Origin of the sequence: Faecalibacterium hattorii, assembly GCF_003287455.1 — a bacterium.
Lineage (GTDB): Bacteria > Bacillota > Clostridia > Oscillospirales > Ruminococcaceae > Faecalibacterium > Faecalibacterium hattorii.
Genome location: NZ_PRLC01000005.1, coordinates 1 through 56,189 on the forward strand (window position 1 = coordinate 1; position 56,189 = coordinate 56,189).

The 56,189-nt window shown below is 59.6% G+C and carries 52 protein-coding genes, 1 tRNA gene and 1 pseudogene (1 of these 54 running past the window's edge); 19 read left to right on the top strand and 35 right to left on the bottom strand.

The features are described from left to right. Positions 1–111: 111 nt before the first annotated feature. From C4N23_RS04445 to C4N23_RS04455, 3 genes are all read right to left on the bottom strand, one after another. The gene (locus tag C4N23_RS04445) at positions 112–1,422 is read right to left on the bottom strand and encodes an HlyC/CorC family transporter (RefSeq protein WP_112144354.1); all 1,311 of its coding nucleotides are present in this window, start codon (positions 1,420–1,422) and stop codon (positions 112–114) included. Between the two features lie 247 nt (positions 1,423–1,669). Further along, positions 1,670–4,282 (bottom strand): ATP-dependent chaperone ClpB, encoded by a 2,613-nt coding sequence (gene clpB, locus C4N23_RS04450; RefSeq protein ID WP_112144356.1) that lies wholly within the window; start codon positions 4,280–4,282, stop codon positions 1,670–1,672. 295 nt (positions 4,283–4,577) lie between these two features. Then, a complete protein-coding gene (locus C4N23_RS04455; protein ID WP_242983724.1) occupies positions 4,578–5,723 on the bottom strand; it encodes a trigger factor in 1,146 nt (381 codons plus the stop codon). Positions 5,724–6,047: 324 nt separating this feature from the next. On the opposite strand from C4N23_RS04455, the gene C4N23_RS13970 reads away from it, so the two are divergent. The 5 genes and pseudogenes from C4N23_RS13970 (at position 6,048) to C4N23_RS04480 (ending at position 9,723) form a co-directional block, all read left to right on the top strand. Further along, positions 6,048–6,191: a hypothetical protein gene (locus C4N23_RS13970; RefSeq protein ID WP_181567069.1), complete on the top strand. Its 144-nt coding sequence runs from the start codon at positions 6,048–6,050 to the stop codon at positions 6,189–6,191. A 234-nt stretch (positions 6,192–6,425) separates the two neighbouring features. Further along, a complete protein-coding gene (locus tag C4N23_RS04465) occupies positions 6,426–7,598 on the top strand; it encodes an NAD(P)-dependent malic enzyme (RefSeq protein ID WP_055190016.1) in 1,173 nt (390 codons plus the stop codon). 15 nt (positions 7,599–7,613) lie between these two features. Next, positions 7,614–8,453 carry a fumarate hydratase gene (locus C4N23_RS04470; RefSeq protein WP_097839723.1) on the top strand — a complete coding sequence of 280 codons (840 nt, stop codon included), beginning with the start codon at positions 7,614–7,616 and terminating at the stop codon, positions 8,451–8,453. Positions 8,454–8,514: 61 nt separating this feature from the next. Next, positions 8,515–9,081 (top strand): annotated as a pseudogene (locus C4N23_RS04475) (Fe-S-containing hydro-lyase); the annotation flags it as partial. Positions 9,082–9,324: 243 nt separating this feature from the next. Continuing rightward, entirely contained in the window at positions 9,325–9,723 is a 399-nt protein-coding gene (locus C4N23_RS04480; RefSeq protein ID WP_055190022.1) for a metal-dependent transcriptional regulator, read from the top strand. A gap of 66 nt (positions 9,724–9,789) precedes the next feature. Here the strand turns inward: C4N23_RS04480 and C4N23_RS04485 are convergent, their stop codons facing one another. Beyond that, positions 9,790–10,221, bottom strand: a complete 432-nt coding sequence (locus C4N23_RS04485; protein ID WP_112144363.1) for an RrF2 family transcriptional regulator — start codon at positions 10,219–10,221, stop codon at positions 9,790–9,792. A 229-nt stretch (positions 10,222–10,450) separates the two neighbouring features. On the opposite strand from C4N23_RS04485, the gene cysK reads away from it, so the two are divergent. Both cysK and C4N23_RS04495 read left to right on the top strand, forming a co-directional pair. Continuing rightward, positions 10,451–11,383, top strand: coding sequence for a cysteine synthase A (cysK, locus tag C4N23_RS04490; RefSeq protein ID WP_097839726.1), 933 nt, complete (start codon positions 10,451–10,453; stop codon positions 11,381–11,383). 193 nt (positions 11,384–11,576) lie between these two features. Next, a complete protein-coding gene (locus C4N23_RS04495) occupies positions 11,577–12,512 on the top strand; it encodes a tRNA dihydrouridine synthase (RefSeq protein WP_097839727.1) in 936 nt (311 codons plus the stop codon). 186 nt (positions 12,513–12,698) lie between these two features. Here C4N23_RS04495 and C4N23_RS04500 read toward each other — a convergent pair whose 3' ends face one another. Next, positions 12,699–12,944 carry an IreB family regulatory phosphoprotein gene (locus C4N23_RS04500; RefSeq protein ID WP_055190030.1) on the bottom strand — a complete coding sequence of 82 codons (246 nt, stop codon included), beginning with the start codon at positions 12,942–12,944 and terminating at the stop codon, positions 12,699–12,701. Between the two features lie 184 nt (positions 12,945–13,128). Between C4N23_RS04500 and C4N23_RS04505 the strand changes: the two genes are divergently transcribed. Further along, a complete protein-coding gene (locus C4N23_RS04505) occupies positions 13,129–13,587 on the top strand; it encodes a holo-ACP synthase (RefSeq protein ID WP_112144365.1) in 459 nt (152 codons plus the stop codon). 87 nt (positions 13,588–13,674) lie between these two features. Further along, the gene (locus C4N23_RS04510; protein WP_055190033.1) at positions 13,675–14,025 is read left to right on the top strand and encodes a type II toxin-antitoxin system PemK/MazF family toxin; all 351 of its coding nucleotides are present in this window, start codon (positions 13,675–13,677) and stop codon (positions 14,023–14,025) included. Positions 14,026–14,746: 721 nt separating this feature from the next. Here C4N23_RS04510 and C4N23_RS04520 read toward each other — a convergent pair. The 11 genes from C4N23_RS04520 to C4N23_RS04575 all read right to left on the bottom strand — a co-directional run bounded on the left by C4N23_RS04520 (position 14,747) and on the right by C4N23_RS04575 (position 26,709). Continuing rightward, on the bottom strand, positions 14,747–16,021 hold the full coding sequence (locus tag C4N23_RS04520) for an SLC13 family permease (RefSeq protein WP_112144370.1): 1,275 nt from the start codon (positions 16,019–16,021) through the stop codon (positions 14,747–14,749). 411 nt (positions 16,022–16,432) lie between these two features. Further along, positions 16,433–17,059 (bottom strand): L(+)-tartrate dehydratase subunit beta, encoded by a 627-nt coding sequence (gene ttdB / locus C4N23_RS04525; protein WP_112144372.1) that lies wholly within the window; start codon positions 17,057–17,059, stop codon positions 16,433–16,435. After that, positions 17,059–17,958: a L(+)-tartrate dehydratase subunit alpha gene (gene ttdA, locus C4N23_RS04530; RefSeq protein WP_112144374.1), complete on the bottom strand. Its 900-nt coding sequence runs from the start codon at positions 17,956–17,958 to the stop codon at positions 17,059–17,061. Before ttdA ends, ttdB begins: the two co-directional genes overlap by 1 nt. A gap of 68 nt (positions 17,959–18,026) precedes the next feature. Then, positions 18,027–19,295 (bottom strand): SLC13 family permease, encoded by a 1,269-nt coding sequence (locus C4N23_RS04535; protein WP_112144376.1) that lies wholly within the window; start codon positions 19,293–19,295, stop codon positions 18,027–18,029. Positions 19,296–19,722: 427 nt separating this feature from the next. Next, entirely contained in the window at positions 19,723–20,343 is a 621-nt protein-coding gene (locus tag C4N23_RS04540; RefSeq protein WP_112144378.1) for a DUF1847 domain-containing protein, read from the bottom strand. 19 nt (positions 20,344–20,362) lie between these two features. Further along, entirely contained in the window at positions 20,363–21,007 is a 645-nt protein-coding gene (locus C4N23_RS04545; RefSeq protein WP_112144380.1) for a GntR family transcriptional regulator, read from the bottom strand. Further along, positions 20,985–21,563, bottom strand: a complete 579-nt coding sequence (locus C4N23_RS04550) for a GntR family transcriptional regulator (protein ID WP_112144382.1) — start codon at positions 21,561–21,563, stop codon at positions 20,985–20,987. The genes C4N23_RS04545 and C4N23_RS04550 overlap by 23 nt, the downstream gene beginning before the upstream one ends. Before the next feature lie 178 nt (positions 21,564–21,741). Then, entirely contained in the window at positions 21,742–22,014 is a 273-nt protein-coding gene (locus C4N23_RS04555; RefSeq protein WP_112144384.1) for a DUF6061 family protein, read from the bottom strand. 404 nt (positions 22,015–22,418) lie between these two features. Next, a complete protein-coding gene (gene lysS, locus C4N23_RS04565) occupies positions 22,419–23,930 on the bottom strand; it encodes a lysine--tRNA ligase (RefSeq protein WP_112144386.1) in 1,512 nt (503 codons plus the stop codon). A gap of 20 nt (positions 23,931–23,950) precedes the next feature. Continuing rightward, positions 23,951–24,436, bottom strand: a complete 486-nt coding sequence (greA, locus tag C4N23_RS04570) for a transcription elongation factor GreA (protein WP_112144388.1) — start codon at positions 24,434–24,436, stop codon at positions 23,951–23,953. Between the two features lie 188 nt (positions 24,437–24,624). After that, positions 24,625–26,709, bottom strand: a complete 2,085-nt coding sequence (locus tag C4N23_RS04575; protein ID WP_097839779.1) for an elongation factor G — start codon at positions 26,707–26,709, stop codon at positions 24,625–24,627. A gap of 245 nt (positions 26,710–26,954) precedes the next feature. Between C4N23_RS04575 and C4N23_RS04580 the strand changes: the two genes are divergently transcribed. Both C4N23_RS04580 and argF read left to right on the top strand, forming a co-directional pair. Then, positions 26,955–27,434, top strand: a complete 480-nt coding sequence (locus tag C4N23_RS04580) for a deoxycytidylate deaminase (RefSeq protein WP_112144390.1) — start codon at positions 26,955–26,957, stop codon at positions 27,432–27,434. A 351-nt stretch (positions 27,435–27,785) separates the two neighbouring features. Further along, complete coding sequence (gene argF / locus C4N23_RS04585) at positions 27,786–28,781, top strand: ornithine carbamoyltransferase (protein ID WP_112144392.1); 996 nt, start codon at positions 27,786–27,788, stop codon at positions 28,779–28,781. Positions 28,782–28,833: 52 nt separating this feature from the next. Here the strand turns inward: argF and C4N23_RS04590 are convergent, their stop codons facing one another. The 3 genes from C4N23_RS04590 to C4N23_RS04600 all read right to left on the bottom strand — a co-directional run bounded on the left by C4N23_RS04590 (position 28,834) and on the right by C4N23_RS04600 (position 31,400). Then, entirely contained in the window at positions 28,834–29,418 is a 585-nt protein-coding gene (locus tag C4N23_RS04590; protein WP_097839781.1) for a TVP38/TMEM64 family protein, read from the bottom strand. 143 nt (positions 29,419–29,561) lie between these two features. Beyond that, positions 29,562–30,566 carry a 3'-5' exonuclease gene (locus C4N23_RS04595; RefSeq protein WP_055190059.1) on the bottom strand — a complete coding sequence of 335 codons (1,005 nt, stop codon included), beginning with the start codon at positions 30,564–30,566 and terminating at the stop codon, positions 29,562–29,564. A gap of 12 nt (positions 30,567–30,578) precedes the next feature. Further along, a complete protein-coding gene (locus C4N23_RS04600) occupies positions 30,579–31,400 on the bottom strand; it encodes a Cof-type HAD-IIB family hydrolase (RefSeq protein WP_112144394.1) in 822 nt (273 codons plus the stop codon). 392 nt (positions 31,401–31,792) lie between these two features. Here C4N23_RS04600 and C4N23_RS04605 point away from each other — a divergent pair, with 392 nt between their 5' ends. Together C4N23_RS04605 and C4N23_RS04610 are read left to right on the top strand one after the other, a co-directional pair. Beyond that, complete coding sequence (locus C4N23_RS04605) at positions 31,793–32,086, top strand: CidA/LrgA family protein (RefSeq protein WP_242968105.1); 294 nt, start codon at positions 31,793–31,795, stop codon at positions 32,084–32,086. Further along, positions 32,067–32,774, top strand: a complete 708-nt coding sequence (locus C4N23_RS04610) for an LrgB family protein (RefSeq protein WP_112144398.1) — start codon at positions 32,067–32,069, stop codon at positions 32,772–32,774. Before C4N23_RS04605 ends, C4N23_RS04610 begins: the two co-directional genes overlap by 20 nt. Before the next feature lie 102 nt (positions 32,775–32,876). Here C4N23_RS04610 and C4N23_RS04615 read toward each other — a convergent pair whose 3' ends face one another. The 4 genes from C4N23_RS04615 to C4N23_RS04630 all read right to left on the bottom strand — a co-directional run bounded on the left by C4N23_RS04615 (position 32,877) and on the right by C4N23_RS04630 (position 38,157). Then, positions 32,877–33,926 (bottom strand): GGDEF domain-containing protein, encoded by a 1,050-nt coding sequence (locus C4N23_RS04615; protein ID WP_112144400.1) that lies wholly within the window; start codon positions 33,924–33,926, stop codon positions 32,877–32,879. A gap of 88 nt (positions 33,927–34,014) precedes the next feature. Next, on the bottom strand, positions 34,015–35,859 hold the full coding sequence (locus C4N23_RS04620; RefSeq protein ID WP_112144403.1) for an HD-GYP domain-containing protein: 1,845 nt from the start codon (positions 35,857–35,859) through the stop codon (positions 34,015–34,017). Between the two features lie 184 nt (positions 35,860–36,043). After that, positions 36,044–37,357, bottom strand: a complete 1,314-nt coding sequence (locus C4N23_RS04625) for an MATE family efflux transporter (RefSeq protein ID WP_181567073.1) — start codon at positions 37,355–37,357, stop codon at positions 36,044–36,046. A gap of 248 nt (positions 37,358–37,605) precedes the next feature. Continuing rightward, positions 37,606–38,157 (bottom strand): biotin transporter BioY, encoded by a 552-nt coding sequence (locus C4N23_RS04630; protein WP_097839788.1) that lies wholly within the window; start codon positions 38,155–38,157, stop codon positions 37,606–37,608. 181 nt (positions 38,158–38,338) lie between these two features. Between C4N23_RS04630 and C4N23_RS04635 the strand changes: the two genes are divergently transcribed. The 4 genes from C4N23_RS04635 (at position 38,339) to C4N23_RS04650 (ending at position 40,865) form a co-directional block, all read left to right on the top strand. Continuing rightward, a complete protein-coding gene (locus C4N23_RS04635; protein WP_112144406.1) occupies positions 38,339–38,914 on the top strand; it encodes a hypothetical protein in 576 nt (191 codons plus the stop codon). A gap of 135 nt (positions 38,915–39,049) precedes the next feature. Further along, complete coding sequence (locus C4N23_RS04640; RefSeq protein WP_055190077.1) at positions 39,050–39,541, top strand: RNA polymerase sigma factor; 492 nt, start codon at positions 39,050–39,052, stop codon at positions 39,539–39,541. Continuing rightward, positions 39,528–40,670 carry a DUF4349 domain-containing protein gene (locus C4N23_RS04645; RefSeq protein WP_112144408.1) on the top strand — a complete coding sequence of 381 codons (1,143 nt, stop codon included), beginning with the start codon at positions 39,528–39,530 and terminating at the stop codon, positions 40,668–40,670. The genes C4N23_RS04640 and C4N23_RS04645 overlap by 14 nt, the downstream gene beginning before the upstream one ends. A 118-nt stretch (positions 40,671–40,788) precedes the next feature. Beyond that, positions 40,789–40,865, top strand: a tRNA-Met gene (locus C4N23_RS04650). A gap of 203 nt (positions 40,866–41,068) precedes the next feature. Here C4N23_RS04650 and C4N23_RS04655 read toward each other — a convergent pair. From C4N23_RS04655 to C4N23_RS04700, 10 genes are all read right to left on the bottom strand, one after another. Beyond that, positions 41,069–42,034: an AEC family transporter gene (locus tag C4N23_RS04655; RefSeq protein WP_112144410.1), complete on the bottom strand. Its 966-nt coding sequence runs from the start codon at positions 42,032–42,034 to the stop codon at positions 41,069–41,071. Between the two features lie 3 nt (positions 42,035–42,037). Further along, positions 42,038–43,576: an AAA family ATPase gene (locus C4N23_RS04660; protein ID WP_112144413.1), complete on the bottom strand. Its 1,539-nt coding sequence runs from the start codon at positions 43,574–43,576 to the stop codon at positions 42,038–42,040. Positions 43,577–43,593: 17 nt separating this feature from the next. Further along, positions 43,594–45,045, bottom strand: a complete 1,452-nt coding sequence (locus tag C4N23_RS04665; protein ID WP_342587740.1) for a vWA domain-containing protein — start codon at positions 45,043–45,045, stop codon at positions 43,594–43,596. Between the two features lies 1 nt (position 45,046). Then, positions 45,047–46,117 (bottom strand): leucine-rich repeat protein, encoded by a 1,071-nt coding sequence (locus tag C4N23_RS04670; RefSeq protein ID WP_112144419.1) that lies wholly within the window; start codon positions 46,115–46,117, stop codon positions 45,047–45,049. A gap of 237 nt (positions 46,118–46,354) precedes the next feature. Next, positions 46,355–46,735: an FMN-binding protein gene (locus tag C4N23_RS04675; RefSeq protein ID WP_242983725.1), complete on the bottom strand. Its 381-nt coding sequence runs from the start codon at positions 46,733–46,735 to the stop codon at positions 46,355–46,357. Between the two features lie 40 nt (positions 46,736–46,775). Then, entirely contained in the window at positions 46,776–48,434 is a 1,659-nt protein-coding gene (locus C4N23_RS04680) for a glutamine--tRNA ligase/YqeY domain fusion protein (RefSeq protein WP_112144423.1), read from the bottom strand. Between the two features lie 132 nt (positions 48,435–48,566). Next, positions 48,567–49,499, bottom strand: a complete 933-nt coding sequence (locus tag C4N23_RS04685) for an ROK family protein (protein WP_112144425.1) — start codon at positions 49,497–49,499, stop codon at positions 48,567–48,569. 249 nt (positions 49,500–49,748) lie between these two features. After that, positions 49,749–51,335: a mannitol dehydrogenase family protein gene (locus C4N23_RS04690; RefSeq protein WP_112144427.1), complete on the bottom strand. Its 1,587-nt coding sequence runs from the start codon at positions 51,333–51,335 to the stop codon at positions 49,749–49,751. A gap of 5 nt (positions 51,336–51,340) precedes the next feature. Continuing rightward, on the bottom strand, positions 51,341–52,441 hold the full coding sequence (uxuA, locus tag C4N23_RS04695) for a mannonate dehydratase (RefSeq protein ID WP_055190097.1): 1,101 nt from the start codon (positions 52,439–52,441) through the stop codon (positions 51,341–51,343). A gap of 242 nt (positions 52,442–52,683) precedes the next feature. Then, positions 52,684–52,971 carry a helix-turn-helix domain-containing protein gene (locus tag C4N23_RS04700; protein WP_112144429.1) on the bottom strand — a complete coding sequence of 96 codons (288 nt, stop codon included), beginning with the start codon at positions 52,969–52,971 and terminating at the stop codon, positions 52,684–52,686. Between the two features lie 165 nt (positions 52,972–53,136). Here C4N23_RS04700 and C4N23_RS04705 point away from each other — a divergent pair, with 165 nt between their 5' ends. Then, entirely contained in the window at positions 53,137–53,574 is a 438-nt protein-coding gene (locus tag C4N23_RS04705) for a hypothetical protein (RefSeq protein ID WP_181567070.1), read from the top strand. Between the two features lie 99 nt (positions 53,575–53,673). On the opposite strand, the gene C4N23_RS04710 is transcribed toward C4N23_RS04705, so the two are convergent. Together C4N23_RS04710 and C4N23_RS04715 are read right to left on the bottom strand one after the other, a co-directional pair. Next, positions 53,674–54,348 (bottom strand): GntR family transcriptional regulator, encoded by a 675-nt coding sequence (locus C4N23_RS04710; protein WP_097839798.1) that lies wholly within the window; start codon positions 54,346–54,348, stop codon positions 53,674–53,676. A 136-nt stretch (positions 54,349–54,484) separates the two neighbouring features. Beyond that, a complete protein-coding gene (locus C4N23_RS04715; protein WP_112144433.1) occupies positions 54,485–55,129 on the bottom strand; it encodes a phosphatase PAP2 family protein in 645 nt (214 codons plus the stop codon). A 244-nt stretch (positions 55,130–55,373) separates the two neighbouring features. Here C4N23_RS04715 and C4N23_RS04720 point away from each other — a divergent pair, with 244 nt between their 5' ends. After that, positions 55,374–56,189, top strand: partial view of a Cof-type HAD-IIB family hydrolase gene (locus C4N23_RS04720; protein ID WP_112144435.1) — the 5' portion only. It continues 93 nt past the right edge of the window; 816 of the gene's 909 nt are visible here — the first part of the coding sequence; it begins with the start codon at positions 55,374–55,376; its stop codon lies beyond the right edge, outside the window.

A 56,189-nucleotide genomic window follows, 5' to 3' on the forward strand; every position in this document is an offset into this window, starting at 1 on the left:
GAGCCCTGTGCAGTACAGGATTCAGACCGTTGGGGCCGCTTAATTTGATTTTTGTCTAACTTTTGGGGTTCATTTCAATTTCCAGTGCCGGGGGTGTTGGTTTATTGGCTGTTACCGATTCTGTGACAGACGGGGAAAGCGCTTTTCCTTTTCGTCAGGCGAATCGGGCGCGGCGGCGGGGTCGGCGGGGGTGAGGCGGACCTCGGTGACGCGGCGGCGGGCAGTGCGGGTCACGACACCGTCGTACTCGCCGAGGGAGAAGTGATCGCCGACTTTTGGCAGGTGGCAGGTCTTTTCCTGCACGAGGCCGTTGACGGTGTTGGAGTCGATGTCCTCATCTTCGGGCAGATCCAGCGTCTCGAAGAGGTCGTCCACGCTGGCGGAGCCGGAGACGAGCCAGCTGCCGTCCGACTGCTTGCGGAAGTCCTCGGTGACCTCATCGTGCTCATCCCAGATCTCGCCCACCAGCTCTTCGAGGATATCTTCCAGCGTGATGATGCCCTCGGTGCCGCCGTACTCATCCACGACGACGGCCATATGGTGATGCTGCTCCCGCAGGGTGCGCAGGAGCTGAGAGATCTGGGTGGAGCCGGTGGTATACAGGGTCGGAGCCACGAGATCGTCGATCTTCGTCGCCTTTTTCAGGCGGGCAATGTAAAAGTCCTTTTCATGGACCACGCCGATGATATTGTCGATGGTGCCATGGTAGACCGGCAGACGGGAGTAGCCCGACTCCGCGAAGGTCTGGGCCAGCTCCTCAAGGGAGATGTCGTCCTCCACGGCCACCACATCCACACGGGGGGTCAGGATCTCCTCCACCTCCACGTCATCGAACTCGATGGCGGAGCGGATCAGCTCGCTCTCCCGGTCGGTCAGCTCGCCGTCATTTTCGGCCTCGCTGACCATGGTCATCAGCTCACCCTCGGTGATGGTGTCGCTCTCGCTGCTGTGAACAAAATGGTTCAGCAGCCGTTTCCACTGGCTGAACAGCCATGTCAGCGGGGTAAGCACCAGCATCAGCAGGCTGAGCACCGGCGCAACTGCGGTGGCTATCGTTTCCGGCATCTCCTTGGCAAGGCTCTTGGGTGTCACCTCGCCAAAGATCAGCACCACGATGGTCAGCACCATAGTGGACACCGTAGCGCCCCGCTCTGCACCCAGCATTTTGGTGAAAATGATGGTGCCGATGGAAGCGGCGGCGATGTTCACGATATTGTTGCCGATGAGGATGGTGGAGAGCAGCTTATCATACTGTTCCGACATCGCCAGCACGCGGGCGGCTGTGCGGTCGCCGTCGTCGGCGCGGCTCTTGAGGCGGATCTGATTCAAGGAGGAAAAAGCGGTCTCGGATGCGGAGAAAAAGGCGGAGAAGGCCACCAGAATCACCAGTGTCACCCAAAGCGTCATACTGCCATCGTCCATAATAAAGGGAAATCACACTCCTAATTTTTTGTTGGTGAGGCTCCCCCCAGTCTACTCCGCAGACAGCCCCCTCTGGGAGGTGGCATCGCGCAAGCGATGACGGAAGGAGTTATGATGAAAAAGTGCTCTCCACCGTTGCTCTCGACGATGAAAAGCACTTTGTTCAACGCCTATCATACCATATTCTGCACCCCCGCGCAAGCGTTACGGGCGGCGGAAGGGTACAAAACCGGTAAAATCAACGTGTTTATTTGAGCACAAGGGCGGTGCCGTCGTAATCGACGGTGAGGGTCGCGCCCTCGGTGTAGCCGCCCTTGATGATGGCCTTGGCGATGAGGGTCTCGACCCGGCTCTGGATGAACCGCTTGATGGGGCGGGCACCATAGACGCTGTCGTAAGCAGAATCAATGATGAAGTCCTTCGCGGCGGTGGTCACGTCGAGCTTGAGGTGCTTGCCCTCGTCCATCCGGTGACGCAGGTCGTCCAACTGGAGATCGACGATCTTCCGCATCTCGTCCTTGGTCAGGCTCTTATAGTAGACGATCTCATCCAGACGGTTGAGGAACTCCGGGCGGAACTTGGACTTGAGCAGGGCGTCGATCTGCTGGCGGGCCTCGAAGCTCAGCTCATTGGAGCCGCCCGCGCGAGATTTTTCGAGGTCGTTCAGGATGATGTCGCTGCCGAGGTTGGACGTCAGGATGATGACCGTGTTCTTGAAGTCCACGGTGCGGCCCTGACTATCGGTGATGCGGCCATCGTCCAGCACCTGAAGCAGGATGTTGAAGACGTCCGGGTGGGCCTTTTCCACCTCATCGAACAGCACGACGCTGTAGGGTTTGCGGCGGACGGCCTCGGTGAGCTGGCCGCCTTCCTCATAACCGACGTATCCCGGAGGCGCGCCGATCAGGCGGCTGACGCTAAACTTCTCCATATACTCGGTCATATCGATACGGACCATGTTCCGCTCATCGTCGAACAGAGCCTGAGCCAGCGCTTTGGCCAGCTCGGTCTTGCCGACGCCGGTGGGACCGAGGAAGAGGAAGCTGCCGATGGGGCGGTTGGGGTTGGCGATGCCGGCGCGGCTGCGCAGGATGGCCTCGCTGACCTTGGTAACGGCCTCGTCCTGACCGATGACCCGCTTATGGAGCACATCGTCCAGATGGAGCAGCTTCTCCCGCTCGCCCTCGACGAGCTTTTCCACCGGGATGCCGGTCCAGCGGGCCACGATACGGGCGATCTCCTCGTCGGTGACGCGGTCTCGCAGGAGGCTGTCCTCCTTCTTCTCGTTGGCCAGTTTTTCCTCGGCTTCCAGCTGCTTCTGCAATTCAGGCAGCTTGCCGTACTTCAGCTCGGCGGCCTTGTTCAGGTCGTACTCGCGCTGGGCTTTCTCGATGGCGGCGTTGGTCTGCTCGATCTGCTCGCGCAGAGTCTGCACCTTGCCAATGGCGTTCTTCTCGTTCTCCCACTTTGCCTTCATGCTGCGGAACTTATCCTGCAATTCGGCCAGTTCCTTTTCCAGTTCCTTCAGACGGCTCTGGCTCAGGGCATCGGTCTCCTTTTTCAGGCTGACCTGCTCGATCTGGAGCTGGGTGATCCGGTGGGCGAGGTCGTCCATCTCGCTGGGCATACTGTCCATCTCGGTCTTGATCATGGCACAGGCTTCATCCACAAGGTCGATGGCCTTATCGGGGAGGAAGCGGTCGGTGATATAGCGGTCGGAGAGGGTAGCGGCGGCGATCAACGCATTATCGCTGATCTTGACGCCGTGGAAGACCTCATAGCGCTCCTTCAGGCCGCGCAGGATGGAGATGGTGTCCTCGACGGTGGGTTCGTCCACCTGAACGGGCTGGAAGCGGCGCTCCAGCGCGGGGTCCTTCTCAATATACTTGTGGTACTCGTCCAGCGTAGTGGCGCCGATGCAGTGCAGCTCACCGCGGGCCAGCATAGGCTTCAGCAGGTTGCCCGCATCCATGGCGCCGTCGGTCTTGCCCGCGCCCACGATGGTGTGCAGCTCATCGATGAAGAGGATGATCTTGCCCTCGCTCTTCTTCACCTCGTTCAGGACGCTCTTCAGGCGCTCCTCGAACTCGCCGCGGTACTTGGCACCGGCCACCAGCGCGCCCATGTCCAAGCTGAACACGGTGCGGTCCTTCAGGTTTTCGGGCACATCGCCCCGGACGATCCGCTCAGCCAGACCCTCGGCGATGGCGGTCTTGCCGACGCCGGGCTCACCGATCAGGCAGGGGTTGTTCTTGGTCTTACGGGACAGGATACGGATGACGTTCCGGATCTCCTGATCGCGTCCGATGACCGGGTCCAGCTTCTGCTTGCGGGCCAAGTCCACAAGGTCCTGCCCGTATTTCTGGAGGGCATTGTAGGTCTCCTCCGGGTTGTCGTTGGTCACGCGCTGGTTGCCGCGTACCGCAGTGAGCTGCTGCAAGAACGCATCCTTCTTGATATTGAAGGCGCGGAACAGCTCGGTGGTGTTCTGGGTAGGCTCATCCAGCAAGCCGAGGAAGACATGCTCGACGCTGACGTAGTCATCCTTCATCGCCTTGGCCTCGCGGGCGGCGGCACTCAACACCTTATCGGTGGCTTGGGAGATATAGACCTTGTCCGGGTCACGGCCGGAGCCGGACACACGGGGCAGCGCCGCGAGCTTTTCGGCCGCGGCGGCGGCAAAGCTGCCGGGGTCCACGTTCAGCTTCTGCAAAAGCTGGGGAATGAGGCCCTGCTCCTGCGATGCAAGGGCGTGGAGCAGATGCTCCGGCTCCAAGGCGTTGTGCTGGTACTCCACGGCCAGCTGCTGCGCGGCCTGAAGGGCTTCCAGCGTCTTCTGGGTATATTGATTGGTATTCATAGAATCGACCTCCATTCGTACCGTGTTGTTGTGTTAGCAGCCGTTCGGCAGATGTGCCATTTCACTTTTAGCACTCTATTCGTTCGACTGCTAAGAATATACTCCAAACAACCTGCGATGTCAATAGGTTGAACGGTGACAGGAGGGGAATTCACAAAAAGTTTGCAAATGAAAACAAAAAAAGCCGCTGCCAACTCCCTCCGTCACGGTTTCGCCGTGCCAGCTCCCTCCGGGAGGGAGCCTTGGCCTAACGGCAAGCTGTGAAAGAAGTTGGCAACAGCCTTTGGTGTTATTTTTACGCCACCTGTGCCCCAGTCGTCAGGGCGTCGGAGACGGCGTCCATGAGGGCGACCATGGTGCAGTAATTGGCACCGTAGGTCTCGGTGTAGGAGGAGTAGGTATCGATCTGCTCCTGCGTGGGGGCGATGTCCATCGCCTCGGCCACGGCCTGATAGAGCAGGGCCTCGCGGGCGTACTGGGTGATGCTGTCGCTCATATTTTCCAGCAGAGCATCGGCGGAGTCGTATCCGGCGGCAGTCTGCAGGAAGCTGTCGAGGTCGTAACCGTAGTGGTTGGCCATGGTGTAGTAGTAGTTCAGGCACTGGTTGACCTGATAATCCGTGATCTCCTTGGGCAGCTCGTCCTTGAAGGTGGAGTTGGCCAGCAGGTAGTCCATGACGGCGGTGTTGAGGTTGTTCTGGTACAGCATCTGCCGGAATTCGGCCCGCAGACCCTCGACGGTATGGACGTCATCGGAGGTGCCGAAGTGTTCCTCCACCCATGCGTCGGTCAGCTCCGGCAGAATCTCCTCGCTGATGTAGTTCAGGGTGACCGAGAAGACGGCCTTCTTGTTGCTCAGGACCACCGCGTTGCCGTCGGCGTCGGTGGAGTCGCTGTAGCCGTCCGGGAAGGTGACGTTGACATCGAAGGTCTCACCGGGCTTGTGGCCGACGATCTGGTCTTCGAAGCCGTCGATGAAGCTGCCGCTGCCCAGCGTCAGGCTGTAGCCGCTGTAGGTGCCGCCCGTGAAGGCTACGCCGTCCACGGTGCCCGCGTAGTCGATGTTGACGGTGTCGCCGTCAGCCGCGGCGCGGTCGGTGACCTGCCGGGTGGTGGTGTTCTGGCTGAGCACCGAATCGATCTGGGACTGGATGTCCTCCTCGGTAGGCTCGATGTCCGCCTTTTTCAGCGGGATGGCCGCATAGTCCTCCGGCAGGGTGACGTAGTCCAGCGCCTTGATGCCGGACCAATAGCCGTTCTCATCCAGACCGTCGCTGTAGGCGAAGTTCTGGTAATCGTAATCGGATGCGCTGCCGTAGACCGAGACGGCCTCACTGCTGGCAGCGGAAGAAGACGCGCCGGACTTCGAGCAGCCCGCCGCCGTCAGCGCCAGCGCACCAGCGCAAAGAAGGCAGAGCGCCTTCGTCATAAATCGTTTCAACTGGTTCCCTCCTGTGGCCCAACATAAGGCCGTTCTATGATTTTTTCAGCCAAACCTTATTATAAAGGGTAAAAATGAAAAAGAAAAGAATTTCGCGAAAATTCCACAAGTTGAACAAAGAGAGGGGCCTCGTTGCTTTTTGTAGAAGCCTGTGTTATTCTATAGTTGCTGTTGAAAAACAGCAAGGCGCTGTGCCCAAAACGCAGGCGGCTGAGCTCCTTCGGTGGGTCTTGTTTGTGGTTTTCCCTAGCAAGATGCCGGAAGGGCAGCTTTTTTGAAGTACATGACCTCCCGGACGCCTACGCCGAAAGGAGGGATGCGTCGATGGCTCTGAACGACATGCTGACGTTGATCGCTGTGATCTTTACGTTTGCCGGGTTGTTGGTGAATATCGTGAACACGACGTTCAACATCACTTGGAAGATCGCCCATGAGCACAAAGATGAAGACAGCAAAAAAAGCGAATGACCGCCTTCATGTTCCCCAACCTGAACGGTCAATTCGCTTTTTTGCGATTCCTGATTCATCAGTAAGGAGCTAGCCGTCTGCGGGCCAGCGCCTTTCTCTATTGGTAGTATAATCGTTCCAACGTCGTTTGTCAAGCTGCAGCCCAGCGAAGGGACAATTCCCTCTTGCTTCTCCGGGCCGCGCGTTCTATTATAATAGGTGATACGCCAACCATCAACCAGAAGGAGGACCCCCATGGATTACAACAAAGCTGCCCTCGAAATGCACGAGAGCCACCACGGCAAGGTGGGCATCGTGAGCAAGGTGGAGGTCAAGACCCGCGACGACCTGTCCACCGCGTACACTCCCGGCGTGGCCGAGCCCTGCCGGAAGATCAAGGAAAACCCCGACGACGTGTACAAGTACACCTTCAAGAGCAACATGGTGGCCGTCGTGTCCAACGGCACCGCCGTGCTGGGTCTGGGCGACATCGGCCCCGAAGCCGGGCTGCCCGTCATGGAGGGCAAGGCCGTGCTGTTCAAGGAGTTCGGCGGGGTGGACGCCTTCCCCATCTGCATCGACGCCCACGACGCCGCCAGCGTCATTGCGGCGTGCAAGGCCATCGCCCCCACCTTCGGCGGCATCAATCTGGAGGATATCAAGAGCCCGGAATGCTTCGAGATCGAGGAGACCTTGGAGCGGGAGCTGGACATCCCCGTTTTCCACGACGACCAGCACGGCACCGCCATCGTGGTGACCGCCGCCCTCATCAATGCACTGCGGGTGGTGGGCAAGAAGATGGAGGATGTGCACATCGTCCTGAACGGCCCCGGCGCGGCGGGCACGGCCATCATCAAGATGCTGATGACCGCCGGTGCCAAGGACATCGTGGCCGTGGACCAGTTCGGCACCCTGTACAAGGGCTGCAACAGCGCCGAGGCCCACAAGAACTGGCTGGGCGAGGTGACCAACCCCCGCCAGATCAAGGGCGGCCTGAAGGAAGCCCTCGCCGGGGCCGACGTCTTTATCGGCGTGTCCAAGCCCGGCATCCTGACCACCGAGCTGTGCAAGACCATGAACAAGGACGCCATCGTCTTCGCCATGGCCAACCCCACCCCGGAGATCATGCCCGACGAGGCCAAAGCCGGCGGCGTCCGGGTCATGGCCACCGGCCGCAGCGACTTCCCGAATCAGGTCAACAACGTCCTGTGCTTCCCCGGCCTGTTCAAGGGCGCGCTGAGCGTCCGGGCGCGGGACATCAACGACCAAATGAAGCTGGCCGCCGCCTACGCCATTGCCGACCTCATCACCGACGACGACCGCAGCGAGGAGAACATCATCCCCGGCGCCTTTGACCCCCGCGTGGCCGAGGCCGTGGCCTCTGCCGTGGCAAAGGCTGCCCGCGAGACCGGCGTGGCCCGGCTGTAAAGGAGGAGTCCCGCTATGAGGACGATTTCCGCACAGGAGATCACAAGCACCGTGGCCCGGCTCTGCATCGAGGCCAACACCCACCTGCCCAAGGATGTGGAAGCGGCCCTTGCCAAAGCGCGGGAGGAAGAGCCGTGGCCGCTGGCCAAGACTACCCTCGACCTGCTCTGGTCGAACCTCGGCGCGGCGGCGGAGAAGGCTCTGCCCATCTGTCAGGACACTGGTATGGCCTGTGTCTTCGTGGAGCTGGGCACCGACGTCCACATCGATGGCAGCTTTGAGGCCGCCATCCACGAGGGCGTCCGCCGCGGCTACACCGACGGCTATCTGCGCAAGAGCATCGTGGCCGACCCCCTGCGCCGGGGCAACACCGGCGACAACACCCCCGCCGCCATCACCGTGCATCTGGTGGACGGCGACGGCTGCACCATCACGGTAGCCCCCAAAGGCTTCGGCAGCGAGAACATGAGCCGCATCCAGATGCTCAAGCCCGCCGACGGCGTGGAGGGCTTCAAGAAGTTCGTGCTGGAGACCGTGACGCTGGCGGGTTCGAACCCCTGCCCGCCCATCGTGCTGGGCATCGGTGTGGGCGGCAGCTTCGATAAGGTGGCCTATCTCGCCAAAAAGGCCTTGCTCCGCCCGCTGGATGTGCCCAACCCCGACCCCTACTATGCCGCCTTGGAGCAGGAGCTGCTGGCCGCCGTCAACGAGACGGGCATCGGCCCGCAGGGCTTCGGCGGCAAAACCACCTGTCTGGGCCTTGCCATCGAGCAGATGCCCACCCACGTGGCGGGTCTGCCCGTGGCCGTGAATGTTTCGTGCCATGTGACACGGAGAGCAACCGCGAGGATCTGAAGGGTCAAACTCCCTCCGGCATCGCGCAAGCGATGACGGAGGGAGTAAAGCAAAGGAGAAGCCTATGCAATACAAACTAACCACCCCCTGCACCGCGGAGGAGCTGGCGAAGCTCCGGGCGGGCGACACGGTGCTGCTGTCGGGAGTCGTATACACTGCCCGCGACCAAGCCCACAAGCGGATGCTGGAAGCGCTGGACAAGGGCGAACCCCTCCCCTTCCCGCTGGAGGGCAGCGCCATCTACTACGTGGGCCCCACGCCGGAGCGCCCCGGTGAGGTCATCGGCTCTGCCGGGCCCACCACCAGCGGCCGGATGGACGCCATGAGTCCCCGGCTGCTGGACCTCGGCAACAAGGTCATGATCGGCAAGGGCAAGCGGGACGCCGCCGTGAAGGAGGCTGTCCGCCGCAACGGCGCGGTCTACCTCGCCGCGTTGGGCGGGGCCGGGGCCCTGATGGCCAAGAGCGTCAAGACGCTGGAAGTCATCGCGTGGCCCGACCTCGGCTGCGAGGCTGTCCGCCGCCTCACCGTGGAGGATATGCCCCTCACCGTCATCCTCGACGCCCATGGGGGCGATCTGTATGAGAGCGGGCCGGAGGCGTACAAAGCCGCCGAAAGCTCGCTCTGAACTAAGACCCGGCAGAGGTGAGACTCCGTGTGGGTTTCGATTGGGCCTACGGTGGGGACAATTGTGATCCTCTCCCTCCCAAAGGCAATCACACCAAACTATACGAGCGAAAAGCAGTTTGATTGAACAAACTTCCCTGAATTGCTTGCATCATCGGGAAGAATGTGGTATCCTATAACAAACCGAACCGATGTGCGTTTTTCTGCTCCGGGCCGGAAATTTTAAGGCAGGAGGCCGACAACCATGCAGATCCACCAATCCGCAGAAGATTACCTTGAAACCATCCTGATGCTGAATCAGAGGATGGGCCGCGTCCGTTCCATCGACGTGGTCAATGAGCTGGGCTACACCAAGGCCAGCGTCAGCATCGCGATGAAGAAGCTGCGGGAGAACGGCTATATCGCGGTGGACGGTGAGGGAAACCTGACCCTGCTGGAGCCGGGCCGTGCCATCGCTGAGCGCATCTATGGCCGCCACCGGCTGCTGACCCATTTCTTCGTCCAGCTCGGCGTGGACGAGGCCATCGCCGCCGAGGACGCCTGCAAGGCCGAGCATATCCTCAGCGAGCAGACCCTCGAAAAGATCCGCGAATATGCCCTGCTCCACGATGCCCAAGACAGCGTGAAGCCCCAAGGCGAATAACTTCTGCAAGCAAAAGCCGCTGCACCGTTTTAAGCGATGCAGCGGCTTTTTTGTTGTCTTTTCCTGTCAGATAACGTAGTCGTTCCCGGCTTCTTCGGGCGCGGCGAGGTCCGCGATGGTGATGTTGCCGAAGTAGTTGGTGATGAGGTCGTTCAGGCCCTTCCACATGTTGTAAGTGCGGCAGTTTGCCATCCGCTCGCAGGGGGCGGCCCCCGGCGCAAGGCAGCTCACCGGCGCAAGGTTGCCCTCCGTCAGCACCAAGATCTCGGCTACGGTGTACTGATCCGGGCTGCGGGTCAGGCGGTAGCCGCCGCCCTTGCCGCGCAGACCCTCCAGAAAGCCGTTCTGCACGAGGACTTTCAGGATGTTTTCGAGGTACTTCTCCGAGATCTCCTGCCGCGCGGCGACCTCCTTCAGCGGAACATACCGCTCCGTCTGATGCTCGGCTAAGTCGATCATCACGCGCAGAGCGTAACGGCCTTTGGTGGATACGATCATAATTGCGCTTCTCCTTATCTGGTCTATCGTTCAGTTATATATTGTTCTTTTCATTTCAAGTTAACCTATTATACAACAGGGTTAATAACTTTTCAATCTATTTTTGCGTTTTTCCATTGACAAGCGGGGTGAAGGGGGCTATAATACCATCAAACCCACAAATAACGTTGGTTTAGAGGGTTATAGATAGAGACGCCGGGCCCAGCGCCCCCAGAGGGAGGATACTTCTATGAGCAAGATTTACACGTCCGCAGATCAACTGATCGGCCACACTCCGCTGCTGGAGCTGACCCACATCGAGAAAGAGCAGGACTTGAAGGCCACCATTCTGGCCAAGCTGGAATATTTCAACCCGGCCGGTTCCGTCAAGGACCGTATCGCCAAGAAGATGATCGACGACGCCGAGGCCACCGGCAAACTCAAGCCCGGTTCCGTCATCATTGAGCCCACCTCCGGCAACACCGGCATCGGTCTGGCCGCCGTGGCCGCCGCCAAGGGTTACCGCATCATCATCGTCATGCCGGAGACCATGAGCGTCGAGCGCCGCCAGTTGATGAAGGCTTACGGCGCAGAGCTGGTGCTGAGCGAGGGTGCCAAGGGCATGAAGGGTGCCATCGCCAAGGCCGACGAGCTGGCAAAAGAGATCCCCAACTCCTTCATCCCCGGCCAGTTCGTGAACCCCGCCAACCCCAAGGCCCACATCGAGACCACCGGCCCTGAGATCTGGGACGACACCGACGGCGGCGTGGACATCTTCGTGGCGGGCGTCGGCACCGGCGGCACCATCACCGGCGTGGGCCAGTACCTGAAGAGCAAGAACCCCGCCGTCAAGGTCGTGGCTGTGGAGCCCGCCTCCTCCCCCGTACTGAGCAAGGGCACCGCAGGCGCACACAAGATCCAAGGCATTGGCGCGGGCTTCGTCCCCGACGTGCTGGACACCAAGGTCTACGACGAGATCATCCCCGTCGCCAACGAGGACGCCTTCGCCACCGGCCGCCTCATCGGCCACAAGGAAGGCGTGCTGGTGGGCATCTCCTCCGGCGCCGCCGTCTGGGCCGCTCTGGAACTGGCCAAGCGCCCCGAAAACGCAGGCAAGAAGATCGTCGTCCTCCTGCCCGACACCGGCGACCGTTACCTCTCCACCCCGCTGTTTGCGGAATAAAAAAGGCCCCACGCTTGACAAAAACGTGAGAACCGACGTATAATAGAAACAGAGAAAGGCGCTGGCCCGCAATGGTCAGCTTCCGTGTTCCTTAGTCAAAAAGATTGACCGACAGGATTGGTACACTGGGCGGTCAATCTTTTTTGTTTTGCTTGCTCTCGATGTACCGCATGACAGCAGAAAGGTTTTCCCTATGAACTACTACACCGCCCCCATGGAGGGGCTGACGGACCGCATCTGGCGGCAGGTGCACCAGAAATGGTTCGGTGCGGCGGGTGCACCGGCACGATACTACGCGCCTTTTTTGTCGCCGCCGGAGAACCGCATCCTCATCAAAAAGAAGATGGCCGAGCTGGAAGATGCCGGGAACGCCGGGGTGCCGGTGGTGCCGCAGGTCCTCGCCAAGGACGGCGAGCTGGCCGGGTGGTTCATCGGCGAGGTGCGGAAGCTGGGCTGCACCGAGGTCAACTTGAACTTCGGGTGCCCCTCCGGCACGGTGACCGCCAAGGGCAAGGGGGCCGGGATGCTCCGGGATCCCGCCAAGCTCGACGCCTTTCTGGACGCGGTGTTCTCCGCCGTGGAGGGGCCGGTGTCGGTCAAGACCCGGCTGGGCGTCCAGAGTGCCGAGGAGTTCGGGGCGATCCTCGCCGTTTATAATCAGTACCCCATCTGTGAGCTGACCATCCACCCCCGCGTGATGAAGCAACTCTACCGGGGCGAGGCCGACCGTGCCGCCTTTGCGCGGTATCTCGCCGACTGCCAAATGCCCGTCTGCTACAACGGCGACATCACCACTCCGGAGGCCCTGCACGGGCTGGAAGCCCAGTTCCCCACCCTTTCCGGCATCATGGTGGGGCGGGGGCTCATCGGGGACCCGGCGCTGCTCCGCCGCGCGCAGGGCGGGCCGCCCGCCTCCAAAGAGGAGCTGCGCGGCTATGTGGACGACCTCTACCGCGCCTACACCGCCGCCTTCGGAATGCCCAGCTGCGCCGTCAGCCGGATGAAGGCCCATTGGTTCTACCTGCTCCCCCACTTCGCGGGCGCTGCGGCCCTCGAAAAGCCCCTCCGCAAAGCGCGGGAGGGCTGGGAGTATGAGACGGTGGTAGGGCAGATCTTTGCGGGGCGGTGAAGTATCTGCGCACCTAACCTCGCCCCCAAAAGCTCCCCCTTTGGGGGAGCTGGCACGGCGAAGCCGTGACTGAGAGGGCAAGGATGGCGGAGGCGAGGCTTTGCGTGGTTTTAGATCAGGCCTACAACAGGGCTGCGATAGGACAAAAAGCCGCTCCCTCAAGCGAAGGAGCGGCGGAAAAGCCCTTTATACGTGCAAATAACTGCGCAGCAATGCTTGCAGCAGGTCGTCACGATCGACCTTGCGGATGAGGGAGCGGGCTCCCTTATAGGTCGTGATGTAGGTGGGATCCTCGGAGAGGATATAGCCCACCAGCTGATTGACCGGATTATAGCCTTTTTCTTTCAACGCATCGTACACTTCCTGCACGATGGCGTGGATCTCATCGTCTTTTTTGTCGTGGATCGAAAAAATAGCAGTTGCGTCGCCCACGCAGCACACCCCCTTCGGAATTTTCCGCACCCGACGTTGGGTGCAACACTGGAACTACGTCCTATTGTACACGAATTGCGCCCAAACTTCAAGATTCCGGGCGTCAGTTTGCACATATTAACCAAAAAACGCCGAAAATTTGAGTGAAAACAACGGGGCCTCGCCCCAAAAGGAGTGGAAAACCATGCTGTTTGGTGTCGGATGTGACCTGTGCGAGATCGCACGGATGGAGCAGAGCCTGTTCGGGCCCCACGGGGAGGCCTTTGAGGCGCGAGTGTTTGGCGAAGCGGAGCGGCAAGCGCTCGCGCTGGACAGCTGCCGGGAGGCCCCCAAAAAGGCCAAGAACGACCACGGCGACACGGTGCGGCAGAGCGCCCTGAACGTCAGCCGCCGGGCCCGCAAAGCCGCCAGCGCGGCAGCGGACTTCGCCGCGAAGGAAGCCTTCCTCAAGGCGGCGGGCACCGGGCTGCGGGAACCCTTTGCCCTGCGGGACATCGAGGCCGTCCGGCTGGAAAGCGGTGCCCCGGCCTACCGGTTCTCCGGCCCCGCCGCCGCATGGGTGGCCGAGCACGGCCTCCGCGCTCACCTCTCCCTCAGCCACGAGGGCGGCATGGCGCTGGCCTTCTGCGTGCTGGAAACCTGACCTCCTCCTCCGCATACAATGGAATAGCCCCCGCGTGCATACCGGCCGCCGCTGCGGCCCATACTAAGGGCAAGGAGGGAAGATTCCATGGAGGTACACAGAGGAGAAGTTTTTTATGCCGACCTTTCGCCCGTGGTGGGGTCGGAGCAGGGCGGGGTGCGGCCGGTACTCATCGTGCAGAATGAGATCGGCAACCGCCACAGCCCCACGGTGATCGCGGCGGCCATTACATCCCGGCTGGACAAAGCGCGTCTGCCCACCCACATCAACATCCGGGCGGCGGACACCGGCCTTGCCAAGGACAGCGTCGTGCTGCTGGAGCAGATCCGCACGCTGGACAAACATCGCCTCCGCGAGCGGGCGGGGCAGATCACCCCCGCCGACCAGAAGCGGGTGGATCAGGCGCTGGACGTCAGCTTGGGGCTGACCAGTTTTTGAGTTGGTTTTGAAAAAAGGTTTTCACAAAGAGGGCTGTTGCACAAGGATAGAAGCCAGTGCAGCAGCCCTTTTTCTGAGGAGGAAAACTTGCCGGGACAATAAAAACTGCGCTCCATAGCGGTTTTCTCTTTTTTCGCAACAGTCTGTTTTGCAGCCAGATATCGGGTAGATTCGGGCCTGTTTCATTTCGTATCTTCATAATACAACCACTCTTATGAAAATGGAAGGGGGTAATCCGTCGGTTCTTTCCAAATTTTCAAGTAGCAAACGGAATGGAGCAAACACCATGCACAATTTTCAGAGCTTGTTTTGCGCAGAAACTGAGGCTGGATGCGGTCTGGTTCAGCACTTGGCCGCAGATGGACCGGAGGCATTTCGACACACATCTTCTTGTTCTCGTAATTTGTCGGGGCAAGGCCCCTCCATCTTGCTTACGCAAGACCGTTCTGTCGCTTAAAAGCCCCACTGGGGCTTTCATTGCTGCGCTCCACTGCGCAAACGCGAACTTTTGAGAACACGCTGATTTCGGCAGCTTGCAAGAAAACACATGGGAAACTTTGGCAAAAAGAGAGAGGGCCGGACGGTGCCAGCCCTCTTGACAGAATTATGAGATGCTCAAAAACTTCTGCTGCTTTTATTACGGTTTTCAAAAATAGCGCCGATCAGAACGGCATATTTATGATATGCAGTTTGCGGATACTACTGCGGTGGGAAAATAGAATCAGGCAAAAGGATAAAGTGTCGGCAGGAAAAATACGGACACGACGATGAGGATGAGCGCCAGCGGGGTACCACACTTGAGATAATCCTTCAAGGTGTATCCGCCCGGCTCGATGATCATGATCTGGCAGGGAGCTGCCATGGGGGTCATGATGGACACACAGCTGGCTGTGATCACGCCGACCACGGCAGCACGGGGGTCTACGCCCATGCGGATACAGGCGGAAGTGACCAGTGGGATGAAGATGGTCAGGGTAGCCAGATTGGACATAACCTGCGTCAGAATGAAGGGAACAAGGAAGAACACCAGCATAATGATGTACGGATTGGTAGTATCGCCCAGCAGGCGGATCATCCAGTCTGCCACCACATCGCCTGCACCGGTGGTCTGGATGGCGTCCGACAGAGCCAGCACACCGGCAAACAGGAAAATGGTCGGCTGGTGGATGGAGTTGAGGGCTTCCTTCTCGGTCAGCACACCCGTCAACACCAGAGCGGTAGCGCCGATGCAGGAAGTGAGATACATCTTGACACCAATGACATTTTCCAGCAGCATCATTGCAATGGAGACCAGAACGATCAGGACAGCCAGATTGCGCTTGAAGGGGCTGAGTTTTTCGCTCTCAGAAGCCGTATGTGCTGCATCTGAAAACTGCTCGTTGGGAATATCCGGCATCAGCTTATAGCCAACAAAGGTCATGTACAGGATGGCAATGGTCAGCATCGGGATGCGCGCAATGGTGAAATCCCAGATGTGCAGCGGTGTCGGTGCGCCGGCCTGCATCATGACATCGTTCCATGCCATGTTGGAAGCACCCTGACCGAGAAAGGTCATCTGGGTGGCAATGTTGGCACAGGCCATAGAAGGATACAGCAGCTTGCTGCGGCTTACGCCGATATCGTTCGCAATGCATACCAGCAGAGGGATCATGATAGCGGCAGTTGCGGTGGCACTGGTGATGGCGCCCAGAAACGCACCTGCCACACAGGAAAGAAAAATCAGCATCCGCATATTGTTCTTGTAGCGGATGACCAGACTCTGGGCTTTGTCAATCAGGGGCGTTTTGGTCAGCCCTGCACCGATGACGAACATGGCTACGAACATGACCACGTTCGTGTTGATGAAGCCGCCAAAGGCCTCGGCAGGGGTCTTGATGCCGGTGAGGATCAGCGCCAGAATGATGCCGGTAGAAATGACCGAGAACGGGACTTTACCGGATACAAAGGCGATGATCGTTACAAGCAGGATGACCAGTGTGATCTCCAATGGGCTCATTTGGGTTGTCCTCCTGTGGATTACTTCCACCTTGCAGATGCAAAGCAGTGGCACTTGAATGTTTATATTTGATAATGTATCCAATAAACAAGAAAAGGATACACCGAAAGACCACGCTTGTCAAGGGATTTGTTATACTTTTGTCGAAAAATACAATTTTCCAAAGGAACTTTATATAAGGTGTGTAGAACAAAAAGAACGGGCAAGATCGTCTTTGTCTGCATTTCCTTCAAGGAACAAATAACGCCCCGGAACCCTTTACGCGGAAAAGGGTTCCGGGGCAAATTGCGGAGAACAAATACGTGGCAAATTAAGCTGAGCAAGAAACTTGGGGTAAGAAAAACGATTTAGGAGAATCGTATGAAAGGAAATAATGAGTGAAGTCTGTCCCCCGCTGAGAGGATATCCGGATTACTTAATAAAGCCGACGTGCTTGCAGATCTCTTCGACGGCCTTATCCTTGCGCTGATTGAAGATGACCTTGTTCTCTTCGAACAGGTTGCGGCCCTCAGTGTCGATGGAAACGATCAGGGGGCCAAACTCGTTAACGTGGCAGTGCCACAGAGTTTCCGGCATACCGAGGTCACGCCACTGGGCCTCGACGATCTCCTCCACCTCGGTGGCAGCCACAACGGCGTTACCGGCAGGGAAGACACAGTGGATGGCACCGAACTCCTTGCAGGCGCGCTCGGTGTTGGGGCCCATGCCGCCCTTGCCCACGATGACGCGGACACCGGACTTCTGCACGAACTCATACTCGAACTTCTCCATGCGCATGGAGGTGGTGGGGCCCACAGACACCATCTCGAACTTGTCGTTCTCCAGCGGGCGGATGATGGGACCGGCGTGGAAGATGGCTGCGTCCTTCACGTCCACAGGCAGCGGGCGGCCCTCTTCCACGAGGCGGCGGTGCGCCACATCGCGGCAGGTGGTCAGGTCGCCGTTCAGGTAAACGACATCACCGATATGGATGTCCTTCAGGTCTTCTGCGGAGACCGGAGTGGTAAGAATTTTCTTTCCGTCTTTGATGGTCAGCATTACAAAGTCACCCCCGAATGAGTATCAATGGTGTAGTTCAGATCTTTATCAAAAATAATGTGGCCGCGGCGATGGCTCCAGCAGCCCATGTTGACGGCAACGCCGATGGCAGAAGGATGGCGGGCAGTGTTCTCAATGTGCACGCCCATGACGGAGTACTTGCCGCCCATGCCCTGAGGACCAAGGCCGATGGAGTTGATGCCGTCCTCCAGCAGCTTCTCCATATAGGCTGCGCGCTCGTTCTCGTTGTGGCTGCCCAGAGGACGCATCAGAGCCTTCTTGGACAGCAGAGCGGCGGTCTCAACAGAGGTGGCAACGCCCACGCCCACCAGCAGCGGAGGACAGGCATTGATGCCGTAGCTGGTCATGACATCCATGACGAACTTGGTCACACCTTCGTAACCTGCACCGGGCATCAGAACCATGGCCTTGCCCGGCAGGGTGCAGCCGCCGCCTGCCATATAAGCGTAGATCTCACACTTGTCGCTGTTCGGGATGATATCCCACCAGACGGTAGGGGTGCCCTTGCCGACATTGCGGCCGGTGTTGAACTCATCGAAGGTTTCAACGCTGTTGTGGCGCAGAGGTGCTTCGAAGGTGGCCTTGACCACAGCCTCCTTCAGCAGACCCTCCACCTCGCCGATGAGGGGGAAGTCCACGCCGCACTTTACCCAGAACTGGAGCACACCAGTGTCTTGGCAGCTGGGGCGGTTCAGTTCCTTGGCCAGCTTCTGGTTCCGCTTCATGGTCTCATAAATGACCTTGGACAGCGGTGCGTCCTCCTGTGCGCCCAGCTCATCGAGCTTGGCAATGATGTCGTCCGGCAGCACCTTGGCGATATGGCTCACAAAGTTCGCCATATAGGTCGTCATCTGCTGCACCTGTTCTTGCTTGTTCATTCCAATGCCTCCTTAGATTTGGTACATTTTGCGCGTTGGTTCACTCATATTCAACGTTCCTGTCCGCTTTACTGCGGGAAGAACGGGAATGCGATGGGAAGGATCACCATGCTGACAACCGTTGCGATGAGGATGAGGGGCAGGCCAGCCTTGGCATAATCCTTGAAGGTGTACCCGCCGGCGGAAACCACCATGGTGTTGGCGGGCATACCGATGGGTGTTGCGTAAGCGCAGGAGCCGCCGATGACACAAGCCATCAGGACGGCGCGGGGGTCGGCACCCATGCCCTGTGCGATGCTCAGGCAGATGGGAACCATCAGAGCGGTGGTTGCGGTGTTGGACATGAAGTTGGTCATGACGCAGCAGAGCAGGAAGACCACCAGAGTCAGGACGTAGGGAGAGGGATTCTCGCCCAGAGCACCAATGACGATGTTTGCAATCTCTGCTCCTGCCCCGGTCTTATCCAGTGCAGAGGCCAGAGACAGCGTACCACCGAAGAGGAAGATGGTCTTGAGGTCGATGGACTTCAGGGCGTCTTTCTCGGAGATGACACCGGTGAGGATCAGAGCCAGCGCACCGATACAGCCGGTGATGCAGAGTTTGATGCCAATCTGCTTTTCAAAAATCATGCCCAACAGGGTGAGCACGAGGATGACAAGGGAGAGCACCTGTTTCCACTTGGGAACATTGCTGAAGTCCTGCTCGCCGCCGAAGGAGTCATCATCGGAGACGGGGTGGTTGGGCAGCAGCTTCATGCCAAGGGTGGCATAGAAGAGGATGCCGGCGGCGAGGATGGGCAGGCCCACGATAGCGTACTCGAAGAAGCCGAAGGACATCCCGATCTCACCCAGAGCACTCTGGGCGATGAGGTTGCCCGGTGCGCCGATGAGGGAAAGGTTGCCGCCCATGGCCGCTGCAAATACCAGCGGCATCAGCAGCTTGGAGCGGGCATAGCCGGACTTTGCCGCAATGCCGATGACCACGGGGATCAGGACGGCGGCGGTGCCGGTGTTGGAGAGCACACCGCTCATCAGGCCAACGATGACCATGATGGCCACGATGAGGCTGCGCTCGGATTTGGCAAAGTGGGTAACGATGCCGCCGATCTTGTTGGCCATACCTGTTTCAAACAGGGCACCGCCGACGATGAACATGGCGACGAACAGGATGACGTTGCTGTCGATGAAGCCCGCAAAAGCAGTCTTGATGTCCAGAACGCCGGTAACGACCAGACCGATACAGACGATCATAGACGTTACGCCGAGGGGGATCTTCTCAAACACGAACATGACGACCGCGAAGAGAAGAAAGAGTAGGGTGATAGTTGCTGCTGACATACCGGGGAATCCTCCTTTGATGAAATATAATGTATCCATTTTATCGGAGCAAAACAGCCCTGACTTTCGGAACGCCCCAGCTGCACCTCGTTGTGCAGAGTCTTTGCCGCCGTGCTGTGCCCTCACAGCCCTTCTTTGTTCTGGAAGGATTTGCCCGGAACCTTAGAATTCCGGGAATCTCGGCAGCGTCTTTTTTGAATTTTTATATCTAATCTTTGATAATGTATCCACTTGACGACACGAGAATACACCCGAAACAGAGATTTGTCAATCCCTTTTTTCGAGTTTTGTCGCATTGCACGGATTATGTACCAATTTTTGTGCACGCCAGACAAACAGTAGGATACAAGAAAATCTCCCTCCGCCGCCTTCTGCAAAAAACGTGCGATCTCCAAAGCAGATGGAGAACGCACGTTTTTTCCTTCTTTTATTCCAGCCGCTTTTTGAAATACCCCTCGGCACAGTAAATGGCACCACAGGGATTATGCGCCAGAACGCGATCCTTGGCCACCAGCGTTGTGACCATGGCGTCCGAGTACTTATAAAACATCGAGTCGTGTCCCACACAAAGTCCGACCTCAATGTTGAACTCGGTGTGCTGTTCGTTCAGAAGCTTTGCCTGTGCGATGGGGTTGCACATGGCCTCAAATTCGCCGGGGTGGATCTTGACCTCTTCCGGGATGCCCACTTCTTCTTTGGAGATGCCGCCGGTCTTGCAGATGACCGACACCACCTCAAACCCCTGCGCACGGAGCAGGTCGGCCACGATGCGGGCTTCCTTCCGCAGACCTTTGCAGAATGCAAGACCCAGCTTGTGGTAGCCCATCCGCTTGCAGAACTCCACCGTCTCCTTCAGGCGGGGCCATTGACAGTAGCCAAGCCCCTCAATGGCCGAACAGTTGACGTAGAAATCGTGATTCTCAGGCAAATCATAGCCGGCGCGGGCGGCCTCCATCACCGAAGCATTCCGCATAGGGCAGTTTTTGGGCATCTTTTCCGGCTCGTTGTTGGCGCAGGCCAGAACCGTACAGTTCGCACAGGTATACACTGTCTTGTCCTCCTTGATCTTATAAATAATAGGTCAGCGCATCGTCCATACTGCGGTAGATGTGTTTTTCCATTTCAGCCCGTGCTTCCAGCGCATCCCGTGCTTCCAGCGCCGCATAGATCTTTTTATGCTCGCTCTGGGAGTTGAGGGCATAGTCCAACTCGCTCATTTCCACACCAACGGACAGGCCATTCCACAGCTCCGAGAGAAGATTGCGCATTTTTTCATTGCCGGAAGCTTCCCAGATCTCAAAATGGAAGGACTGGTTGTAGTCAGTATAATTTCCGGCCTGCTGAAGAGAAAGAGCCTCCTCAGCAGTATCCACGCAGTTTTTGATCTTGGACAGGTCAGCGTTGTTCTGGCAGCAGAGCATACATGCCGTCCCTTCCAAGGCAGCGCGCAGCTGGTAGTGCTCCCGAATCGTTTTTTCCGTTACGCCCAGCACAATGGCGCACTTGTTTTGCTTGACTTCCAGCAGACCGTCACGGGCAAGGATCTGAAAGGCCTCTCGCACCGGCGTGACCGACACGCCCAGTTCCTGTGCGGTGTTTTCCAGCGTGAGTTCTGCGCCCTCCGGGATGCTTTTTGAGATAATGGCTTTCCGCAAAGCGGAAGCTACCCGCTCGCGGGCGGGCAGCAGCTTAATGGGTTTCAGTCCCAGCATATTGACTCCTTATCGTTAAAATCAGATGCAGCAGTTCTTCTTCATAGGTGTTCCATGCATCCAGCACATCAGGGGAACCTTGACGGTCCAGCATCAGCAGGCGGGCAAGCCGGTCGTTCACCGGCGCAGGACGTGCGCTCACGGCAAAGGCAATGTAGGTCTCCTGAATGCTCTCCAGCAGCTTGCGGTGCAGCGGATAGGGCAGGACGGTTCGCAGGGTACGGTGCTGCAGCATCTCGTCTCCTGCCAACATCGCATCCTGCGGCAGCGCACGCATAGCCTGCCGTTCCAACTGAGCCCCCAATGCCAGAATTTGGCGCAGTGTCTCTTCGGTCAAATCTGCCGCTTTTATCCGATTGTTGGGCAGGCGGATGATAAGACCCTGATATTCAAGGATCATCAAGGCCTCCCGCACCGGCATCCGGGAGACACCGAGACTCTCTGCCAGTTCGTTCTGGGTCATTTCGGTGCCCGCCGGGATCTGCCCAGATAAAATGGCCTGCTGCAGGGCTTCCACCACACCGCCGTTTTTCTTCTGGATGCCGATATATTCCATAGAGCCCTCCGTGCAAATATCTTTTTTATATTGTATCCAATTTTACAATAAAAAGCAATACTTCCTTTATGACAAACAAAAATACCCGGCAGATTCCTTATGAAAAATCTGCCGGATATAGACCGGATGCCCTTGGGGTGTTCCATTCTGAAAAATTGAAGGGCAAATGCAAGCTGTGTTAACTGTTATGGAACCTTGTCAACCAATCTTCCATTCTTCCATGGTCACAGCCAAGTGACAGGTAGTGCTCAATCTCCCCACCCAGCACAAGCTGTGCATACTCCAAAGGCTTATGGTAGAGCAGCCAGTCCAGTTCTGCCCGCTGTGCCGGGGTGTTGCCGTATTCGTCCTCGATGGCGATGCAGTCGATGGCAAGGGTAGTGCCACCCTCGAATCGGGCTTCCACCCGGTTGGTGTCCATGTTGTAGCGGCAGGAAAGCAGTTTGTTCATAAGGAAACCTCCATGTTTTTCACATTTACTTCTTCTGCGGTGGAAAGTTCCGGCTGTCCGTTTGCAAATACATAAAGCCACTTCTTGACGCAGCCCTTTGCAGGTCTACATCCATCCACCACACGCCCGATTCTTACACCAAACGCGAACTTGTCGGGGCGGGGCCCCTCCATCTTGCTTACGCAAGACCGTTCGGTCGCTTAAAAGCCCCACTGGGGCTTTCATTGCTCCGCTTCGCTGCGCAAACGCGAACAACGCTCTTTTTACTCTGCACAAAATCCTGCATCGTTTGGCGTAAAATTGGCGTATGGTGTAGTTTTCGCTGGAAATTCGTCAAAAGAAAAAGCCTGAAACTTCTCGGTACATCAAGAAGTTTCAGGCTTTGTCATCTTAAAATTGGAAATTTACTGTTCAATCGGCTTCATCGTGGGGAACAGCAGAACGTCCCGGATGGAGGCGCTATCGGTCAGCAGCATGACGAGGCGATCCACGCCGAAGCCGAGGCCGCCCGTGGGGGGCAGACCGTACTCCAGAGCGTTGACGTAGTCGTAATCGACCTGCGCCTTGCAGTCGGGTTCGATGGCCTTGCGCTCGGCGACCTGACGCTCGAAACGGCCCTTCTGGTCGATGGGGTCGTTCAGCTCGCTGAAAGCGTTGCCGTACTCGGTGCAGTCGATGAAGTACTCAAAGCGCTCGGTGAAGGCAGGATCATCCGGCTTACGCTTGGCCAGCGGGCTGATCTCCACGGGGTAATCGTAGATGAAGGTGGGCTGGATGAGCTTGTCCTCCACGAAGGCGTCGAAGAACTCGGCCAGAATGGCACCCTTGGTGGGTACTTCCGGCAGCTCGACGTGGTGCTCCTTCGCGGCGGCGATGGCGTCCTCGTCGGTCTTCCAGTCGTTGAAATCGACGCCGGAATACTTCTTCACGGCCTCGATCATGGTCAGGCGCTCCCAGTGGCCCATGTCGATCTGCTTGCCCTGATAGGGGATGACCATGCTGCCGCAGATCTTGAGGGCGAGGCGCTTGTACAGCTCCTCCACGAGGTCCATCATGCCGTGGAAGTCGGTGAAGGCCTGATACAGCTCGATGCTGGTGAACTCCGGGTTGTGCTTGGGGTCCATGCCCTCATTGCGGAAGATGCGGCCCACCTCGTACACGCGGTCCATGCCGCCCACGATCAGGCGCTTGAGGTACAGCTCGGTCTCGATGCGCAGCACCATGTCCATGTTCAGGCTGTTGTGATGGGTGTAGAAGGGGCGGGCAGAGGCGCCGATCTCAAAGGGGGTCAGGATGGGGGTATCCACCTCCAAGAAGCCCTTCTCGTCCAGATAGGCGCGGATCTCCTTCAGGATCTGGCTGCGCTTCACGAAGGTGTCCTTCACCTCCGGGTTGGCGATCAGGTCCACGTAGCGCTGACGGTAGCGCATCTCGGTGTCGGTCAGGCCGTGGAATTTCTCCGGCAGGGGGCGCAGGCTCTTGGCCAGCAGGGTCAGCTCGGTGGCGCGGACGCTCAACTCGCCGGTCTTGGTGCGGAACACCTCGCCCTTCACGCCGATGATGTCGCCCACGTCCAGCTTCTTGAAGGCGGCGTAAGGCTCGTCGCCCAGCTCGTCGCGGCGGACGTAGAGCTGGATGTCGCCCTTATCGTCCCGCAGGTGGGCAAAGCTCGCCTTGCCCATGACGCGCTTGGACATCATGCGGCCCGCCAGCGCGACCTTCTTGCCGGAGTCGGTCTCATTGGGCAGATCTTTGAACTCTTCCTTCAGGTCCGCCGAATAGGCGTCCTGCGGGAACTTGGTCAAGGTGAAGGGGTCGTTGCCCGCAGCCTGCAGGTCGGCCAGCTTCTGACGGCGCACCTGCACCTGCTCGCTCTCGGACAGGCCCGCAGCGGGGTTTCTCTTTTGCTCTTCCATTATTTCCTCCCGTGCTGTGCTCAGTTGGCCGAGTGGGCGATGCTCAGCACCGTGTACTCGACGGTGTGGCCGGAGGGCAGCAGGACTTCTGCCTTTTCGCCCACAGCCTTGCCCAGCAGGGCGTGGCCCACAGGGCTCTCATCGCTGATCTTGCCGTTCAGGGGGTCAGCCTCGGTGCGGCCAACGATGTCATATTCCTCTTTCTCGTCCTCACCGGCCATCTGAATGGTGACATGGGTGCCAACGGAGACGCTCTCGACGCTCAGCTCACTCTCGTCGATGACGACGGCGTTCTTGACCATCTGCTCCAGCTCGGTGATGCGGTTCTCCACCAGACCCTGCGTGTTCTTGGCCTCGTCGTACTCGCTGTTCTCGGACAGGTCGCCGTGGCTGCGGGCTTCCTTGATCTCTTCAGCCAGCTCCTTGCGGCGGACAGTCTTGAGGTATTCCAGCTCCTCCTGCACGGCCTTCAGGCCGGCAGCGGACATTTTGATTTCTTGTGCCATTGGGGAATCTCTCCTTGTCTATTGGATTGGCGCAGCCGCAAAGCCGCGCACGAGTGCTATTTTGACTGTTCTATTATAATGGCAAGCTGCGGGATTGTCAATAAAAACGACGCTTCTGCAACGCAAAAACCGCGCAAAAAGCCCCGCCGGCAGAGGGAATTGCCGACGGGGCCTGAGAATGTCTTTTGTTAGTCTTCGCCAGACTCGTCCAGATTACCCAGCTTCTTCGCCTGTTCGACAACGGCGGGGACGAGCATTTCGGGCAGGATCTCGTAGCGGGCGAACTCGGTGGTGAACCAGCCGCGGCCCTGCGTGGTCTGACGGATGAAGGTGGTGAAATTGGTCAGCTCGGCCAGCGGCACTTCGGCGATGATGGTCTGCAAGCCGTCCTCATCGGGTTCCATGCCCAGCACGCGGCCGCGCCGTTTGGTCACGTCGCCCATGATGTCGCCGGTGTTGTCGTTGGGGACATGGGCTTTCAGGGTGTGGATAGGCTCCAGAATGACGGGGCCTGCTTCAGGCATGGCGGCCTTATACGCCAGCTTCGCGGCCATGATGAAGGCCATTTCGGAGCTGTCCACGGGGTGATAGCTGCCGTCCAGCAGGGTGGCTTTCAGGCCCACCACGGGGTAACCGGCCAGCACGCCCTTTTCGGCGGCAAGGCGGACGCCCTTTTCGACGGCGGGGAAGAAGTTCTTCGGGACACTGCCGCCGAAGACCTTTTCCTCAAAGACCACCTGCTCGCTGTCGCAGGGCTCAAAGTTGATGACGACATCGCCGAACTGGCCGTGGCCGCCGGTCTGCTTCTTATGGCGGCCCTGCTTCTGGCACGCCTTGCGGATGGACTCACGGTAGGCGATGCGGGGCGCTTCCAGCCCGATCTCGACGCCGAACTTGTTTTTCAGCTTGGCCTTGACCACATCGAGGTGCTGCTCGCCCAGACCACCGATGATCTGCTGGTGGGTCTCGGCGTTGTTCTCGTAGCTCAGGGTGGGGTCTTCTTCCATCAGGCGGGCCAGCGCGCTGCTGATCTTGCCCTCGTCGCCCTTCTTGGCCACGGTGACTGCCATGAACAGGCTGGGCAGCGGGAAGACGGGAGCGGGCAGCTTGACAACGCGGGACGCATCGCAGAGGGTGTCGCCGGTCTTGGCAGAAACGAGCTTTGCCACCGCACCGATGTCACCGGCGCCGATGCCGTCGGCGTCCACCTGTTTCTTGCCGATGACGGTCAGCGGCTTCGAGATCTTCTCGACCTCGCCGGTGCGGGCGTTGACCAGCGGCTCACCGGCCGTGACCTTGCCGCTGACAACCCGCAGATAGCTCAGCTTGCCCACGAAGGGGTCCGCCACCGTCTTGAAGACGTAGGCGGCGGTGGGCTCGTCCTCGGTGCAGTGGAGCTCCACAGGCTCACCGTTGGCGTCCTCGGCCACGGTGCTCTCCTCATGCTGGGGGCTGGGCAGCAGCTTGTGCATATTGAACAGCAGCATATCCAGTGCCTGCTGGTTGACGGCGCTGCCGCAGAAGACGGGGGTGATGAGGCCGTTCTTGACGCCCTTGCGCATCCCCTCGACGATCTCCTCGGTGGTGAAGGGCTCGCCGCCGAAGAACTTCTCCATCAGCTCATCGTCGGTCTCGGCGATGGCCTCACTCATAGCCTCGATCAGGCCTTGGAAGCGGTGGCCGATGTCGGGCAGCTCCACTTGGATCTGCTTGCCGCTCTCGTACTTGAAGGCCTTCTGGCTGAACAGGTTGATGTACACGGGGGTGCCGTCGTCGAGCTTGGCGGGCACGACGCAGGGGCAGACCGTGGAGCCGAACTTGATCTTCATATCCTCAAGGATCTTGAAGTAGTTGGCGTTCTCAAGGTCGCACTTGCTGACGAAGACCATGGTGGCCTTGCCGTTCTTACGAGCCAGCTGGAAAGCCTTTTCCGCGCCGACGGTGACGCCGCTGCGGCCGGACACCACCACCAGCACGCTCTCGGCGGCCCGGATGCCCTCATACTCACCGGCCTCGAAATCGAACAGGCCCGGCGCGTCGATCAGGTTGTACTTGATGCCTTCGTACTCCACGGGCACCACCGACGCCGACAGGCTGGCCTTGCGCTTTGCTTCCTCAGGGTCAAAGTCCGAAATCGTGGTGCCGTCTTCCACACGGCCCATACGCTCTGCTGCGCCCGAAAAATAGACCAATGCCTCAGTCAGCGTCGTTTTGCCGCTGCCGGCATGGCCTGCAATCAAGATATTGCGGATGTTGTTGCTTGCGTATTTCATATCGGTTTTTCCCTCTTTCCGCCGCACGGAGTGCGTTCTCTCCGTTTTTGTGGCATATTTTACAAAGATAATACCACACTCTAAGCGAATTTCAAATAGGTTGCCCGAAAATTCTTTTCCTTTCCCCGCCAAACTTGCCGTCCCGCTTTTGTGCATTTTGACCGGGAACGGCGAAAATTGATTGTAAAACGTCGGTTGACATGGTACAATAGGCCCAAACAAATGACCGAGGGAGGACACGTTCAATGAAACGCACCGATTATATCAATTGGGATGAATATTTTATGGGCATCGCCCTGCTCACCGCCATGCGCTCCAAGGACCCCAGCAGTCAGGTGGGTGCGTGCATCGTCAGCCCGGAAAACAAGATCCTTTCGCTGGGCTACAACGGTATGCCCATCGGCTGCGACGACGACGCGATGCCATGGGACCGCGAGGGCGAGCCGCTGGACACCAAATATATGTACGTCTGCCACGCCGAGCTGAACGCCATCCTGAACAGCGCCCACAACAACCTCAAGGGGGCGCGGGTGTATGTGACCCTCTTCCCCTGCAACGAGTGCGCCAAGGCCATCATCCAGTCCGGCATCTCGGAGGTGGTGTACTACGGCGACAAGTACCACGACTCCGATTCCAGCGTCGCCGCGCGGTTCATGTTCAAAAAGGCGGGCGTCCGCCTCACCCCCTACACCCCCAGCGGCCGGAGGACAGAGCTGGAGCTGTAAAAAACAGTTGTACTGCCACTGACTCTTCTGGCTGCAGTGGCTTCACTGATCGTTGATGTGGCGAAAGCCGCATTCGATATCGCGTGGAAGATTTCGCACGACCGAAAAGACGATGATAACAAAAAAGATTGACCGCCTCAGTGTTCCAAGCCTGACGGTCAATCTCTTTTGACATACGGGACGGAAAGCTGACCTTTGCAGTCAGCGTCCCTTCTGTTTGTAGTATACTCGAAGCATCGTGGTTTGTCAAGACAGGCTGCAGCCTCTTGACCACCCGACGATATCGTATTATAATAGAAGCACATCTCGCATAAATATTCGCATTTTAATGTATAGAGAGGGAATTATACAATGAGTCTGAAAAACCGGAGCTTTTTGAAGCTGCTCGACTACACCCCCGCCGAGATCGAGGAGCTGCTGGACCTTGCAGCCGACCTGAAGGCCAAGAAGAAGGCGGGCGTCCGCCACGACGCCCTGCGCGGCAAGAACATCGCGCTGATCTTCGAGAAGACCTCCACCCGCACCCGCTGCAGCTTCGAAGTCGCTGCCCATGACCTCGGCATGGAGGTCACCTACCTCGACCCGTCGGGCAGCCAGATCGGCAAAAAGGAGTCCATCGCCGACACCGCCCGCGTGCTGGGCCGGATGTTCGACGGCATCGAGTACCGCGGCTACGGCCAGCAGATCGTAGAGGACCTCGCCCGCTATGCGGGGGTGCCGGTCTGGAATGGCCTGACCAACGAGTTCCACCCCACCCAGATCCTCGCCGACTTCCTCACCATCCGGGAGCATTTCGGCAAACTGAAGGGCATCCACTTCGTCTATTTCGGCGACGCCCGCTACAACATGGGCAACAGCCTGATGGTGGGCTGCGCCAAGATGGGCCTCCATTTCACCGCCTGTGCCCCCAAGAAGTACCAGCCGGACCCGGCTCTCATCGCCCAGTGTCAGGCCATCGCCGCCGAGACCGGCGCAACCCTGACCTTTGAGGAGGACCCCGCCAAGGCCGCCAAGGGGGCCGATGTCCTTTACACCGACGTCTGGGTCTCCATGGGTGAGCCGGTGGAGGTCTGGGCCGAGCGCATCCACGACCTTTCCGCCTACCAGATCAATCAGGAGCTGATGGCACTGGCCGGCCCGGATGCCGTCTTCATGCACTGCCTCCCCGCCTTCCACGACCACAAGACCACCGTGGGCAAGGAAATGGGCGAAAAGTTCGGCCGCGACGCCATGGAAGTGACCGACGAAGTCTTCGAAGGCCCCCAGAGCATCGTGTTTGATGAGGCCGAGAACCGGATGCACACCATCAAAGCCGTCATGGCGGCGACCTTGGGCTACGAGGGCTAAGCGCTTCGGATATAGCAAAACTCCCCTGCTTTTCGGCAGGGGAGTTTTTTCTTCAGATATCGTGTTTTTTGCAGAACTGCTTGCTGGCCCAGTACATCCCGCCCCAAAGGACGACGGCGAGGATGAGGTAGACCGGGTTCTTCAGCGAGCTGACGATGGACTGGCCGAAGAGGGCCATCATGGCCACCATGGCGCCTTTGCCCAGCAGCATGGTGATGAGGTAGCGCTTCTCGTCAAAATCGGAGATGCCGAAGGCGAAGTGCATGAAGGACGACGGCGCGAAGGGCAGCACCGACAGCATGAACAGGGATGCGACGTCCAACCGGCTGACCCACCGCTGGGCCTTTTCCAGCTTTTCGGAGCGGCTGGCGACTTTCCAGAAAAAGCGCTTGACCACCCGCCGCCAGAACAGGAACATGAGCGTACCGCCCAGCAAGACGCCGATCCAACTGTAAGCAAAGCCCAGAAAGCCGCCGTGGGCCGCCACGTTCAGCGCCACGATGGCGATGAGAGGCAGCGGCGGAAAAAACGACTCCACCATGGCCAGCGCGATGGGCGCAAGGGGCCCAAGATCCCCGAATCCGTCCAGCAGTGTCTTCCAGAAGTCCAGCGTTCCCAGCTGGTGCAAAAATTCCATCGTGTAACCCCTCTCTCTTGTTTCTACTAGTATATCCAGAACCTATGAAACAGCTATTAAATTTTCTGCAATTTTTTTGCTTTTTCGGCTGGACGTATACTTTCCATTACGAAACAGCGGGCAGTTTTCCTGCACGATGGCGATCAGTTTTCTGCTTTTTCGGCGGCCTGCTTCTCCGCGCGGGCCTGCATCCGCTCGATCTGCTGGGTGCGCATCTTCTCCCAGCGGGCCAGATGCTCCGCCGTGGGCATCTGCACGCAGCGGGCGAAGCTCCAGTGCAGCCCGTCCCGCCGGGCCAGCTTGTAGCGCTGGAACACACCCTTTCCGGCCTCGCTGCCGGTCCCGGCGCAGCGAGGGCACTGGGCCAGCGTGTACCAGCTGTTGCTGCCCCGCTTCAGCCAGATGTCGTCCGGCGTAAGGTCCGCCCCGCAGACCGGGCACTGGGCCCTGCTGATCTTCGGGTCCACCCGCCATGCGTACTGCTCCACGTAGCCCCGGAAGATCTTGAAGTCCCGGTAGTCCCCCGGCGTCTGGCAGAGGCTCTGGCGCAGGGCCTCGTCCTCGGTGGGGTAGGCAGCCAGCCCCTCCCGCAGGTGGAGCTTGCGGCAGACATCGGCGGTGTAGAGAGTGTCCGACAAGGCATCGTGGAAGGGGCGGTCCATGGGGATGCCCAGCCGGGTCACAACACTTTCCAGTGTCATCCCCTCGCCCTCCTTGCGGGGGTGCTCCCGCAAAAAGACCTGCTGCAGGTCGTACCAGACCGTCGGGCGGCTCTCGTCCAGATTGCACAGGTAAAGGTTCTGCTTGAGCACCGGCACGTCGTCCATGCCCCACTCGGCAAACTCGGCGTCCGGGCCGCACCACTGCATGAACCGGCGCAGCCCCTGCACGATGGGGTCGCCGTTGTCAAGGTCTTCCTGCGTCAGGCCGGTGACCTTGGCGATATGGTGCTGCAATTTGCGGAAGATGCGGGGGCGCAGATGGATGGAGAAGGTATCGAGGACATTGCCGTCCTCGTCGATCTTCACCGCGCCGATCTCGATGATCTCGCCCCGGAAGGTCTGCTGCACCCCTTGATAATTGAACGTATACGGCTGGTAGCCGATGTTCCACTCCAAATCAAATAAAACCAGATTGCGCTGCGGCATTCGTGTATCCTCTCACTGTAAAATAAACTTCTCAATGGCCTCGGCCACGCCGTCATGGTTGTTGTCGGCGGCGGTCACGTAGTCGGCCACCTGCTTCACGGCGTCCTCGGCGTTCTGCATGGCGACGCCCACCCCCGCGAACTCGATCATCGAGCGGTCGTTCAGGCCGTCGCCGCAGGCCATCAGGTTTTCGCGGGTCAGGCCCATCCGGTCCAGCAGTGCGCCGAGGCTGACGTCCTTCGCCACGCCCAGCGGCACCGCCTCGATGAAGAAGGGGCTGGAGGGGTAAAGGTCGATGCGGCCCTCAAACTGCGCCTTGCCCGCTTCGCAGACGGCGTCCCGGCGGGCGGGGTCCACGGTAATGAGCATCTTGCAGATGGGGTAATCCACGTAGGAAGCCAGATCGTCCACATGGTACATCTCCAGCTTGGTGGTCACGCACTCCTTCCGGGCCCACTCGTCGCCGTCCCGCTCGCAGACGATGCCGCGATCGTCATAGGTCAGGATGGCCACATCCTGCGCGGCTGCAAACTTGCACAGCTGGGGCACGAACTCCGGGGCCAGCTGCTTTTGGTACAGAGCCTCGCCGGTGGCGCAGTCCACGATCTTGCCGCCGTTGTAGGCGAGGATGCAGCCGCCTTTTTTGTCCAGCCCCAGCGCCTTTGCCAGCGGGGTGATGCCCGCCGTGGGCCGGCCGGATGCCAGCACGATGGTCACGCCCTGCGCCGCCGCGGCATCCAGCGCCGCGCGGGTGCGGGGGGTAACAATCTTTTCGTCATTGGTCAGGGTGCCGTCCAAGTCCAGCGCCAGCACCCGAATCTTCGTCTTGCTCATATCTTGTTCCTTCCGGGCGGGGGTACTCTTCCCCGCCGATGGTGTCATATTTTTCGGTAACGTGTTTATTGTACAATGAACGCCCCGCTCTGCGCAACCCTCCGGCATGGATTTCTGTAAAATTTTTCGCCGCCGGGCCGCGTTCCATTTCCCGCCGGACTTCTCATTCCCCGCCGCTTCCCCAGAACATCCAGTTTTTTGTCGAATCGACATAAACTCTTAGCCAGTATTACCGTTGCGCCGCCCGGCCTTTTGGGCTATACTATTGACTTAGCTGCTTTACCAAAGGGGGATTCTTTACGAAATATCTGTTCCAGTTCGCACGCATCCTTGCGTTCTGTTTTCTCGGTGAGATCTGCCACGCCGTTCTGCCGCTGCCTGTCCCGGCCAGCATCTACGGCCTGATCCTGCTGCTGGCGGCGCTGCTGCTGGGCCTCGTCAAGCTGGAGGACGTGAAAGAAGTCGGCCTGTTCCTGACCGGCATCTTCCCGCTCCTCTTCGTGCCTGCCGCCGCCGGGGTCATGGAGCTCTGGGTCGAGATGGGCGATATGCTGCTGCCCATCGTCATTGCCATCGTCCCGGTCACGGTCCTCGTCCTTGTGACCGCCGGGCACACCACACAGGCGCTGACCCGCCGCAAACAGACCAAAAAGGAGGCCGCCGCAAATGACAGCGCTGCTGAATGAGTTTCTTTCTTCTTCCTCCGCGTGGGGCGTGCTGCTGACGCTGGCCGCCTTCGCGCTGGGCACCCTCATCAACAAAGTAACCGGCAAGGCGGTCTTCAACCCACTGCTGCTGGGCAGCATCTTCGTCATCATCCTGCTCAGCGTGCTGAAGATCTCCTACGCCGATTACAAGGTCAGCGCGGCCCCGGTCAGCTATCTGCTGCTGCCCGCCACCATCAGCCTTGCCATCCCGCTGTATGAGAAGTGGGACCTGCTCAAGGAGAACGCCGCCGCCATCATCGCGGGCATCTCGGTGGGCACGCTGGTCAGTCTCGGCAGTGCCTTGGCGCTGGCCGTTGCCATGGACCTGACCCGCGAGCAGTACGTCACCCTGCTGCCCAAGTCCGTCACCACAGCCATCAGCATGGACGTTGCCGCCGAGCTGGGCGGCATCGCAGCCCTTACCGGTGCCATCGTCATCCTCACCGGCATCGCGGGCAACCTGCTGGCCGAGACGGTCTGCAAGGTCTTCCACATCACCGACCCCATCGCCAAGGGTGTGGGCATCGGCACCTCCGCCCATGCCGTCGGCACCAGCAAGGCTCTCCAGATGGGCGAGGTCGAGGGTGCCATGAGCGGCCTGTCCATCGCCGTCGCCGGTGTTCTCACCGCCGTCCTCTGCCCTGTCTTTGTGAATTTTATTGGTTGAGCTTTTACGCCAAAGGAGCCTCGCAGTTTTCCGCTGTGAGGCTCCTTTAGCTTTATGGCAACTAAAAAAGCCCTGCGAAAGCAGAGCTTTTTTACCGTGAAGTCAGTGCTGGATCCCCCGGCTGCGGTAATGCTCATCTTTGGCGTCATACATCCGGGTCTCGGCCTGTTTGATGAGGGCTTTGATCTGGATGCCGCCGGCGCTGCAGGTGGCGCAGCCCACAGCCACGGAGTAACCGTGGGCCTCGACGGCCTGTTCCAGCGTCTGCATCATCTCGCGGACATGGCGGAGGTCGGTGTCCACCACAAAGGCCACGAACTCGTCGCCGCCGATGCGGTAGGTATCCTTGCGGCCGAAAATTTTGGTCATCTCCTGCGCCACGATCTTGAGCATCACGTCACCGGCGTCGTGGCCCTTGGTGTTGTTCAGCTCATGCAGCCCGTTCACGTCCACATAGACGCAGCTCAGGCTGTTGGCACAGCGCAGGGGGTACTCGTGCATGTGGTTCTCGTAGGCGTTGCGGTTGGGGATCTGGGTGTTCAGGTCGGTCTCGGCGATGACCTTCAGCTTGCACCGGGCCACCACGTTGTCGGTCAGGGCGCGGACGTAGTAGGTGGAGATCACACAGGCCATCAGCCCGAACAGCCCCGCGTCCATCAGATCCATGGCCGCCACTTCCGGGGTCTTGAACGTCACCACGCAGCAGGCGAAGACGCCCTCGTACAGCGCGGTGCGCAGGATGTTCCACAGGGCCGGGCGGGTAAAGAGCATGGGCAGCACCACCGCAAGGATGTGGAAGCAGGTGGCAGGCTGGTCGGCGTAGATGAAACACCCCAGATAGATGCCCAGCAGGTAACACACTGCCAGAAAGCCGTCGGCGCAGATGGCCAGCACCATGTGTTTATTGGGGAAGCTCTGGGTAACGCCGAGCAGCGCAAGGCAGCCTGCCAGCGCCCCGACGTAGGGGATGAACCCCCCGGCCAGCGATTTTACCATGCAGCAGATCATCATGGCGATCAGTAAAAAAAAGATCGCGATGGAAAGGAAAAACACCAGCTTCGCCCTGTTCTCCTTCCGGAGCTCGTCCCGGCAGTTCCTGTAAACATCCGGCTCGACGCCGCCATATAACAATAGGTTTCGCAACGTTTCCATCTCTTACCCCTCTGCGCGTGCCGCTTTTCTTGTGCACTCTTACTAGATATTGTATCATATATGCAAAGGAAATGGAAGGTTTTACGGTTTATTTTTCTCTGCCGATGTGGTAAGCCTGCAAATAGACCTCCTTGCGCCTCTCGTCCAGCCTTTGCGCCAGCTCTGCGCAGAAATCCTTATCGTCGAACAGGGCCACCACTTTGGGAGCGTAGCGGGTGCCGCTCTGGGCTTTCAGCTCCCCCACCAGCGTGCGGAAAGGCTTGGCCATCTGGTAGCAGCGGCCGATGTTGTCCGTGGCCGCATCCAGCGAGTCCGCCACGCTCAGCGCATCCACGATGACCTTGATTTCCGGCGGGCAGGGCGGCACATCCTTGGGATAGCCGCCTTGGCCATTATAAAAACGGTGATGGTAGAGGGCCGCCGGGGCCATGTACTTGCCGCACCCGGCCTCCTGTAGCAGCCCACAGCCGATGGCCGGGTGGGTCTGGATGCCCTGAAACTCCTCGTCGATGAGACGGCGGCCGTTGTTGTCGATGTTCAGGATGACGGCGCTCTTGCCGACGTCGTGATACAGGCCGCACTCGTAGGCGGTGTCCAGCAGTTCGGCCTTCCGCGCCGCCACCTCGGCCACATTCTTGCAGCCCTTCAGGCCCACCACTGCGGCGGGGTCGGTATCGATCAGCCGCCTGATGAGGGCCTTGGTCAGGTGGGCCACCATGGTGGAGTGGACCTCAGTGGGCTTATGGCCGAGGAGAATGCTGCCCAGCACCGTGTGCGCATCAAACTGCTTGGCGTCCGATTGTGCGATGATAAGCTCCCGGATGGCAAAGCTTGCCACGCGGGGATACTCGTTGCTGAGCATCTCGTCCAGATAGCGGTGGGCCGCTTCCCGTTCTTTTGCAATACGGTCTGCCAGCTCCGTGCGCTCCTGCTCGGTCATCAGCGTTTCGTAATAGAAGATATAAGCCGCACCCGTCAGATTGCGGTTGATGCCGTCCGGCGAGTAATCCCGTGCGCCGGTCTGGTCGATCATGTCCAACAGGTCTTCCACCACAGCACGAGCCGTGCCTTTTCCGGCATGGTAGCGCGCCGCATGGTAGAAGTAATTCGCCCGCCAGTTCTGCAAGCGGGATTCGTCCCCCTTGTTGGCCTTCTGGTGCTCATAAACGTAGGCTGCCGATCTCAACATTCGTTCCGCTATCACAGGGTCATCGTGGTGGCGCAGGTAAGCCATCAGGGTCATCTGATCCATGTGCATGGCATAAATGAACCGCTGCCACGGGATGTCCGGGTCCAGCTCCTGATAATAGGGCGACTCGATGATGCCCATGGCGAGGTCGAACAGCTCAAGATACCGCTTGCAGTCCGCCTTTGTCTGGCGGGAGACCGTCAGACGGATGTTGCCGAGGCTGCGGATGATGTATTGCCGCGTCTCGGTGTCCATCTCCTCGTACCTGCTGATATAGCTGGCCGCTTCCATAAAGTGTGCATGGATGCGGGATTCCAGCAGATTGATCCCATGGTCGTCGTCCCGGACGTTGAGGTAATGCAGGGTGATGCCGTTGTAGTAAAGCTCCTTCACGATCATCCGGTCGTCCTCGCGGAAGCGGGCGGCTTCCAGCAGCAGACTGTGGATCTTGTAGGCCACGCCGCAGTCCTCGCTGTTGCCAAAGTTGAACAGCCGCCCTGCAAAGGCTTCGAGGTTGGTGATCTCCTCGTCCGTCAACGTTTTCGGGTCCAGCACATAGACCAGCTCATTCAGCAGGGCGTTGTTCTCCTGCATCAGCCCAAAGGAGCACACCGCGTTGCCCTGAATCTCTTCCAGCAGCGCCTCCGGGGCCGTCTCCGGCGCAAACTGTGGTTTGGAGAGTGCCCGTACCCTGCGCAGGTTCTGGATATAACGTTCGCATTTTTCGGGATACGTTGTTTCCATTTGGGGCACCCTCTTTTCCGTAAAAAGATGAAATCGTTTTCATTGCCAAAAAACAGCTCTTGTCCTTTATTATACGGTCCGAAATTACGAAAATCAACTGTTTTTCAGTGTTTTTACCCCCCCCCCCCCTTGGTAATTTCTTTCATTTCGGGAGGGTTTTTTGGCAGGTTTTTCCTGAATGTTTTTAAGTGTCCAGCCAATTTGCTTTCCATGTGTAAAGGATCATCAGCACCGCGCCGAGACCCCACGACACCGGGTAGAGGACGAAGATGCCATCGATGGAGCGGAAGAAGGGCAGCACCCACTGGATCCACCCGATGCGGAACACGCAAAGGGAAACCAGCAGCACCACCATGGGCGGAACGGTCTTGCCCGTGCCGCGCACCGTGCCCGCCAAGCTGTGCAGGATGCTCAGTTCCCAGTAGAAGGGGCAGAAGTAGTGCATCGCGGTGCAGCCAAAGGCCACGACCTCCGCATCATGGGTGAACAACTGCATGATGGGGTTCTGGAAGGCCAGCAGCAGCACGCCGGTGAGGACGGTGTAGCCGACGCCCATGCCCAGCGTGACCCACATGCTCTTCTTCACCCGGTCGGTCTTGCCCGCGCCGTAGTTCTGGCCCACAAAGGTGGTGGCCGCCATGCTGAAGCTCATGATGGGCAGGATGTTGAAGCCGTCCACCTTCATATAGGCCGCAAAACCGGCCATAGCGGCGGCACCGTAGCCGTTGACGCCCGCTTGGACCAGAATGTTGGACAGCGAGATGACCATGTTCTGAATGCCGGTGGGCAGACCCACCTTGATGATGCGGGCAGCCATCTTCTTGTGGACCTTGATCTCCTTCGCGGTCACGCGGTAGTCGTCGTTCACCCGCATCAAAAAGCCCAGCGACAGCACGCAGGAAACGAGCTGGCTCACGTCCGTGGCGATGGCCGCACCGGCCACGCCCATCTTCAGCCCCGCGATGAGCACGAGGTCGAGGAGGATGTTCGTGCCCGACGCGATGCCCAGATACAGCAGCGACCGCTGGGAGTTGCCCGCCGCGTTCAGGATGCCCGCCGCCATGTTGTACACGACGCTGAACAGCACACCGCCGAAATAGATCTGCATATAGGTCACGGCGTCTTCCAGCACCTCCGCCGGGGTGTCCATGGCCATCAGTAGAGAGCGGCTGATGAGGATGCCGCCGACGGTCAGGATCAGGCCGAGGATCGCCGCCAGCGCCAGCGAGGTGTGGACGGCCTCCTGCGCCTCCTTCCGGTCCTTCGCGCCGAGGTACTGCGCCACCACCACGCCCGCGCCCACGGCGATGCCCTGACTGAAGCCGATGAGCAGGAAAATGGGCGAGCCGCTGGAGCCGACAGCCGCCAGCGCGTTGCTGCCCACGAAATTGCCGACAATGATGGAGTCGGCGGTGTTATACAACTGCTGAAGCAGGTTGCCCAAGATCAGCGGCACAGAAAACAGCAGGATGTTCTTCCAGATGCTGCCCTCTGTCATCAAGCGTGTCTTTTTCTTTTGCGTTTCCAAAACGGTTGCTGCCACGTTCTTCCTCCTGAAAATTTCCTTTCCTAAAGTTCCCACACAAACATCTTTAACGATACAACCTTCTTGTCCGGTTGTCAAGTGCCCGCGCGAAAACGGTCGTAAAAGAAAGAAAACCGGGTCCTTGCCGCATTGCAAAGACCCGGTTTCCGTGTGCACCGCGTGCACAGGAGCCGTACTATATATAAGGAGAACGCTTTTCGTTACGCCAGCTTCAGCACGCCCGCCTGAATCAGCCGCTTGCGCATCAGCGCACCGACGATGCAGGAGACCACGATCTTGCCGAGGTCCAGTGCAATGAAGGGATAAACACAGACCGCCAGCGCGTAGCCCAGATCACACTGCATCTGGAACACGAACCACGCCGTGCCCAGCACATAACAGGCCGCGTCGCCCAGCACCAGACCGATGCCGGAAACCACCGGGCTGCCGTTGCTCTTCTCGATGAACAGGCCGCCGATGAACGCCATCAGCAGGTAACCCACCAGATAGCCGCCCGTGGGGCCCGCCAGCTTGGCAAGGCCCGCGCCGTAGCCGGAGAACACCGGCAGACCCACAGCGCCCAGCGCCAGATAGACCGCCACGCTCAACGTGCCGAACTTCGGCCCCAGCAGCCATGCGCTGAAGCAGATGACCAGATTGGTCAGCGAAATGGGGATGGCCCCGATGGGCACGCTCAGGGGGCCCAGCACACACATCACAGCCGCCATCAGCGCCGTGACTGCCATTTGATACGTCGTCAGTTTCTTTTCCATGTTGTCCTCTCTCACAGTATAAAAGATTCTTGTCACGATTGAAAGTATACCCCGCCGCTCCCGGACGGTCAACAATAAAGTTTTCCAAAGGTTTACAATTTCCGTTTTTGCTTGCCAAACCGTCCAAAATCCACTATACTTGGGGTGATTGCATTCACCCAAAATGGAAGGAGACGTGCAGATGGGCGGAGGACACCTTTCCCGGCCGGATTTCGGGATGCCCCAGCCAAACCCGGACCATCCCCTGACGGAATTCTATCAGCTTCTTCAGCGCGGGCTGGACCGCGAGGGCGTGTTTGCTCTGCCCGCGCTCTATGCAGCCTTTCAGGCCCCGGCCCGGCGCATCTACGCCGACGAAGCCGCCGATTACCTCACCCTATCGGAGACCCCGGCGGAGAGCCGCACCCTGCTGCTCCCGCCCCGGATGCTCCAAATTTTATACAGCAGCCTCCACGTCCTGCCGGACGGCACCCCGGCGGCTCTTCTCCTCACCGAGGAGTGCTCCCGCACCGTCTACGCGGTGCAGCTCCAGCCCCCCTTTGTCTGGGAGGACCCGCTGCCGCCTTTGCCGGACTGCGCCGCCGCGCTGACGCTGACCCTCACCCTGCGGGATGTGGAAGCCATCGACGCCGACCCCGCCGCGCTGGCCCGGCGGCTCTGCCGGGAAGCGGCGGGCAAACACTGGCTCGCCCACCCCAAGGCCGATACCTACCTCGCCGGGCGGATCGCGTTGCTCCAGCGATTGTACAAACGTTAGGATTTTGTTATATTCTTTTCATTCTACCATGCAATAATTGGGGCATTTCAGCCGTGTATTAGGTGAAATGTCCCTCTGGAACCAAGGATTTCCAGCAAGCCCCGGCCACCGGGGCCGCAAAGGAGTGTAAGACTTATGGGACAGTTGACCAAAGACGAAGTTTTTGCGCTGGCTGTGCAGCGATACAGTGACGCCGTCTACCGCGCAGCCTACCACAATTGCAGCTGCGCGGCGGACGCTGAAGACGTGGTGCAGGACGTATTTGAAAAGCTCCTGAACTACAACGGCCGCTTTGAGAGTGAGGAGCACCTCAAGGCTTGGCTGCTGCGCGTCGCCATCAACCGCTGCCGGGACCTGACCCGTGCAGCGCGCCAGAAGGACACCGAATTGGACGAGAATATCCCCGCCCCCGACCCCACAGAAGACGGCAGCGTGCTCGATGCGGTCCGCGCCCTGCCGGAGAACTACCGCAACGCCGTGTACCTCCACTATTATGAAGGCTACACCGCCGCGGAAGTGGGCCGGATGCTGGGGGCCCCCACCAATACGGTGCTCAGTTGGCTGCGGCGCGCCCGCGCACAGCTACATACCATGCTGAAGGAGGAGATCGAAGATGAGGTGGTATGAGTACAAGATGGAGGTCGATGACCTGCACGCCTCAGAGGGCCTGAAGGCCAAGCTCTTGGCGATGCAAGCCAAGGCGGACGCCTCCGGCGCCACCCCGAAACCCCAGTTGACCCCGGTCCCCGCACCGGAGCCCGCGAAGAAGAAAAAGGCCATCCGCTTCCCCGGCCGGCGGGTGCTGGAAGCCGCCGCCTGTGCGGCGCTGTGCGGCGGCATCCTCTACGGGGCTGCCCGCGTCGGCTCCCTGCCCAGCGTCACCCTGCTCTCCGGCGGGTCGGCATCCAGCACCGCCGCTGCCTACGAGGCCGCCCCGGAGCTGGCCACCTACTCCATGGCGGACGCAGGTGGTTCTGCCTACAGCGCCGACCGCGCCGTGAACACCTCCGGCAGCACCCTGCTGACCTCCGGTAATGTGGAGAACGACACCGCTGCCCATACCGCCGACAACGCGAAGATCATCTACACCACCTGCCTCTCCATCGAGACAAAGGACTACGACTGGGCCTACCAGCAGCTGAACGATACGCTGTCCAGTGTGGACGGCTATCTGGAGTCCAGCAGCGAGTACACCGACAGTACCGACAGCACCCGCACTCTCTCCCTGACGCTGCGGGTGCCGGAGAGTTCCTATGACGCCTTCGTGGATGCCGCCGAACAGGCGGGCAGTGTGACCAGCAAGAGCGAGTCCGCCGACGATGTGACCACGCAGTACATGGACATCGAAGCCCGGCTCGACAACCTCACCGCCCAGCGCACCCGTCTGCAGGAGCTGCAAGCCAGCGCGGACAACCTCACAGACCTGTTGCAGATCGAGTCCTCCCTGAGCGATGTCCAGTACCAGATTGAGAGCTACCAGAGCCAGCTCAACTGGTACAGCCAGCAGGTCTCCTACTGCACCGTGAACATCACCCTTGACGAGGTGGAGACCCTGACCACCGGCACCAGCTTCGCTGCCCGGCTGGCCGACGCCGCCAAGAACGGCTGGTCGAACTTCACCGCCGGGGCACAGGCCGTCGTGGTCTTCCTCATGGGCGCATGGCCCGCCATCGTCATCGGCGCGGCGTGCGGCGTGGTGTTCTATCAGGTCCGCCACCCCCGCAAAAAGCGCCCGAACCCAAAGGACGCAAAGTGACCTGCCCCCGCCCGGAATAAAACTCGAAAAAAATTTCGGAAAACGCTTGACATTCTCCCCGCCCTGTGGTATTATACTTGAGCAGTCAGCGAGAGGCTGACGCAAGACAAGTAAATATCGCGGGGTGGAGCAGTCTGGTAGCTCGTCGGGCTCATAACCCGAAGGTCGTTGGTTCAAATCCGGCCCCCGCAACCACCAAGCATCTTGATGAATTTCAAGATGCTTTTTTGTCGTGTTTTTACAAAATAAAAAGCCGCATACTCCCTCAGTCACGGCTTTGCCGTGCCAGCTCCCTCTCGGAGGGAGCCTTGGCGTAACGGTTAGCTGTGAAAGCCTCCCTCTCAGAGGGAGGTGGCATCGCGTCAGCGATGACGGAGGGAGTATGCAGCCTTTTCTCCTTACGCAATAAACCCATTGCTTCTTGCCCAGAAGACCCAGAAGGTCAGGGTCAGGGCGCTGAAGAAGGTGGTGGTGACGCAGACACTGCCGGTGAGGGTGCCCTCGTGGCCCATCTGCTTGGCCATGACGTAGCCCGCCGGGGTGGTCACGCTGCCCAGCATGACCAGCAGGGCGACGAGCTTCTGGTCGGTGAAGCCGAAGTGCACCGCCATGGGCAGGAAGATGGCGGGCAGGAGGATGAGCTTGGTCACGGTGGCCGCGGCGGTAGGCTTCAGGTAGGCCAGCGCCGCGCGGCCCTTGAAGCCCGCACCGATGGCCAGCAGCGCCAAGGGGCTGGTCAGCCCGGCGAGGCTGGTCAGGGTCTTGTTCACCATGGTCGGCATGGGCAGCCGGAGCAGACTCCACACAAAACCCGCCGCGATGCCCAGCAGGATGGGGTTCGTGACGATGCCCTTGAGGCTCTTTTTGATCTTCTCCCCCATGCCGCTTTTGGCCGATCGAGAAAGCGAGGGGCTTTCCAGCGTCAGGATGACCACGGCGAAGATGTTGTACAGCGGCACGCTGCCGAGGATCATCAGGCCCGACATGCCGGAGGTGCCGTAGATGTTCTGGATGAAGGCCGCGCCGAGGATGGCGGCGGAGGAGCGGTAGCACGCCTGAACGAACTCGCCCACGATGTGCTTGTCCTTCAGCAGCAGCTTTGCCAGCACCCAGATGACCAGAATGCTGGCCGTGGTGGCTGCGGCGCAGAAGAGCACATAGGCCCCATCAAAGCTGGCCCGGACGTCCATGGTGGCAAGGTCCCGGAAGAGCTGCACCGGCAGCGCCACATTGAAGACGAACTTGTTGGCCATGGCCACGAAGTCGTCGGTCAGGAAGTTTTTGCGGTGGAGCAGACAGCCCAGCACCATGATGAAGAACAGCGGCATGGTGCTGTTCAGGCTGAAGAGCAGGCTTTCCCCCATGGCTCACATTCCCCCATGGCGGCGCTCTTCAGCGGCCAGCTCCTGCTGCAAGGCGGCCTTGCGGTGATCCAGCAGCAGGTCTTTGTTGTAACGGAAGTACCGGTCGCAGCCGTTTTCGGTGATGAAGGCATGGGCGGCGGGGGCCAGCGTCAGCTCGGTGACGAAGACCACCATCTCCTGCCCTTCCGCAAAAGCCGCTTCCATGAAGTCGAAGGCAGCTTCCAGCGCGGCAGAGGCCGTTTCCTGCGCCTTGTCCCGCTCGTCGGCGAGGGTCTGGAACTGGGTGCGGAGCAGCTCGAAGGCTTCCTTGGTGCCCACGGCATTGGCGTGGCGCAGTTCCGCTTCCCACTTGCGGAGGGCAGCACAGACCGTGAGCCGAGTGGCCGCAGCATCCCGGCTCAGCAGCCCGGCCTCCCGCTGGCGCTTCGTCTCGGCGTCGTAGTCGGCGATCATCTGGCTGAACAGGGTGGCCGGGCCGTCCGGGATATCCTCCGGCAGGGTAGCAAAGCCCTGTTTGGCTTCCCGCAGGAAGGCGTAGCACCCGTCGGCGGCGGCATCGGCCTGACGAGAGGCCGTGAACCGGTTGTTCAGGCCGGACAAGATCAGGCTGACAAGGCTGAGCCGCTCGTCGAAGGGAGCGTTCAGCAGCCGGGCAAAGACGGCGGGCTTGGCCTGACCGGCCAAGATCTCCTCCACGCCGTAGTCGTCGCGGTACTTATAATAAAGGTCGAGGTAGGCCGAGAAATCCTCAGCGATCTTCTCGTGCTGGAGGTACTGGCGGATGAGCGACTCGTCGGCCTTGAGGCCCAGCGCCTCGTAGGTGTCCAGCAGGTTGGACAGGTCCTCCCAGCCGCGGGCGGTGACGAACTGAGTACCGTCCACGTCGGCGTTGATCTGGTAGAAGTTCTGGGGGTGGAGGTCGAGGTAGCTCAGGATGGCGCTGTGGATGCGGGCCGTGCGGGCGTAGTCCTTCCACGCCTGCAGATCGGGCTCGATGTCCATCCGGCGGACACGGTCGAGGGTGACGATGTCGAAATCGCGGACGGATTTATTGTACTCCGGCGGGTTGCCGGCTGCCACGATGACCCACCCCGCCGGAACTGCCTGATTGCCGAAGGTCTTGCACTGCAAGAATTGCAGCATGGTGGGGGCCAGCGTCTCGGAGACACAGTTGATCTCGTCGATGAAGAGGATGCCTTCCTTCAGGCCCGTGGCCTCCATCTTGGCGTAGACGCTGGCGATGATCTCGCTCATGGTGTACTCCGTCACCGAAACGTCCTTGTCGCCGTAGTGGCGCTGGCGGATGAAGGGCAGACCCACGGCGCTCTGGCGGGTGTGGTGGGTGATGGTGTAAGCCACCAGCGCCACGCCGCACTCCCGCGCCGCCTGTTCCATGATCTGCGTCTTGCCGATGCCCGGAGGGCCCATCAGCAGGATGGGGCGCTGCCGGATAGCCGGGATGGCGTATTCGCCCAGCGCGTCCTTGGCCAGATAGGCTTTGACGGTATGTTCGATCTCTTGCTTGGCTCGTTGGATATTCATAAAGCTTCCTCACATCCTCAGGTGTTGTTCAGTTCGCGGTAGGGGTCGTCCTCGTCGTTCAGCGCTTCGGCGAGAGCCGAAGCCGCCTTGGCGGACGGGCCGGTAAATTCATCCTCGTCCAGCACCACCTTCATGGCCCATGGCGGAACATTGGCGTCGTCGAAGCGGTCGCCAAGGAACAAAAAGGCGGTGTCATAGGCCGGGCGGCGGGCCGGGTAGCTGCCCATGCCGTCGGTGAAGTAGAGCAGCCCCCGCAGATTCGAGAACTTTTTCTCGGCGCAGAGCTGGCTGACGTACGCAAAGGCCGGGCGGAAGTCCGTTCCGCCGCCGCCCCGGAGCTGGAAGTGGTTCATGGCGTGGATGAGCTCGTCCTCGTTTCGGACCAGCAGGTCCTGCCGAACGGCATTGTCCGCTTGGATGAGGTGGAGGTTCATCCGGTGGAAGAAGTTCTCCCGCCCCTTCAGCAGGGTGTAGGTCTCAGCCAGAAAGGCCCGCACCAGCTCACCGGAAGTGGAATAGCTGGTATCGATGACGAGGGCCAGTTCCTCGATCTTTTTGCTCTCCCGCGTTTCCAGCGGCTCGATGAGGGGCATGTTCCCATAGACGGAGAGGCCATAGGTGTAGAAGTTCAGGTCGAACTCGTCCGGGTCAAGGTGGACCTCCTCCCGCGTGACGCAGAAGCGGCGGAGGAAGTCCCGGTAGCTGCGGCGGCTGCGGTTGGCGGCTTTGACCTGTTCGCGCAGGTTGTCGGCTCCCTCGCCCGCTTCTTTGTCCCGCAGTTCCAGTTCGGTCTGCATCCGCTCGCCGATCTTCTGCCACGTTTTCTGGGGCAGGGGCGTGGGCATCTGCTGGGGCTGTTCGGGGGCGTCCTTGGGCCAGAGGCGGTGGTCGTCGGTGGTGAACTCCCGCTCCAGCTGCCGCAGCACGCCGGGGGTCTGCTTCACCAGCCATCGGTAGGCCGGGGCCGCCGCCACCACTTTGCCCTCCGCCGCGATGGACCCATAGGCGTTCTGCCGCACATAGGTCAGCGGCCGCTTGACGCTGGAGCGGTTCAGCCCATCGATGACGTTTTCCACCGCGATGTCGCACGCAAGGCCCCACAAACGGGGGTCCCGCCGCCCCTTCATCCAGAGATGTCGGAATACGCAGTGGAATATCGTATGGAGATACAACCGGTTGAGATATTTCGGATTTTGTTTGTAGAGCCGGAGCAGGGCGCTGGGCTGATAGCAGAGGATACGGCCATCCGTAGCCAACACGCCGCACCGTTCGTCCGGGGTGGGGGTCAGGGCCGAAAGGGCCATGTCCAGAAAGCGGAAATCCAGATACAGCCCGCTGCGCACCACGGCCAGCACCTCGCCGCCCATCCGCGTCTGCCACTCCTCGTGGGTCTCCGGCCGCTTCGACTCAAAGGGCTTGCGGGGGTCGAAGAATTTTTCTTTTTCGGGGAGCTGGGTCACTTTCCTCACCTCAGAAATCAAAATCGTATCGTTTCTTTTTCGGCTTCGCGGACAGCTTTGTGTACTCCGCATCGGCCAGCAGGGCCGCTGCCGCGGCGTTGTCGGCCTTGGCGGCCATCTGGGCAGCCTCGGCAAAGGCGGCGGCGTCCAGCACATCCAGCGCCAGCAGGGCTTTCAGGCCGTCGAGGTTCTGCGCCTTCAACAGCCGGGCAACCACCCGGCCCGTGTTGGCTTTGAGGAACGCCGTGTAGGCCGCTTTCGCCCCTTCGGTCAGGTTCCACGGCCAGCGCAGCCGGTCGAAGCAGAGCATGGCCATAATGTTCCTGTCCTCGGCGGCGTGACCCTCCGGGAAGATGGCGTCATATTCTGCGCAGAGGAATTTTCCATTCAGAAAACACTGTCTGTAATGGTATCCTTGCCCGGAAAAGGTATGCAGCAGGATGTGGGCCGGGGATTCCTCCACGTCCTCCCAATAGGCGGGGTACCACAGCCCTGCGCGGGGGGCCGCTTCGCCGGGGAGCCAGAACAGGGCACGCACCGCCTCGGTGATGTTGTTGACGAGGGCGAACAGCCCGGTGGCCGCTTCCGGCTCAGCCCGCACCACAAGGTCCGCCAGCGCGAAGCAGTTCAGGAAGACATCGCTGCCCACGGTCAGGTCGGCGGCCCCGAAGGAGAGCCGCCGCAGCCTACGGCAGTTGTAGAATGCGCAGCTCCCGATGACCTGCAGCCCGTCGGGCAGGACGGCTTCTTCGAGGAAGTTCCCGCAGACGGGGTGCAGGTCGGTCTCTTCCGGTGCGTCCCCGAAGTCGAGGTCGTACCGGCGGCGTCCCGTCAGCGCCCGGCCAAAGGCGCGGGTCAGGGTCACCGCCCCGTCCCCGCCGACTTCGTACCGGCAGAGGGCATCGGCGGCGGGCAGATTCCGGAGCTTTTCAGAAAAGCAGTAGTCCCCCAGCTCCGTGAGGGTCCACTTCTCCCCTCCCGGCCCCGGCACCTCCCCCGGCACCGCAATGCAGGGCTCGTCCCCGTAGACACGGATGAGGCGGGCGGTGTTATTTTTTAATGGAAGAATATCGAACAGCATAGTTTATCTCTATCGCGGAGCCCACTGCTTAACGCGAGATCAGGCTTTGCTCGTCCAGCAATATCAAAACCGACATGCCAAGGGCTCACCCCTTCGGGAAAGACTCCCCCGGCCGGGGGAGGTGGCACGATAGTGCCAGAAGGGGAGCAGCTGGCGAGCGAAGCGAGACTGAGAGGGCATTCCTTACAAAAAAACTGCTGCACGCGCAGATGCCGTGCAGCAGTTGGGTGTTTGCGATTACTGTGCGGCCTGCGCCAGACAATCGTCCATGGCGGTGAAGATGGCGTCGCTGGTCATGGTGCTGCCAGAAACAGCATCCACCCCAGCTGTGCCGCCGGCTTCCTGCAGACTGACGGCCAAGCTTTCGGCCGCCTTGCCGCCCAGCGCGGGCGTTTCGCCCGAAGCATCGATGTTCACACCGGTCACTTTGCCGCCGGTGATGGTCACCGTTACCGCCACATCGCTCAGGCACCCTTTCGCGCTGGCGGTATAGGTGCCGTCGGTGTAGGTAGCGGCGTTATCGGCGGCGGGCACCGTTCCGGTGTTGGCGATGTACAGGGACAGGACAATGCCCAGCACGAGATCCAGCACCACCATCAGAATGGTATTCCGACTCATGTGTTTTTTCATCTTGCTGTTTGCTCCTTTGGGGAAAATTTTACTTTGCGGGCTTGAAGCTGTCGCGCAGGGTCACGACGCGGTTGTACACGCCGGGGTTCTTGGAATCCGGGGTGAAGAAACCGGTGCGGACGAACTGGAACTTCTCGCCGGGCTTTGCGTCCTTCAGGCTCTCTTCCAGCTTGCAGCCGGTGCGGGCCACAACGCTTTCGGGGTTGAGGTAGTCCTTGTAGTCGCTGCCCTCCGGGATGGCGTTCATGTTGGCCTCGGTGAAGAGCTTGTCGTACAGGCGGACTTCGGCGTCCACGGCGTGCGCGGCGCTGACCCAGTGGATCGTGCCCTTGACCTTGCGGCCGTCGGCGGGGTTGCCGTTGCCGGTCTCGATATCAGCCGTGCAGTGGATCGCGGCGATGGAGCCGTCCGCGTTCTTCTCCACGCTCTCGCACTTGACGATATAGGCACCCATCAGGCGGACTTCGCCGCCGAGGGTCAGACGCTTGAACTTGGGAGGCGGCACCTCGGCGAAGTCCTCGTTCTCGATCCACAGCTCCTTGGTGAAGGCCACCTTGCGGGTGGTGGTATCGTTGGCTTCACGGTTGGGGTTGTTGGCGATATCGAAGTACTCGGTCTTGTCCTCCGGGTAGTTGTCGATGATGAGCTTCACCGGGTCCAGCACGGCGATGCGGCGCTGAGCGGTCAGGTCCAGCTCGCTGCGGATGCAGGCTTCCAGCTGGCGCATATCGATGAGGTTGTCGGACTTGGAGATACCGGCTTCCCGCACAAAGGTGAAGATGGAGGTGGGGGTGTAGCCGCGGCGGCGCAGACCGCAGAGGGTCGGCATCCGGGGGTCGTCCCAGCCGTCTACAATGCCCATTTCCACCAGCTCACGCAGGTAGCGCTTGCTCATGACCGTGTTGGTCATGTTCAGGCGGGCGAACTCGCGCTGCTTGGGGAACTCAGTGCCGAAGATGTTCTCGATGACCCAGTTGTACAGCGGGCGGTGGTTCTCGAACTCCAAGCTGCACATGCTGTGGGTGATGCCCTCGATGGCGTCCTGAATGGGGTGGGCGAAGTCATACATCGGGTAGATGCACCACTTGCTGCCCTGCCGGTGATGCTCGGCGTACTTGATGCGGTAGATGGCCGGGTCACGCAGGTTCATGTTGGGGCTGGCAAGGTCGATCTTGGCGCGCAGGGTCTTCTCGCCCTCCTTGAACTCGCCCGCACGCATCCGGCGGAACAGGTCAAGGTTCTCTTCCGGGGTGCGGTCCCGCCACGGGGACGGGCGGCTGGGCTTACCGGCGTCGCTGCCGCGGTACTCGCGCATCTCGTCGCGGGTCAGGTCATCGACGTAGGCCTTGCCCTCCTGAATGAGCTTCTCGGCGTACTCGTAGCACTTGTCGAAGTAGTCACTGCCGTAGAAGATGCCGCCGTTGGGGTCGGCACCCAGCCAATGCAGATCCTCGATGATGCTGTTGACGTACTCCTCGCCTTCGCGGGCGGGGTTGGTGTCGTCCAGACGCAGGTTGAACTTACCGCCGTACTGGTTCGCGATGGACCAGTTGATGTAGATGGCCTTGGCGCTGCCAATGTGCAGGTAGCCGTTCGGCTCCGGCGGGAAACGGGTATGGATCTCGCTGATCTTGCCCTCGGCGAGGTCGGCGTCGATGATCTCAGTCAAAAAGTTTTTATCAGCCATGTGGCGTTCCCCCTTCATCCGGGCCAAACCGCCCGGAACTACTCATGATTCAATACCCATTATAATACACCATTTTTCGCTTTGCTTCAAGGTGGAAATGCAAACCGGGGCAAAATGGCGTTTTCTACCGCATTATTTCTGCGGGTAAAAGGCGTTTTGGTAGCTGACCAGCGCCCCGATCTGGTTGGACTTATTGTGGAAGGCGCACGCCACGATCTCCGGGTGGGCAAGGCTGCGGGCCTGTTCCTCGCTGAAGGGGTGGCCCTTCAGGATCTGCTCCTCATACACCCGATCCAGCGTCTCGATCAGGAGGGGCTGGCTGCTGATACCGCCGCCGATGGCGACCTTTTCGAGATCCAGCAGGACGCTCAGATTATAGATCTGCACGTCCACGGCAAAGCAGAATTTTTCCAGCACTTCCAGCGCCTCCGGCTCCCCGGCGTTGGCTGCGTCGAAGAAGATCCTGCCGTTCATGGGCGCGTCTGCGGGCAGACCCTTGCGCTCCCGGTAGGCGTCCAGCAGAGCCGTGGTGCTGCACTGGCACGCCATAGTCTTTCTGCCGTTGTTCCACTCGTCGGCGTTGGTGTTCATGAAGCTGTACTCTCCCGCCGTAAAGTCTCGGCCCCGCACCAGCTGGCCATTGACGATGAGGCCGCCGCCCACGCCGGTGCCGATGATGAACACCGCCGCGTTGCTGCAGCCCTTGAGGACGCCCCGCTGCAATTCGGCGATGGCGGCGGCTTTGCCGTCGTTCTCGATCCAGACCTTGCAGCCGCACTTTTCGGCAAGGCGCGGGCCCACCGGCGTGCCGATGTTGTAGATGATGGAGGGGGCCCCGCCGCCCTTGACCACGCCGTGCTCGGCGTCGATGAAGCCGGGCAGACTCAGCGCGATGCCGTCCACCTCGTCCCTGTGGGGACGGTAGATCTCCGCCATCGTCTCCAGAAAATGTTCCTGACTGTCGCCGGGCGTGGGCACGCTGCCGGACTCATAGTAGTTCATGGTGTCATCCATGACCGAATACTTGATCTCGGTGCCGCCTACGTCAAAGACCATTACCTTCATGCAATTTACCTCCCGCTGGTTTTTCTTTATTATAAAACAAACGCCGTGCAAAATCCACCCCATCGGTTCCACTTCATACGCTGGCGGAACCGGGAACCTTGCGAGGAAGACTATCAGGCCCCCTCCCAGAGGGGGCTGGCTGCGAAGCAGACTGGGGGAGTTACGGGCATAAAAAATCCCACGCTGCGGCAAAGCAAAACGCAGCGTGGGCACGAAGATAGCTTAACTTAAAAGGGAAATGTCAGCGCCTCAGCGGGCGGCGACGTACTTGTGCAGGGTCTTGCGGACAGCGCCGTTGCCAGCGTACAGCTCCTTGACCATGCCTTCGATCTGCTCACCCAGACCGACCTCATACAGGTTGACACCGAAGATGTCGGCGCGGCTGTACAGATTCTTCAGGCAGCTGAAGTCCTGCTCCCCTTCCTTGACCTCCAGCGGAGCCACGATGGCCTGCAGCTCAGCCAGCATCGGATCGGGAGAGATCTCGAAAGCCTTGCCGTTGTCATCGACACCCTTCAGGTAGCGGGCATAACCGGCCAGCACCAGCGGGATCAGGACGAGGTTGGACTTGTCCAGACCCCGTGCCTCGTAAGCCTTGATGGTCTCGCCGAAGCGGATGGCCAGCTTCTGAGAGGTATCGGTGGCGATGCGCTGGGGTGCGTCGGGCATGAAGGGGTTGGGCAGACGGCGGTTGATGACCGCGCCGATGAACTCGTAGGGGTTCAGGACGCCCGGATCCACGACAACGGGCATTGCCTCGATGTAGCCGATCTTCTGGATGAAGGAGCGCAGGTCCTCGTCTGCCATCTCGGCGGAGATGAGGGTGTAGTCCAGCATACAGCCATAGATGGACATGGCGGTGTGCAGGGGGTTCAGGCAGGTGCAGACCTTCATCTTCTCGATCTTATCGACGGTCTCGCGGTCGCAGTACAGGACACCACCCAGCTCCAGCGGAGGACGGCCATTGGTGTAGTGGTCCTCGATGCACAGGTACTGGGTCTCCTCGGCGTTGACGAAGGGAGCAGTGAAGGTGTGCTTCTCGGTGACGATGGTGTAGTTGTCCTCAAAGCCGTCGTCGGCCAGCATCTGCTGGACCTTGGCATCGGGGCGCGGGGTGATCTTATCGATCATGCTCCACGGGAAGGTGATCTTGGTCTCGTCCTGTACATAGGCGAGGAACTCAGCGGGAACCAGACCCTGCTCGACCCACTTGGTCGCGTAGGTGATGACCGCATTCTTGACCTTGTCGCCGTTGTGGGAGCAGTTGTCCATGCTCTGCACGGTCAGGGGCAGCTTGCCGGCCTTGAAACGCTCGTACAGCAGAGCGGTGACCTTGCCCATGGCCAGAACGGGGGTCAGGCCGCGCTCCAGATCGGCAGGAGCCACGCCGTAGCCCTTCTCGGTGATGGTGAAGGAGATCATCTGCAGGCTGGGGTTCTGGAAGATCTCCACCAGACGGGCCCAGTCCTCGGTGAAGGAGGGGTCAGCCTTCAGGCTCTCGGTGACGGAGGCCACGACCTTCTTCTCGATGTCGCCGGTGGACTTCAGGCAGACCAGCAGGCTCATGTTGTCGTAGGGGCGGTAAGCCTTGTCGATGATCTCGTAGTCGAAGCTCTCGGCCACGATGACACCGCGGTCATACTTGCCGCTGTTCAGCGCGTCGTTCAGGACGGCGGCGGGGAAAGCGCGGAAGATGTTGCCAGCGCCGAAGTGGACCCAAGTAGGCTCCGCGTGGGTCTTGGCCTTGACGGCCTCCACATCGAACTTGGGCAGCTCGTAGCCCTTTTCTGCCCACTCGGCGGACAGATTGCCATTCTTGATATCAGTCAGCTTCATAACATTCAGCCTTTCTTTTTCTCTTCATCCAGACGATCCAGCAGATCCCAGACGCCCAGCATATACTGGATGCCCAGAGCACGGTCATACTTGCCGTAGCCGGGGCGGCAGTTGCCGGGGCCTTCCTCCCACAGCTGGCGGCCGTGGTCGGGGCGGATATAGCCCTCGTAGCCGCCGTCATGGTAAGCGCGCAGGATCTCGATGATGCCGGTCTCGCCGCAGCAGTCGCGGTGAGCAGCCTCGGAGAAGTCGCCGTTGGGGAAGTGATGGATGTTGCGGATGTGAGCGAAGGCGATGCGGTCGCAGTGCTTGCGCACGATCTCAGCAACGTTGTTGTTGGGGTTCGCGTTCAGGCTGCCGGAGCACAGGGTCAGGCAGTTGTACTCGTCGTCCACCATGCTCAGGAAGCGGTCGATGCTCTCGGCATCCACCAGCAGACGGGGCAGACCGAAGATATCCCAAGGGGGATCGTCCATGTGGATGGCCATCTTGATGTCGCACTCGCGGCAGGTGGGCATGATGGCTTCGAGGAAGTACTTCAGGTTCTCCCACAGCTTCTCCTTGGTGACAGGGGCGTAGGCCTTGAACAGCTCGTCCAGTTTTGCCATGCGCTCCGGCTCCCAGCCGGGGAAGGTCATGTGATACTTCTCGGTAAAGCCGAGGATGTAGTCGGCCATGGCCTTGTAGTCGTCCTGAATCATGTCCTTCTGATAGAACAGAGCGGTGGAGCCATCGCCGACGGGGTGGAACAGGTCGGTACGGGTCCAGTCAAAGATGGGCATGAAGTTGTAGCAGATGACCTTGACGCCGAACTTGGACAGGTTGCGGATGCACTGCTTGTAGTTCTCGATATACTTATCGCGGGTGGGCAGACCGATCTTGATGTCGTCGTGGACATTGACGGACTCGACCACGTCCATATCGAAGCCGTAAGCGTGGATCTGGTCTGCGACCTTCTGGATCTCGTCGATCTCCCAGATCTCGCCGGGCATCTTATTGTGCAGTGCCCAGACGATGCTGGTCACGCCGGGGATCTGCTTGATGTCGTTGAGGGTGATGGGGTCGTTGCCCTCACCATACCAACGCCAACCCATTTTCATAGGCATAGGGGTTTCCTCCTTATGTTGCTTTGCTTTTCCGTCCGCAGCAACCGCTGCGGCACATCCCTGCTTATATTCTAATATATCAGTTTCGCCTTGGCAATTGGCGTTTTGACATTTTTTGAAGTTTTTTCTTGTATACTTTAGACAAAAAGACGACTGCACAAAGGATTTTGCCCCTTTTGCAGCCGTCTATTCCACGATTTTCTTGCTATTTTTTTGTCAATATTGATGGAAATGCTGCACGCTCACTCTTTCACCCGCAGACTGCGGAGCAGCCGCTCTTTTTCTTCCGGCTTCCATGTGCGCAGTTCCCGGTAGAGTTCCGTGTCTGTCCAGTCCGCCCGGCCAACAATGTAATCGATGCAGACCCCATAATGATCCGCCAGCGTCATCAGATGATGTGTCGGAATCTCCTGCACTCCCAGCTCATATTTTGCATACTGCTGCTGGGTCGTATTCAGAAGCGCCCCCGCTTCCTTCTGTGTCAGGTCTGCGTCTTCCCGCAAATCCCGAAGTCGTTCGTAGCAATACATAAAAGTAAAGCCCCCTTGAGAGGAACTATACTTGACATCCAATCAGATGTATTGACTTTACATCTTATCAGGTGTATTATGATGTTATAAGCATCTTTTTATTCGTACTTAGGAGGAATCAGTATGAAAAATCTAAAAAGACTCGCACTCATTCTCGCTACGGTCATGATGTTCTTCACGCTAACCGCTTGCCAGTCCACCACGCCGACTGTTACCAACCCCGAAACCAACACCAGCACCACTTCCAAGGGCGAAGTTGAGCTCGTCAATCGGGATGGCGTCAAGATCATTCTGGTCGGCAACCTCGACCTGAAGGGCAATGTCCTTGGCCCTCAGATCAAGGTTCGCGTTGAGAACAATTCTGGCCGGAGCATCATCGTTCAGGCCCGCAACACTTCGGTGAACGGTTTCTCGATGGATGCCATCATGTCCTGCTCCGTGAACAACGGTGAAAAGGGGTATGATACCCTGCTTTTCCTGAACAGTGACCTCAACAATGCCGGTATCACAAACATTAAAACGATCAAAACCGCATTTGCAATTATCGACGGCAACACTTGGTACACTCTTTCCACCACCGATTCTGTCACCATTAACTTCTAATTGATTTTCTATCACCTCCGGTTTCACAAAACAGCAAAGGCCCTTGGGATGCAAAGACTACAGCTTCTGCATTCCAAGGGCCTTTCAATATTTTACCTTTTAACCTTCAATAAAGTAATCCGGGTGGTTTGCCTTCGCCTGTTCCACCGAGAGCTTATAGCGGTTGAGGTGGTCGCTCAGGGCACGGCCCACATCCTCCTCGCTGCCGTGGAGCACGGCTTCCAGAATGCGGGTGTGCGCGCCGCAGACGGACTTGTTTTCCTCGGTCTGCAAGCTGAACTTGCGCAGCCGCTCGATGTGCTGGAAGGTGGACAGCATATGGTCGAAGTGCTCCTCCATCCCGCACAGCTCAAAGGCTCGGCGGTGGAAGGCGTTGTCGAGGTCCAGCATCCGGGTCTCACGGTTCTCGGCACCGGGGTCGCTCTCCAGCACGCGGTACCGCTCGATGAGCAGCCGATAAGCCGCCTCCTGCTCGCCGGTCAGGCGGCCGCGGACGCGGTTCAGGATCTCCTTTTCTAAGGTATAGCGGGCAAACTGCTCCATCTCCATCAGCTTCAGGTCGATGGGGGCAACGTATGTACCGCTCTGCGGCTTGATGGTGACCATGTGGGCGATGTTGAGCATGATGAGCGCTTCCCGCATGGGGGTGCGGCTGATGCCGAGCTCCTGCGCCAGCTCATGATCGTTGAGTTCATCGCCGGGTTTCAGTTCCATTGTAATGATACGGCTGCGGATGGTCTCGTATGCAGCCTCTCGTGCACTCCGTACTGCCATCGTTCCTCTCTCCTTTTGGCAACCAAAACGTAGGCGCTCCGCTCTCTGATATATTAGTGCAGGCGCCAGTTTCATTTTACCCCGGAACAACGTCCGCCGTCAATAGGAAAGGGCCATAAAATGCAAGATTTTCTTGTCAATCTGCGATTTTCGTCTTTTTGCCATACAGGAACGGCACCCAGACGGCCACCAGCACCAGACCGCAGACCACATCAATGATGGAATGCTGCTTGGTGAAGACGGTGGACAGGCAGATGAGTCCGGCCCAGACCCACGCCACGGCCTTCAGCGCCGGGCGGTGCTTTGCCAGCTTGCTCTGGGAAAAGGCCAGCGCCATGCAGCCGGAGCTCTGGCAGTGGATGGACGGGCAGACGTTGACCGAGGCATCGGCCTTCCAGATAAGCTGCATGATCCGCATCGCAAGGTTGTCGCGGCCGATGGCCTCCGCCGTGGGGCGGATATCCAGCCCGTTGGGCAGGATCATGTAGATCATCAGGCAGAGGGTCATGCCGGAGAACATCATCAGGCAGAGCTTGTCGTAGCTCTCGGTGTCATACCACCAGAGCATCGCCGTCACCGCCGCCAGCAGCACAAACCAGCTGCAATAGGGGAAGATGAACCATTCATTGAACGGAATGAGGTCGTCGATGGGGGAATGGATGATGTACTTCGGATTTTTGATGGTCAAGTCCAGCCAGAAAAACCAGATGAGATAGATCACCCAATAGGCCTGAAACCACAGATGCGGCTTCAGCTTGGAACGCAGGGATGGGGTCTTCATGTCTTTTCTCCTATATTTTTGATTTCGCAACGCTTTATTTTACCACAAGGCGACGTATTGCGCAAATACAAATTCTAGGATACAATAAAAGTATTCCTCACTCCCTCCGTCATCGCTTGCGCGATGCCACCTCCCTCCCGGAGGGAGGCTTTCCATCTGTCCGTCACGCAAAAGGCTCCCTCACCGAGGGAGCTGGCACGGCAAAGCCGTGACTGAGGGAGTATGCAAGCCAAAAGGAGACCTTATGTCAAACCTCATTCATCCCCGTCTCATCGCCCTCGACCTCGACGGCACGCTGCTGGACCGCCAAGGCGCAGTCACTCCCCGCACCCGCCAAGCCATCGCCGACGCGGTGGCGCAGGGCGTGGTGGTGCTGCCCGCCACGGGCCGCCCGCTGTCCAATCTGCCGCCGGTGGTGGCCCAGCTCCCCGGCATCCGCTACGCCATCACCTCCAACGGAGCCGCAGTCTGGGACCTCGGCGCGAACCCCATGAGTGCAGTCTACAGCCGCTACTGGAACGCCGCCGAGCACCGCACCACCGAACCCACGGCCCTCATCGCCCGGCCCATGCCGGTGGAGCTGGCGCGGGAGGCCTTTGCACTTTATATGGAATACCCCGGCGCCCTGAGCGTCTTCTGCGATGGCCGCACCTACCGCGACCGGGTGGGCATGGCGCGGTTCGGGGTCCGCTATGCCCGGCGCACCGGCTCCACCGAGGCCCGCCAGCCCAACGACGGCCGCTTCACCGTAGTGAACGACCTCAGCGAGTGGATGAGCCGCCACGCCCACGAGGTCGAGAAGTTCTGCATGTTCTTCGATACCCCGGAGGAGGCACAGGCCGCCCTCCCCCGCTTCTACGCGCTGGAAGGGGCCGAAGTGGTGCAGGGCGCACCGGATAACATCGAGCTCACGGCCAAGGGCGTGGACAAGGGCACGGCCCTGCTGGCGCTGGCCGACCGGCTGGGCATCCCCTGCGAGGCCACCGCCGCCTTTGGCGACAGCGAGAACGACCGCGCCATGCTGGAAAAGGCGGGCATCGCCGCCGTCATGGCCAACGGG

Excerpts from the sequence above, each read along its gene's own strand:
- C4N23_RS04445 (WP_112144354.1), bottom strand. The coding sequence starts at position 1,422 with ATGGACGATGGCAGTATGACGCTTTGGGTGACACTGGTGATTCTGGTG.
- clpB (WP_112144356.1), bottom strand. The coding sequence starts at position 4,282 with ATGAATACCAATCAATATACCCAGAAGACGCTGGAAGCCCTTCAGGCC.
- C4N23_RS13970 (WP_181567069.1), top strand. The coding sequence starts at position 6,048 with ATGGCTCTGAACGACATGCTGACGTTGATCGCTGTGATCTTTACGTTT.
- C4N23_RS04465 (WP_055190016.1), top strand. The coding sequence starts at position 6,426 with ATGGATTACAACAAAGCTGCCCTCGAAATGCACGAGAGCCACCACGGC.
- C4N23_RS04470 (WP_097839723.1), top strand. The coding sequence starts at position 7,614 with ATGAGGACGATTTCCGCACAGGAGATCACAAGCACCGTGGCCCGGCTC.
- C4N23_RS04480 (WP_055190022.1), top strand. The coding sequence starts at position 9,325 with ATGCAGATCCACCAATCCGCAGAAGATTACCTTGAAACCATCCTGATG.
- C4N23_RS04485 (WP_112144363.1), bottom strand. The coding sequence starts at position 10,221 with ATGATCGTATCCACCAAAGGCCGTTACGCTCTGCGCGTGATGATCGAC.
- cysK (WP_097839726.1), top strand. The coding sequence starts at position 10,451 with ATGAGCAAGATTTACACGTCCGCAGATCAACTGATCGGCCACACTCCG.
- C4N23_RS04495 (WP_097839727.1), top strand. The coding sequence starts at position 11,577 with ATGAACTACTACACCGCCCCCATGGAGGGGCTGACGGACCGCATCTGG.
- C4N23_RS04505 (WP_112144365.1), top strand. The coding sequence starts at position 13,129 with ATGCTGTTTGGTGTCGGATGTGACCTGTGCGAGATCGCACGGATGGAG.
- C4N23_RS04510 (WP_055190033.1), top strand. The coding sequence starts at position 13,675 with ATGGAGGTACACAGAGGAGAAGTTTTTTATGCCGACCTTTCGCCCGTG.
- C4N23_RS04520 (WP_112144370.1), bottom strand. The coding sequence starts at position 16,021 with ATGAGCCCATTGGAGATCACACTGGTCATCCTGCTTGTAACGATCATC.
- ttdB (WP_112144372.1), bottom strand. The coding sequence starts at position 17,059 with ATGCTGACCATCAAAGACGGAAAGAAAATTCTTACCACTCCGGTCTCC.
- ttdA (WP_112144374.1), bottom strand. The coding sequence starts at position 17,958 with ATGAACAAGCAAGAACAGGTGCAGCAGATGACGACCTATATGGCGAAC.
- C4N23_RS04535 (WP_112144376.1), bottom strand. The coding sequence starts at position 19,295 with ATGTCAGCAGCAACTATCACCCTACTCTTTCTTCTCTTCGCGGTCGTC.
- C4N23_RS04545 (WP_112144380.1), bottom strand. The coding sequence starts at position 21,007 with ATGCTGGGACTGAAACCCATTAAGCTGCTGCCCGCCCGCGAGCGGGTA.
- C4N23_RS04550 (WP_112144382.1), bottom strand. The coding sequence starts at position 21,563 with ATGGAATATATCGGCATCCAGAAGAAAAACGGCGGTGTGGTGGAAGCC.
- C4N23_RS04555 (WP_112144384.1), bottom strand. The coding sequence starts at position 22,014 with ATGAACAAACTGCTTTCCTGCCGCTACAACATGGACACCAACCGGGTG.
- lysS (WP_112144386.1), bottom strand. The coding sequence starts at position 23,930 with ATGGAAGAGCAAAAGAGAAACCCCGCTGCGGGCCTGTCCGAGAGCGAG.
- greA (WP_112144388.1), bottom strand. The coding sequence starts at position 24,436 with ATGGCACAAGAAATCAAAATGTCCGCTGCCGGCCTGAAGGCCGTGCAG.
- C4N23_RS04575 (WP_097839779.1), bottom strand. The coding sequence starts at position 26,709 with ATGAAATACGCAAGCAACAACATCCGCAATATCTTGATTGCAGGCCAT.
- C4N23_RS04580 (WP_112144390.1), top strand. The coding sequence starts at position 26,955 with ATGAAACGCACCGATTATATCAATTGGGATGAATATTTTATGGGCATC.
- argF (WP_112144392.1), top strand. The coding sequence starts at position 27,786 with ATGAGTCTGAAAAACCGGAGCTTTTTGAAGCTGCTCGACTACACCCCC.
- C4N23_RS04590 (WP_097839781.1), bottom strand. The coding sequence starts at position 29,418 with ATGGAATTTTTGCACCAGCTGGGAACGCTGGACTTCTGGAAGACACTG.
- C4N23_RS04595 (WP_055190059.1), bottom strand. The coding sequence starts at position 30,566 with ATGCCGCAGCGCAATCTGGTTTTATTTGATTTGGAGTGGAACATCGGC.
- C4N23_RS04600 (WP_112144394.1), bottom strand. The coding sequence starts at position 31,400 with ATGAGCAAGACGAAGATTCGGGTGCTGGCGCTGGACTTGGACGGCACC.
- C4N23_RS04610 (WP_112144398.1), top strand. The coding sequence starts at position 32,067 with ATGACAGCGCTGCTGAATGAGTTTCTTTCTTCTTCCTCCGCGTGGGGC.
- C4N23_RS04615 (WP_112144400.1), bottom strand. The coding sequence starts at position 33,926 with ATGGAAACGTTGCGAAACCTATTGTTATATGGCGGCGTCGAGCCGGAT.
- C4N23_RS04620 (WP_112144403.1), bottom strand. The coding sequence starts at position 35,859 with ATGGAAACAACGTATCCCGAAAAATGCGAACGTTATATCCAGAACCTG.
- C4N23_RS04625 (WP_181567073.1), bottom strand. The coding sequence starts at position 37,357 with ATGACAGAGGGCAGCATCTGGAAGAACATCCTGCTGTTTTCTGTGCCG.
- C4N23_RS04630 (WP_097839788.1), bottom strand. The coding sequence starts at position 38,157 with ATGGAAAAGAAACTGACGACGTATCAAATGGCAGTCACGGCGCTGATG.
- C4N23_RS04635 (WP_112144406.1), top strand. The coding sequence starts at position 38,339 with ATGGGCGGAGGACACCTTTCCCGGCCGGATTTCGGGATGCCCCAGCCA.
- C4N23_RS04640 (WP_055190077.1), top strand. The coding sequence starts at position 39,050 with ATGGGACAGTTGACCAAAGACGAAGTTTTTGCGCTGGCTGTGCAGCGA.
- C4N23_RS04645 (WP_112144408.1), top strand. The coding sequence starts at position 39,528 with ATGAGGTGGTATGAGTACAAGATGGAGGTCGATGACCTGCACGCCTCA.
- C4N23_RS04655 (WP_112144410.1), bottom strand. The coding sequence starts at position 42,034 with ATGGGGGAAAGCCTGCTCTTCAGCCTGAACAGCACCATGCCGCTGTTC.
- C4N23_RS04660 (WP_112144413.1), bottom strand. The coding sequence starts at position 43,576 with ATGAATATCCAACGAGCCAAGCAAGAGATCGAACATACCGTCAAAGCC.
- C4N23_RS04670 (WP_112144419.1), bottom strand. The coding sequence starts at position 46,117 with ATGCTGTTCGATATTCTTCCATTAAAAAATAACACCGCCCGCCTCATC.
- C4N23_RS04675 (WP_242983725.1), bottom strand. The coding sequence starts at position 46,735 with ATGAGTCGGAATACCATTCTGATGGTGGTGCTGGATCTCGTGCTGGGC.
- C4N23_RS04680 (WP_112144423.1), bottom strand. The coding sequence starts at position 48,434 with ATGGCTGATAAAAACTTTTTGACTGAGATCATCGACGCCGACCTCGCC.
- C4N23_RS04685 (WP_112144425.1), bottom strand. The coding sequence starts at position 49,499 with ATGAAGGTAATGGTCTTTGACGTAGGCGGCACCGAGATCAAGTATTCG.
- C4N23_RS04690 (WP_112144427.1), bottom strand. The coding sequence starts at position 51,335 with ATGAAGCTGACTGATATCAAGAATGGCAATCTGTCCGCCGAGTGGGCA.
- uxuA (WP_055190097.1), bottom strand. The coding sequence starts at position 52,441 with ATGCCTATGAAAATGGGTTGGCGTTGGTATGGTGAGGGCAACGACCCC.
- C4N23_RS04700 (WP_112144429.1), bottom strand. The coding sequence starts at position 52,971 with ATGTATTGCTACGAACGACTTCGGGATTTGCGGGAAGACGCAGACCTG.
- C4N23_RS04705 (WP_181567070.1), top strand. The coding sequence starts at position 53,137 with ATGATGTTCTTCACGCTAACCGCTTGCCAGTCCACCACGCCGACTGTT.
- C4N23_RS04710 (WP_097839798.1), bottom strand. The coding sequence starts at position 54,348 with ATGGCAGTACGGAGTGCACGAGAGGCTGCATACGAGACCATCCGCAGC.
- C4N23_RS04715 (WP_112144433.1), bottom strand. The coding sequence starts at position 55,129 with ATGAAGACCCCATCCCTGCGTTCCAAGCTGAAGCCGCATCTGTGGTTT.